At 41.2% G+C, this 57,671-nt stretch carries 42 protein-coding genes and 1 pseudogene (1 of these 43 running past the window's edge); 15 read left to right on the plus strand and 28 right to left on the minus strand.

Features of this window, described 5'->3' with window-relative positions:
• The first annotated feature begins 148 nt into the window (after positions 1–148).
• Positions 149–1,315, plus strand: coding sequence for an AI-2E family transporter (locus tag GNF10_RS00620; protein WP_185581475.1), 1,167 nt, complete (start codon positions 149–151; stop codon positions 1,313–1,315).
• A 24-nt stretch (positions 1,316–1,339) separates the two neighbouring features.
• Here the strand turns inward: GNF10_RS00620 and GNF10_RS00625 are convergent, their stop codons facing one another.
• Positions 1,340–2,671 (minus strand): serpin family protein, encoded by a 1,332-nt coding sequence (locus tag GNF10_RS00625; RefSeq protein ID WP_185581476.1) that lies wholly within the window; start codon positions 2,669–2,671, stop codon positions 1,340–1,342.
• Positions 2,672–3,201: 530 nt separating this feature from the next.
• Positions 3,202–4,797: a S8 family serine peptidase gene (locus GNF10_RS00630; protein WP_185581477.1), complete on the minus strand. Its 1,596-nt coding sequence runs from the start codon at positions 4,795–4,797 to the stop codon at positions 3,202–3,204.
• Between the two features lie 167 nt (positions 4,798–4,964).
• Between GNF10_RS00630 and rpe the strand changes: the two genes are divergently transcribed.
• Entirely contained in the window at positions 4,965–5,672 is a 708-nt protein-coding gene (gene rpe / locus GNF10_RS00635) for a ribulose-phosphate 3-epimerase (protein WP_114081048.1), read from the plus strand.
• An 864-nt stretch (positions 5,673–6,536) separates the two neighbouring features.
• Here rpe and GNF10_RS00640 read toward each other — a convergent pair.
• The 3 genes and pseudogenes from GNF10_RS00640 to GNF10_RS00650 form a co-directional block, all read right to left on the minus strand.
• A pseudogene (locus GNF10_RS00640) lies at positions 6,537–6,872 on the minus strand (HetP family heterocyst commitment protein); the annotation flags it as partial.
• Positions 6,873–7,044: 172 nt separating this feature from the next.
• Positions 7,045–7,251 (minus strand): hypothetical protein, encoded by a 207-nt coding sequence (locus tag GNF10_RS00645; RefSeq protein ID WP_185581478.1) that lies wholly within the window; start codon positions 7,249–7,251, stop codon positions 7,045–7,047.
• Positions 7,252–8,818: 1,567 nt separating this feature from the next.
• Positions 8,819–11,224 carry a GH116 family glycosyl hydrolase gene (locus GNF10_RS00650; RefSeq protein WP_185586484.1) on the minus strand — a complete coding sequence of 802 codons (2,406 nt, stop codon included), beginning with the start codon at positions 11,222–11,224 and terminating at the stop codon, positions 8,819–8,821.
• Positions 11,225–11,938: 714 nt separating this feature from the next.
• On the opposite strand from GNF10_RS00650, the gene GNF10_RS00655 reads away from it, so the two are divergent.
• Positions 11,939–13,168: a peptidase gene (locus GNF10_RS00655; RefSeq protein ID WP_185586485.1), complete on the plus strand. Its 1,230-nt coding sequence runs from the start codon at positions 11,939–11,941 to the stop codon at positions 13,166–13,168.
• A gap of 95 nt (positions 13,169–13,263) precedes the next feature.
• Here the strand turns inward: GNF10_RS00655 and GNF10_RS00660 are convergent, their stop codons facing one another.
• Both GNF10_RS00660 and GNF10_RS00665 read right to left on the minus strand, forming a co-directional pair.
• Positions 13,264–15,321, minus strand: a complete 2,058-nt coding sequence (locus GNF10_RS00660; RefSeq protein ID WP_185586486.1) for a serine/threonine-protein kinase — start codon at positions 15,319–15,321, stop codon at positions 13,264–13,266.
• A 569-nt stretch (positions 15,322–15,890) separates the two neighbouring features.
• On the minus strand, positions 15,891–16,943 hold the full coding sequence (locus tag GNF10_RS00665; RefSeq protein ID WP_185586487.1) for a serine/threonine-protein kinase: 1,053 nt from the start codon (positions 16,941–16,943) through the stop codon (positions 15,891–15,893).
• A 444-nt stretch (positions 16,944–17,387) separates the two neighbouring features.
• Between GNF10_RS00665 and GNF10_RS00670 the strand changes: the two genes are divergently transcribed.
• Positions 17,388–17,732, plus strand: a complete 345-nt coding sequence (locus tag GNF10_RS00670) for an STAS domain-containing protein (RefSeq protein WP_185586488.1) — start codon at positions 17,388–17,390, stop codon at positions 17,730–17,732.
• A gap of 266 nt (positions 17,733–17,998) precedes the next feature.
• Here GNF10_RS00670 and GNF10_RS00675 read toward each other — a convergent pair whose 3' ends face one another.
• From GNF10_RS00675 to GNF10_RS00690, 4 genes are all read right to left on the minus strand, one after another.
• Positions 17,999–20,227 (minus strand): glycoside hydrolase, encoded by a 2,229-nt coding sequence (locus GNF10_RS00675; protein WP_185586489.1) that lies wholly within the window; start codon positions 20,225–20,227, stop codon positions 17,999–18,001.
• A 78-nt stretch (positions 20,228–20,305) separates the two neighbouring features.
• Positions 20,306–20,536, minus strand: coding sequence for a NifU family protein (locus tag GNF10_RS00680; protein ID WP_012408256.1), 231 nt, complete (start codon positions 20,534–20,536; stop codon positions 20,306–20,308).
• Between the two features lie 476 nt (positions 20,537–21,012).
• Positions 21,013–22,773 carry an ATP-binding protein gene (locus tag GNF10_RS00685; protein WP_185586490.1) on the minus strand — a complete coding sequence of 587 codons (1,761 nt, stop codon included), beginning with the start codon at positions 22,771–22,773 and terminating at the stop codon, positions 21,013–21,015.
• Between the two features lie 173 nt (positions 22,774–22,946).
• Entirely contained in the window at positions 22,947–23,183 is a 237-nt protein-coding gene (locus GNF10_RS00690) for a hypothetical protein (RefSeq protein WP_012408258.1), read from the minus strand.
• A 557-nt stretch (positions 23,184–23,740) separates the two neighbouring features.
• Here GNF10_RS00690 and lepA point away from each other — a divergent pair.
• The 4 genes from lepA to GNF10_RS00710 all read left to right on the plus strand — a co-directional run bounded on the left by lepA (position 23,741) and on the right by GNF10_RS00710 (position 30,011).
• Positions 23,741–25,552, plus strand: coding sequence for a translation elongation factor 4 (gene lepA / locus GNF10_RS00695; RefSeq protein ID WP_185586491.1), 1,812 nt, complete (start codon positions 23,741–23,743; stop codon positions 25,550–25,552).
• Positions 25,553–25,591: 39 nt separating this feature from the next.
• Entirely contained in the window at positions 25,592–25,849 is a 258-nt protein-coding gene (locus GNF10_RS00700; protein ID WP_185586492.1) for a hypothetical protein, read from the plus strand.
• Between the two features lie 86 nt (positions 25,850–25,935).
• Entirely contained in the window at positions 25,936–28,599 is a 2,664-nt protein-coding gene (locus GNF10_RS00705; RefSeq protein ID WP_185586493.1) for a PAS domain S-box protein, read from the plus strand.
• Positions 28,600–28,823: 224 nt separating this feature from the next.
• The gene (locus GNF10_RS00710; protein WP_185585240.1) at positions 28,824–30,011 is read left to right on the plus strand and encodes a glycosyltransferase family 4 protein; all 1,188 of its coding nucleotides are present in this window, start codon (positions 28,824–28,826) and stop codon (positions 30,009–30,011) included.
• A gap of 202 nt (positions 30,012–30,213) precedes the next feature.
• On the opposite strand, the gene GNF10_RS00715 is transcribed toward GNF10_RS00710, so the two are convergent.
• The 3 genes from GNF10_RS00715 to GNF10_RS00725 form a co-directional block, all read right to left on the minus strand.
• On the minus strand, positions 30,214–31,020 hold the full coding sequence (locus GNF10_RS00715; RefSeq protein WP_185585241.1) for a pentapeptide repeat-containing protein: 807 nt from the start codon (positions 31,018–31,020) through the stop codon (positions 30,214–30,216).
• Between the two features lie 10 nt (positions 31,021–31,030).
• Positions 31,031–31,672 carry a hypothetical protein gene (locus tag GNF10_RS00720; protein WP_094327655.1) on the minus strand — a complete coding sequence of 214 codons (642 nt, stop codon included), beginning with the start codon at positions 31,670–31,672 and terminating at the stop codon, positions 31,031–31,033.
• A gap of 563 nt (positions 31,673–32,235) precedes the next feature.
• Positions 32,236–32,376, minus strand: a complete 141-nt coding sequence (locus GNF10_RS00725; RefSeq protein ID WP_260445867.1) for a transposase — start codon at positions 32,374–32,376, stop codon at positions 32,236–32,238.
• A 55-nt stretch (positions 32,377–32,431) separates the two neighbouring features.
• Between GNF10_RS00725 and GNF10_RS00730 the strand changes: the two genes are divergently transcribed.
• The gene (locus GNF10_RS00730; protein ID WP_185585242.1) at positions 32,432–33,430 is read left to right on the plus strand and encodes a DUF1350 family protein; all 999 of its coding nucleotides are present in this window, start codon (positions 32,432–32,434) and stop codon (positions 33,428–33,430) included.
• A gap of 56 nt (positions 33,431–33,486) precedes the next feature.
• On the opposite strand, the gene argC is transcribed toward GNF10_RS00730, so the two are convergent.
• The 4 genes from argC to GNF10_RS00750 form a co-directional block, all read right to left on the minus strand.
• Positions 33,487–34,458, minus strand: a complete 972-nt coding sequence (gene argC, locus GNF10_RS00735; RefSeq protein WP_185585243.1) for an N-acetyl-gamma-glutamyl-phosphate reductase — start codon at positions 34,456–34,458, stop codon at positions 33,487–33,489.
• Positions 34,459–34,511: 53 nt separating this feature from the next.
• A complete protein-coding gene (glpK, locus tag GNF10_RS00740; protein WP_185585244.1) occupies positions 34,512–36,026 on the minus strand; it encodes a glycerol kinase GlpK in 1,515 nt (504 codons plus the stop codon).
• Between the two features lie 130 nt (positions 36,027–36,156).
• Positions 36,157–37,326 (minus strand): PAS domain-containing protein, encoded by a 1,170-nt coding sequence (locus tag GNF10_RS00745; RefSeq protein ID WP_185585245.1) that lies wholly within the window; start codon positions 37,324–37,326, stop codon positions 36,157–36,159.
• A 949-nt stretch (positions 37,327–38,275) separates the two neighbouring features.
• On the minus strand, positions 38,276–39,568 hold the full coding sequence (locus tag GNF10_RS00750; RefSeq protein WP_185585246.1) for a hypothetical protein: 1,293 nt from the start codon (positions 39,566–39,568) through the stop codon (positions 38,276–38,278).
• A gap of 752 nt (positions 39,569–40,320) precedes the next feature.
• On the opposite strand from GNF10_RS00750, the gene GNF10_RS00755 reads away from it, so the two are divergent.
• Entirely contained in the window at positions 40,321–40,635 is a 315-nt protein-coding gene (locus tag GNF10_RS00755; protein ID WP_185585247.1) for a hypothetical protein, read from the plus strand.
• Between the two features lie 344 nt (positions 40,636–40,979).
• On the opposite strand, the gene egtC is transcribed toward GNF10_RS00755, so the two are convergent.
• On the minus strand, positions 40,980–41,768 hold the full coding sequence (egtC, locus tag GNF10_RS00760) for an ergothioneine biosynthesis protein EgtC (RefSeq protein ID WP_185585248.1): 789 nt from the start codon (positions 41,766–41,768) through the stop codon (positions 40,980–40,982).
• Between egtC and GNF10_RS00765 the strand changes: the two genes are divergently transcribed.
• Positions 41,767–42,534, plus strand: coding sequence for a nucleotidyltransferase domain-containing protein (locus tag GNF10_RS00765; RefSeq protein ID WP_221643650.1), 768 nt, complete (start codon positions 41,767–41,769; stop codon positions 42,532–42,534). The two genes, egtC and GNF10_RS00765, sit on opposite strands and share 2 nt — an antisense overlap.
• Before the next feature lie 189 nt (positions 42,535–42,723).
• On the opposite strand, the gene GNF10_RS00770 is transcribed toward GNF10_RS00765, so the two are convergent.
• Positions 42,724–43,104: a DUF423 domain-containing protein gene (locus GNF10_RS00770; protein ID WP_185585249.1), complete on the minus strand. Its 381-nt coding sequence runs from the start codon at positions 43,102–43,104 to the stop codon at positions 42,724–42,726.
• 80 nt (positions 43,105–43,184) lie between these two features.
• Positions 43,185–43,673 (minus strand): hypothetical protein, encoded by a 489-nt coding sequence (locus tag GNF10_RS00775; protein WP_114081027.1) that lies wholly within the window; start codon positions 43,671–43,673, stop codon positions 43,185–43,187.
• 198 nt (positions 43,674–43,871) lie between these two features.
• On the opposite strand from GNF10_RS00775, the gene GNF10_RS00780 reads away from it, so the two are divergent.
• A complete protein-coding gene (locus tag GNF10_RS00780) occupies positions 43,872–44,528 on the plus strand; it encodes a DUF1295 domain-containing protein (RefSeq protein ID WP_185585250.1) in 657 nt (218 codons plus the stop codon).
• A 172-nt stretch (positions 44,529–44,700) separates the two neighbouring features.
• Here GNF10_RS00780 and bchM read toward each other — a convergent pair whose 3' ends face one another.
• On the minus strand, positions 44,701–45,387 hold the full coding sequence (gene bchM, locus GNF10_RS00785; protein WP_163926899.1) for a magnesium protoporphyrin IX methyltransferase: 687 nt from the start codon (positions 45,385–45,387) through the stop codon (positions 44,701–44,703).
• 416 nt (positions 45,388–45,803) lie between these two features.
• Between bchM and GNF10_RS00790 the strand changes: the two genes are divergently transcribed.
• Positions 45,804–47,885: a cation:proton antiporter gene (locus GNF10_RS00790; RefSeq protein ID WP_185585959.1), complete on the plus strand. Its 2,082-nt coding sequence runs from the start codon at positions 45,804–45,806 to the stop codon at positions 47,883–47,885.
• Positions 47,886–47,942: 57 nt separating this feature from the next.
• Here GNF10_RS00790 and GNF10_RS00795 read toward each other — a convergent pair whose 3' ends face one another.
• Positions 47,943–48,920 carry a DUF4351 domain-containing protein gene (locus GNF10_RS00795; RefSeq protein ID WP_185585958.1) on the minus strand — a complete coding sequence of 326 codons (978 nt, stop codon included), beginning with the start codon at positions 48,918–48,920 and terminating at the stop codon, positions 47,943–47,945.
• Between the two features lie 424 nt (positions 48,921–49,344).
• Between GNF10_RS00795 and sbcC the strand changes: the two genes are divergently transcribed.
• A complete protein-coding gene (sbcC, locus tag GNF10_RS00800) occupies positions 49,345–52,371 on the plus strand; it encodes an exonuclease subunit SbcC (protein ID WP_185585957.1) in 3,027 nt (1,008 codons plus the stop codon).
• On the opposite strand, the gene GNF10_RS00805 is transcribed toward sbcC, so the two are convergent.
• From GNF10_RS00805 to GNF10_RS00815, 3 genes are all read right to left on the minus strand, one after another.
• The gene (locus tag GNF10_RS00805) at positions 52,368–53,852 is read right to left on the minus strand and encodes a peptidoglycan-binding domain-containing protein (RefSeq protein ID WP_311774092.1); all 1,485 of its coding nucleotides are present in this window, start codon (positions 53,850–53,852) and stop codon (positions 52,368–52,370) included. The two genes, sbcC and GNF10_RS00805, sit on opposite strands and share 4 nt — an antisense overlap.
• A gap of 187 nt (positions 53,853–54,039) precedes the next feature.
• Positions 54,040–54,588 (minus strand): SH3 domain-containing protein, encoded by a 549-nt coding sequence (locus GNF10_RS00810; protein ID WP_185585956.1) that lies wholly within the window; start codon positions 54,586–54,588, stop codon positions 54,040–54,042.
• A 119-nt stretch (positions 54,589–54,707) separates the two neighbouring features.
• Entirely contained in the window at positions 54,708–56,219 is a 1,512-nt protein-coding gene (locus GNF10_RS00815; RefSeq protein ID WP_185585955.1) for an AAA family ATPase, read from the minus strand.
• Positions 56,220–56,283: 64 nt separating this feature from the next.
• Between GNF10_RS00815 and GNF10_RS00820 the strand changes: the two genes are divergently transcribed.
• Positions 56,284–56,475, plus strand: coding sequence for a hypothetical protein (locus tag GNF10_RS00820; protein WP_185592485.1), 192 nt, complete (start codon positions 56,284–56,286; stop codon positions 56,473–56,475).
• A 112-nt stretch (positions 56,476–56,587) separates the two neighbouring features.
• Here the strand turns inward: GNF10_RS00820 and GNF10_RS00825 are convergent, their stop codons facing one another.
• Both GNF10_RS00825 and GNF10_RS00830 read right to left on the minus strand, forming a co-directional pair.
• Positions 56,588–57,109: a DUF177 domain-containing protein gene (locus GNF10_RS00825; protein WP_114081018.1), complete on the minus strand. Its 522-nt coding sequence runs from the start codon at positions 57,107–57,109 to the stop codon at positions 56,588–56,590.
• A gap of 162 nt (positions 57,110–57,271) precedes the next feature.
• Positions 57,272–57,671 carry the 3' portion of a R3H domain-containing nucleic acid-binding protein gene (locus GNF10_RS00830; protein WP_114081017.1) on the minus strand. Its footprint extends 128 nt past the window's final position, so the window shows 400 of its 528 coding nt (coding positions 129–528); its start codon lies off the right edge, out of view; the stop codon is at positions 57,272–57,274.

The following is a 57,671-nucleotide window of genomic DNA, read 5'->3' on the forward strand; positions in this document are numbered from 1 at the left end:
CCCCTGCTCCCTGTTCTCTTTTGATTCAAAATTATTCATTGGGGTTAGTATAACTCCTAAACTAGAAGGATGAATAAGACTCATATAGTTAGCGATAATAAGCTGTAAAGAAAGATTTAACTTAGTTCTATCCCGCAATTAGCTCAAAATGCAGACACGCAAGCTACTCGACTGGTGGCAAACATTCACACCAATAGCGCGAATCGGGGCGATCGCGTTATTCGTTCCACTGCTAGTTCTAAATGGTTGGGCACTTTCGGTATTTTTCAATTATTTCCATTCTCTCATAGTCATTTTAGTGGGAGCCTCAGTCTTAGCATTTCTGCTCAACTACCCCGTGAGTTGGATGGAACATCATGGTGCTAAACGAGAACAAGTTGCTATCCTAGTGTTTCTCTTGGCTTTATCGATTTTATTGGCGTTGGGTGTGACGCTTGTTCCGTTAGCCCTTACCCAAGCTCAACAATTGGTGGCTCGGTTGCCAGAGTTGATCGACTCTGGACGCTCTCAGCTAATGATATTAAACGAAAAAGCGGAAACTTTTGGTTTACCGATTAACCTCGATGCTCTGGTAGTACAAATCAACGATCGCGTCAAAGGACAATTACAAGCGATCGCTGGGCAAGTCTTAAATCTGGCGGTAGTTACAGTCACTAGTCTGCTAGATATCCTCTTGACGATGGTTTTGACTTTCTACCTTTTACAGCATGGGAGTGAACTCTGGGAAAGTTTAGTAGAATGGCTACCCTCTAAATTTCGCGCTCCTTTCTCCCAAACAGTCCGCCTAAGCTTTCAAAATTTCTTCATTACCCAGTTGATTTTATCTACCTGTATGGCCTCAGCCCTCATTCCTACCTTTTTGTGGCTGAAAGTACCATTTGGACTGCTATTTGGGCTAACTATTGGTCTAATGGCTCTCGTCCCTTTTGGTGGTTCTGTGGGCATTGCTCTGACTACACTATTGGTAGCACTGCAAGATTTCTCAATGGGTGTGAGGGTTTTGATAGCAGCAGTAATCGTACAACAAATTCTCGAAAACTTAATTGCCCCCAGAATTTTAGGCAGTTTTACGGGTTTAAATCCAGTTTGGATTTTAATTTCAGTTTTAACAGGGGCAAGAATTGGCGGACTGTTGGGTGTAATTGTGGCAGTACCCACCGCTGTTGTCATTAAAACCGCTTTAAGTGCCTTGCGTCTTGGTGGCGAGGCAAACGATAGTGGCACGGGGGAGGTAACTGCACCCGTTGCACCAAACGAGTCCTCGAAAGCAAACGCTAACAACACTCTGAGTATTTCTGAAGCGACATTACCTTAATAAAGCAGGAGGTTTCCCGCCTCCTCATTGTGGCTCAATGATGGAACCCATAAACAAAACGTTTCCCGTCTGATTATCCCTAATGGCGCAGAAGAAAGGACGGTCAACAATCATTCGGAATGGTTCTGGTTCATCTCTCAAAGATGTTGCGACTATTCCCACTGAAGTAGCCGCAGCCGCTTCAGTACCTTCTTCGTTCACTTCGACAAAAGTTTTATGCTTAACTTGGCTAATGGCAAAATTTTTACCCATGCCAGAGAAATTGGCTTTGTTGCTGAAAGCCTCTTCCATACCTAAATTTTTCAAGGCATCATTGAGTGTAATATCATATTCTGTTTTGAAGCGGGGTAGGCGAATAAAGCCTTTTTGTTTGTTGAACTGAGTCATCCATTTTTCCCAGTTTTCAATATTCAAGTTCTGATAAAAGGCTTTGAGGTTAGAGTTCTGTTTGGGTAGAAAAATATAAAAACTGATTTTGCCATCTTTACCATAAGGTAAACTAACCGCCTGAAATTGTTCACTTTCATAGTACCTATAGTCACCTTCTTGTGACATCATTGGGTGTTGCTTTCGTTTACCAGATGTAATGTAAAAAGGGTATTGAGCAGTTTGGCTTTTGTCAAATTCGTTACTCCAATTACCTTTAAAATATATGGCATTAATCAGAAACAACACTTGATTAGGTTCAATCGTTTCAACTATTTTATTAATTTTGCCTTTAGTATTTTCTTTTACCCAGTTATTTATAATATTAGATGCGGCGGCATCTTTAAAGTTTAAATTGCTGATTTTAGCTTGATAGAAATCCTGGGTTCTCTTGAGAAAGTCTGGTGCAAAGCTAACATCTTGATTTGCCCAAAGCGAGTTAGCAATACTCAGTTGTACTTTCGCATCTGGATTTTCTAAAAGCTGCTTTAATGCCGCCGCGTAAGAAGAGTTGATTTCTGGTAGATTCATTCCCTGTAATTCCAGGGTTTTTGCCATTGCTTGTTGAGTAGAGCCACTAGCGCCGTTGTAGGTCATGGCAAGAGCGATCGCAACACTCGAAGGTGAGATAAAAACATTATTCTCACCTTTATCATCTTTCAGGACTTCTGAAAATAGTTTGAAGCCAAACTTATTGCTAGACTCAACTATTCTTGTATCAGTGTTGACTGTTTTTTTTTGCAATGGAGTTTCTGGTTGAGGTAAACTAGATTGGGCGAGGGCACTTTTGTTACTCTCGACTTGAGAACAACCTAATACACTGAATAGAACAACACTTGCAGCTGCCAAAGCATAACGTCTGCCCAGACTCACGCCATAACGTCTTTGCAGAAAATTTTCTTTTGCATCACTAAACTTTTGCCGATTCATTCTGCTACCTCACTTGCCAAAGATTCCCGATCTGTGCTCATGGTTGACGCAGACACTGTGTCAATGATTTACTATTGCATTTGATCCAATAGAAAATGAGACTGTTACAGTTTTTGTAACAGCAAGTTAATAGTTCAGAGGAATTAAACACAACTCATTAAAGCTGCTAATTCTTACTTGAAGCGGCTATGCAGACGAATTATGAAAAATCTCAATTTTGAGGAACTTTTCTATTTATCAATAACAGTATTGTAGACTACCTAACATAGAATAACCACTTCTGTTGGGTTTTTATAAAAATAGGATTTACGCCCAACTACAGGCGTTAGGGGTAATTCATCAAATATCCCTAACAGAAAAAACTTGTTTCGGCTATTGTTTTGCAAATCCTGAGATAGAATAACATTTTTAGTTAGCATGAAATACAGAACTGTCATAGGGACGCACGCCTATGCGCCCCGATAGCAGAGTTTGTTCAAATAAATGAAAATGCTGTAAGTTGACACAGATGAAAATTGTGCTGACCTATTTTAATTGGTAGGTACACTCCACCAAGCTAAACTATAGGGTTGAGTCACTTCATTAAGCTTTTGACGAAATTGGACGCGGATTTTGTAATTGCCAGTAGCAGGAATGGGGCAGAAAATATGTTCTACGCTATCGATTTGGCTGATTGAGGAGCAAACAGCACCAGTATCTGAACTTTGAGCATCAGCTTTTACTAAGTATAGGTCGAGATTATTCAAACCGCGATCGCGAAAATTTTCGCCCACATCATATTGTTGGTTTGTATTTTTATCATTGAGTTCTACCAATCGATCCCAACTTAGGGTGACAGCAACAAAACTCCCCTGCTTTAACGGTTTTGCTAACACATAGTCAACAGATGCTCCAACATCCACTTTGCGATAATCCCAACCAATAGCTGGAACCGCAGATGATGGCTGCCATTGACCAGCACTAAATTGTTGATAAGCGCGAAATGTATTTAAATGACCCGCTCCCATTTGAGCATCCAAAGGAATCTTTGGATCTTTATAAGCATCAGAATCTAGCCAGTTTTGATTTTGTTTATCAATTAGCGTCCGGCTCATCCCCAAGCCTAAGCCATCGCCACTATCTTGGATTTTGTCTGCTGAATTCAGCAATACAGCTTTCATTACTTGATGATGCCGAGAATCAATGCTCCAGTTGGGTTGTTTTGTCCGTATTTGTCGGCCAGCAAATTCTTGTAATAGAGCAACGGTAGCCGTAACTTGAGGCGCTGCAAAACTAGTACCTGTAACCTTGTTCAATTTGCCATCTGGATTGAGTAAAGGAATATTATTCCCAGGAGCAACTAAACTGATGGCGGGACGACCATCAAGATTAAATTCCCTACCAGCAAGCCTGCCGCTCGCTCCTTGTTTAGCACCCGCCAGATTAGCCACATCTACTTTGTTAAAAACTCCCCCTCTGCGGGATGAAAAAGCCACGTTCATTCCGTTAAAATTATCTGTAGGGATAGGAATACCACCTTTACCTTGATTACCTGCGATCGCATACAAAACATCATGAACACGGCTAGACCAGTCAACACATAAAGTTAGTAAAGCATTCCCGTCTAAAATAGCCTCTGGTCTAGGATCGCGACTGAGAGGTTCACCAAAGCTAAAATTAATGGCACGGACATCGCCACCATTTTGTAGCGCTATGTGCTGGGCCGATAAACACTCTTCTGGCTGACCCATGCTTTTAGTGGAACCCACCGCAGACGAATACAATCTCGCTCCCGGAGCAATTCCCGGCAAAGCTTTGTCTTTACTTACCATTACACCAGCAACATTGTAGGCGTGAGGGTCAACACCGCTATTAGACTTAGCTGGCCCATTGCGTAAGAATACTCCCGCTAAAGATATGGCGCGATTTTTAGACACCGCCTTATCCCACCCAAACATTCCCGGCCGACCAATTTCCACTTGACCAATAGCAATCTTACGACCGATTAAATTATAAGGAGCTTGGTGTAGCTTCAAAGCATCAATACCGTTAGTTCCCAAAGCAGATTCTAAAGCCGAAGCAATTACCGGCGCACTCAGACAAGAAGCACTTAATCCCCAAATTATCCAGGTTAGTTTTTTAGTCATTTGTTATTTATCATTAGTCATTGGTCATTAGTCATTGGTCAAAGTTAGGAGTTATTATTCTCCCTCTGCTCTCTACTCCTCTAAAAAGGCCGGGATCAAAGTTATGAGTCTTGCTCAATGTTTTGTTACAATGCTTACAGACGAGGACGCTTAAAAACCCACTAGCCATGACCCAAAACCTATCTCAAAAGCCCATTGTAATTTCTCCATCTATCCTATCAGCCGATTTTAGTCGTCTTGGTGACGAAATTCGTGCCGTAGACGCAGCCGGAGCAGATTGGATTCATGTTGATGTAATGGACGGTCGCTTTGTACCTAATATTACGATAGGTCCTCTGATTGTGGAGGCGATTCGTCCGGTTACAACCAAGCCACTGGATGTCCACTTGATGATTGTGGAGCCAGAAAAGTATGTAGAAGGATTTGCTAAAGCGGGTGCTGATATTATCTCCGTACACTGCGAACATAATGCTTCTCCACATCTGCATCGTACCTTGGGGCAAATTAAAGAGCTTGGTAAGAAAGCTGGAGTTGTACTTAATCCTGGTAGTCCTCTAGAGCTAATTGAATACGTTCTAGATTTGTGCGATTTAGTACTGATTATGAGCGTCAACCCTGGTTTTGGTGGTCAAAGCTTTATCCCTGGTGTGTTACCTAAAATCCGCAAGCTGCGTCAAATGTGTGATGAACGCGGTCTTGACCCTTGGATTGAAGTGGATGGAGGACTGAAGGCAAATAATACTTGGCAAGTTTTAGAAGCAGGAGCTAATGCAGTTGTTGCTGGTTCAGCTGTATTTAATGCTAAAGATTATGCTGAGGCTATTACATCAATTCGTAACAGCAAGCGTCCTACCCCAGAATTAGCCAAGGTTTAATTCATTGTTGGATTAACCATTCTCTACAAAAAATAGGGTGGGCAATTTGCTCACCCTATTTTTATTTACACATAAAAATACTGGAAGCTCTTCAAGTTTTGAACTTCCAGTATTTACTATATAAATTGAAAATTTAGAAAGCAGAGATAATCCAGGTTGGGAGGACTAGGATTACAATAGTTGAAAGAGAAGCGTATGACCTACTAGTTCCACCAGCCAAGACAACGATTTCACCATAACTTTCCTGTTTCTGTCCCTGTTATTGGTGTTAAGCGTTTGCTTTATTAAATAAAGCAACACCAATCACAAGATAGAAAGTTTTCTAAGCATTACTCACATCGTCTGCAGTCAATGAAAGGTGTATAAAATTTGGATTGGGGGAATCCACCTCCCCAAATTCTTTTTGCTCAGACTTCCTCAGAAAAAGAACCACCATTAGCAACGGTTTCATCATTCGCCTTGGGATAGGAGTTATTTACTCCATGACCTACTGACTACTTTTGTAATCAGTTTGATTTATTTCATAGTCAGAACTAATCATTGATTTTATGTTTTTAAATTAATTTGCTTGTTGCCAATCACCTCTATTTGGGTTGAAATTGTCGTTGTTATTAGTTTACCAATGTCGTCAATATATATTTGCCATTTTGGCAGATTTTTGCAAAAAAATATCAAATTAATCACTGCGATAGAAAACCTACCATGCGCTCAATTTTAAATTAGCATGGCAGGCTCTCAGATACTCAATCAACTCTAGGGCAGAATCTATTGATTCCAAATTATTTTTTAATTGGCTCCACAGCCTTTCAAGGACATATCTTGAGTTAATGGCGATTTCCTTGATTAATATTTGTTCATTGTCTATCCCAATTTCTGGTCTAAACTAACGCCACGGATTTCTGTTTTTTGCTTTCCAACTACTTCAAGATAAGCAGGTCTTGAATCATTAGCATGTTTCAGCATTTTTAGATTTTCACTTTGCTGTTGTTTTGTTCTGTTGGTTTGAGAGTTTTCTTTCAGCAATCGGTTGTAGGTACGGTACGGAATGTAATGGAGAGGATTATAACCAGCAAAACGTAGCATTAAAACACATGCCCAGGAGTACTTTCCAGCAATAATAGCTTCAACTACTTTATCAAATTGTTGAGCCTTTACTGTTGTATCTAAGTTACTACTAATACCAGCAATTTCTTGATTCATCATAGTGTTTAATTATTTTGGATGAAGTAAACTAGTTCAGTTTCTGCGATTTTTGGCGTTTCAATTGAGGTTTACAAACTGCACTAACTTTTTTGCAGCTGTTAAATCGCTTTCGGGAAATTATCAGCAATTTGGCGGTGTTGGATGTTGACGAGGGCTAAAAATCCATCTATCAACAGATGCGTACATAACTTTCCCAAGCTCTGATTAGCTCCCGCAGCTTTGAGCGGTAAAGATACAGACTGAAAGTTCCCTGCTGCTTGAGATTTACCTTGGTGCTATTAAGCAGAGTTTTAGTGATTTTGGCTGATAACTCCCCTAGTAAACTAGTTTGGGCAAGAGCTAGCTTGTAGTAGGGATACAAATTATATAGATTCATTGCTGAACTGTCCCCTTGGCTTGAGGTTTCGACTGCATTTGACCTGATGATTCTTTGCATGAACTAACCTTTGATTAAAAACAATCAAGTTTTTAAGCAAGTTTGTTGGCTGCTCATTCCTAATTATCCAGATTCACTCCGATGAATTGAGGAAACTGTAGCTTTTACTTGTTAGTAACTGAAAGGTAAAAATTTATCTTTTGTCTTCTCATTTGACTGGTAGGACAAAAGTCTAGGCGTAGCTCTTGGTAGATGCAGTTTTATCCTCTGAAACTTTACCGACTTTTAATTCAATCAATTTTCTCTGTTAAAACGCCTGTATTTCTTACTACTGGTTAATTAAGCAATTTCCGGCAAGTTTTCATATTTTTTTGAGTAGTGGAAAAAATTTATTTATCCTAGAGCTTTAACAACGTCATTCGTATATATACTATTTTTTGTCGTTAATGTCATCTACTAAGTTAGTAGATTTTTAAGTTAAATTTACTGAATGTATTTCGATACGTACTTGCCTATTGTGCAACTTTTAATTTTGTCCTCCCTTGTTAATTTATGAGGGGTCTGACCCCCCACACAATCTAAATTTAAACACTTTATTATTGTCGAGTCTCTAGAAAATACTACCATTAACTATGATGTAAAACAACTTCTAAAAATAGTAACTGCTCAACGTTAAAAAACGTTCGCAGCCATAGCCTTGAACATATTTATTTAATAAGTTCAATTAGATAATAATATTTATTATTCCGATGTTTCTTGATTTACAAGAACTACAGATTCAATGTATCTAAATAAAATCGCTGTAAACCAATCATAAATATTTCATGATTGTTAGCTATTAATAGCAGCTAGCCTATAGCACTCATATTTTATTCTTGAAAAGCTCTTTCCTACCACACAACTAAGTATGCTTACCCCACGTTGCGCGAACAAAAATCAAAGCGGATTGCTATAGTTTTAATTATTATCAGTATCTGTACTAAAATGCTGTGAATAAAAATATATAGTAGGTTAAATCTGGAAAATATAATATTATCAATTTTATTCAACAGTGAATTCTCTATATCTTTATCTTTAAAAATTTCTCAATTAGAGATTACGGATGCTGCGACACTTGGGCTAAATGCTAGTAAAACCATCAATTGCCATGAGTTTGTGATGAGTGCTTTACTCAACAATAATACCTCGGTCTAGAACAAAGATATAGTCGGCATAGAGTAGTCTAGAGTTCTCACTACTTCAACTCTTACCATTACTGAAATTTTCCTTTGTTTCCGGAAACACTCGGAAAATAAAATCACAAATTTAAACTCTGCTTTCTCAGATAAAGACAGGCTAATTCTGGAAACGCATATACTATAGCGGTTCTCAATTGCATCGAATACAGACCTAAGCCCCAGTCCCTTCTTCTTGAAGGGAAGGGGAGTAAGATTCAAAGCCTCTCTCCTTTTAAGAAAGAGGTTTGGAGAGAGTCCAAAGTGTATTGCATCCATAGACGCGTAGCAGCTACTCTTACGAGAACGCTTTCAGCGAACCCGCAGAGTATGAGAACCGTTTTGATAGCTAATCAATTAATAACTAAGTAAATTCCCCAGATTGCCATTGCCCGTAAGTAGGTGCTAGCGCGGAAAGTACCAGCTGCGGTGATAGCTTCAGGGGTGCGAAATTGCAGCCCATTTTCATAAATTTGCTCGACTACAGCCTGTGTTAACCTCAACGCTTCATCTTTCATTCCCATTTGCACAAGAAAAGCCGCTAGCCCAAAGTTTATCCCAGTCCAAACTTCTAGGGGATGAGTAGCTTTAGGGTTTTCTGGTGAACCGTCAGGACGAACACCATTCGCAGCACCAAACTCTCCATTGCAGAATTTCAAAAAGCACGCATCATAAACAGTTTTCAGGGCAGAAAGGGCGCGATCGCTGGGTACAATATCAGGTAAGTCCAATAGTCGGGCGTAGAATTGTCCGCACAACTGATCCGCCATTACCACATCGGAACCACTTTGACTATCAAGTTGGTAATATTGCCCATTCCAAAGTTTTTCTTGGTAAATAGGAAGAGATTGTGCCAACCAAGCTTCATAAGTGGATTTTTGCGCTGCCAACTCTGCTGTGTTACCGATTTGGTAAGTTAATAAAATATCGCTAATTGCGATCGCAGCCTCTAGCGCTGCTAACCACAACCCACCACAATAGGCGCTGACACCCTGTAACCGCCAATCATCAAAGGTTTGGTCAGGCGCACCAGAATTTTCAGGAATTCCATCACCATCAAGGTCAAAGGTTTTCAGGTAATCGAGGGTTTGAACGATCGCATTCCAACAATCTGCTAGAAATTCTACATCGTCAGCACCTGTCAACAGAAAATCGCGGTATACTTGCAAGACAAAATCACTACCTAAATCTTTCCATAAATTGCAGTCTTGATAGCTGGTGTAGTTGGTTTTCTGCCAAACGTGTTCATTTGGTGCGCCTAAATCGTGGGGTGTTGCACCTGCAACTTTGCGAACTGCAATTGGGCTTTCAGCTTTGATTGTCATGTAATAACCAATTATTCGAGGTGTATCATCACCTTGAGGAATCGCCCTTGCAAATGCCCGAATCACCGACTTTTCTAGTTCTGGAAACAGCATCAGTAGGGCAAAAGAGCCATATAATCGCACATCTAGACTTTCATACCAACGATAATCTAGGCACTCCAGCACCGCAAACTGACCGATGGGGTCAAGTTCTGATGCTGCACTCCAGAGAGTACCGCCGCTAGTGAGGTCATAAAGCTCGTTAAATAGAGCCATTTTAAACCAGTTGGGTAAATCTTCCCGGTCGAGAATGGGTTTTTGCCAACTTTGAATTTGCGATCGCCAGGTTTGGTATTCTTGGAGGGCAGTAGATGCGATCGCCCAAGCATTATTTCCACTTCTATCAAAGAAGTCTGTATATCTGCGATAATAGTTGACTCCGGCGGCAAATTCTGTAATGGGTAAATCCCAAGCTAGGACACAGGGAATTTCGAGAGTTTCGCCTGGTTGGAGAGTGAAACGAAGTGCGATTGCAGCCCCTAACTGTTCACCTTCTCCGACTGGATTAGCATCTATATAATTGGACAAAGAACCATCTTTCGCAAAGCTTTGCCACACCTCATCACCTGTTCCTTCAGGATTCCAGCGAGTGTGGTGAAATACTTCTACTTGGGGATGCTTCAGCGTCGCAATACACCAAGTTCCATCACCTTCTTGCAAAGCATCACTACCAACCCGACTTAAAAGACAGCCAAACTGTTGTGGATTTTCAACTATTTGATTGTAGTTTCCTTGACTTTCGCCCCAACGTGGTTGGTATTCATAAACCGGGCTACCATCATCACGCACCCGCACTTCGGGAGATTTGAGGGCATTTGTAAACCAGCCCACCATATTTTGCCAAGTGAGCATAATGCTGAGAGTAATTGGTGCATTTGTGGGGTTGTGGGCATTCCAGAGGAATATTGCTACAGGGTAGCTAGTTTCTTGATAATTACCTGCCCAAACTGGGGAAAATTGCTCACAAGTCAACTGTGCTTGAAATACATTTTCGTACACAAACCAGCTACGTGGGTATAGCGCGTGATAATTACCCGTCCCCTCTGTACTGGGAAGCGTTGGATACCACTGCCAAGCTTTGAGAGTGCCATCATCGGGCCCTTGGGTAGATAAAGCGTAGGCTTGGGTAGATGTGCCATTGGATTCAAATACACTAAATTGACAAGCGGGGACGTTTTTGAAGGTATGCTCACCGCCGTCGATGTGCCACAGGTTAAAATCTCCCCGTGAAGAACGACCGATGCAACCTGCACCAAAGCCACCTAAAGGCATACCATGCCAAGGCCCATCATCGATATTACTTGCGTAGCGGACAGTATAAGGTTTTTCCCAGCCTAAACCGATGGGACGGCTCCAAGTACAAGAGGGAATTTTCACAGAGAGTTGATTTGTCATCGCCTAATGTTACAGCGTGCAGTTACGTCAATGAAGACTAGCGCGATGTGCTATTTTTCTCAAGGGGCACAAATATCAATACTTGTCTGGTTTTGGGGTAAAGGGAAAAGGTTAAAGGGGAAAAACCTTATATATCAAACCTTTCACTCCTTTTACCCACAAATATGCCTTCTCGATTCAGTAGTCTAAGTAAGTTGGCACAATAAAATCAAACTAGTGGACTCTCATGCCTTTAATGTTGCAAAAAAATTGTAGGTTGGGGAGCCAACTGCGTTGCGCGGGTTTCCCGCGTTGTAGCAAGTGGCGTTGGAGGCTTTGCGTAACCCAACATCCTGATATATGTTGGGTTGCGCTCCGCTCCACCCAACCTACGTCTAATGCACTAAAGTCTTTATTGCCTATTTCCTTATACCGCCGATAATTATTTACCCCCACTTACTTAGTAGTAGCTGCTTCAGTTTGACAAAAATATCTCGGCAAAAATCCGAAAAGCAGCAATTTCAGCTTGTAGCTCAGTATATACTTACAAAATTAATATTCACTCTAGTACAGCTGCTACCATATCAAACAAGACTTAGCAAAATCCTCTTGTTTGATATGGTAGGCAAACTTCCACCACAGTGTATTATGAGTCTCAATAAGAATATAATTTTTTGACTTCAAATTTGTCTATCTGTTGAATACGAAATCATCCGCCAAATTAGGAGCGTAATTATGCTACTAGAAACCAAAAACTATCGCCACAAATTAAGCCGCATTTTAATTTGTTCATTGGGTAGTAGTTTGTTGATCACGAGCAATGTGCTACCTATAAATGCTTTAGGGAAACCTCAACATTCTCAAGAATTCATAATTGCTAAATCACCAGATGAGAGACAACCAGAAGCAGTAAAAAAAGGAATTGAGCAACTTCCTGCTTCTCAAGCATCAGTATCTCCAAGAAAGAAGACATCTGTTGAGTCGCCAATACAAACTCGTCCGATATCTTCTAATACAGAAACTTCCCAGCCAACCTCGAATGCTTCAAATGATGACTCTACTTCTAGACCATCTAGACGTAGGACTTCTAACTCAAATTCTAATCGTTCCAATAGTAGTGCATCTAGATCGCCTGGAAGTAGGGCTTCTAATTCAAATACTAATCGTTCTAATGCTGGCTCTGGGAGACGCAAGCCAAGTTCTAATGTAGCTAGAAGTGGCAACCAAAATATCGATCGCTCGGCAATTTCTGCACCTGCAACACCCACTTATAAAGAGATTAACTTTGTAGATGTCGCATTAGGTATTCTGAGTAAGAATGACTTTCAATCTCAAGGTAGATATTTTCATTTCTATGAGTTTGAAGGTAGAGAAAATCAACTAGTTCAAATTAGGCTTGTTGGTAGTAAAGATACACGCAGATCAAATAACTTAAGTTTAAATCCTTTGTTATTTCTGCACGATCCTGATGATAATATCATCGTCAAAAAAGGCACTTTGGAAAAAAGCAGTGATGGCGATGATGCCTTCATTTTTGCGCGGTTGCCTAAGAATGGCATTTACAAAATTGCAGTTACTAGCCGAGATTCTGGTGAGATAGGTCGCTATAGTTTGGCTTTGAGAAATGACAGAGCTAGCTATACCTTAGATGAAGCGGGCCAACTAAGCGCCAATAGCTCAACCTTGAAACAAAATGGAGGCGCTTATAATGTTTCTAATTTCCAAGGAAGAAAAAATCAGCTTGTAAGTATTCGTGTAGATAGTGTTGATGAAGAATTTTCTCCTTACGTAACTTTGCTAAATTCAAAAGGACAGACGATCGCTATAGATAGAGACAAAGATAAAGGTGGCACCTACAGCGCTTTAATTGACCGAGCTAGGTTGCCTGAAGATGACACTTACTATATAGTTGTCAGTTCCAAAAATCCACAGGAACGCGGTAAATATAGATTGACTATCTTCTGATAATTTAGATTGTATGAAAACCTCTGCCTGATTTTACTACGCAAAATCTGTCCCTTTCCAAGCCGGAGAGGGACATTCTAGTAGGGGAGAAATTTTTATTGAGACAACCGCCAAATCTTAATGGTGTTGTCTTCACTACCACTGACAAGGGTTTTACTATCAGGACTGAAGGCTACGGATGTCACAGTGTTGGTATGCCCTGTTAATGTGAGAATTTCTTCTCCTGTGGCCGAATTCCAGAGTTTGACGGCGCGATCGCGGCTACCACTGGCAATAATTTTACCATCGGCACTGAAGGCTACGGTTGTGACTGTGTTGGCGTGTCCTGTCAGTGTGCGAATTTCTTTTCCCGTCAGTAGATCCCAAAGTTTAATGGTGCGATCGCGGCTAGCACTAGCTAAAATTTTCCCATCTGGGCTAATAGCTACAGCTGTTACTGTTTGATAATTTCCCTCTAGTGTGCGGATTGAGTACCCTTTTGTCAGATTCCAGATTTTGATCGTCTTGTCAAAACTGCCACTAGCAAGAATCACGCTATCGGGACTGATGGCTAGCGATCGCACCCAAAATGTATGCCCTACCAATGTCCGAATTTGCTCTCCTGTGGCTAAATCCCAGATTTTAATGGTGTTATCATCACTACCACTCACCAGAGTTTCGCTATCAGCGCTGATCGCTAGGGCACGAACAGAGTCAGAATGCCCTGTAAGAGTGCGAATTTGTTTTCCTGTTGCTAAATTCCAAATTTTGATGGTGCTGTCATCACTGGCACTTGCCAGAGTTTTCCCATCTGGGCTAATTACTAACGTATTGACCTGCTGAGAATAGGCGTTGAGTGAAGATATTTCTTTCCCGGTGGCGAGATTCCAAAGTTTGATTGTGCGTAGGCGTAGCCCGTCGGAGACATCGCCGCCACTGCTGGCAATGGTTTTACCATCGGGGCTGATGGCGATGGATAAAACCGAATTTTCATGTCCTTGGATGGTATTAGCTAAGGAAACCTTACCCAAAGTAATCTTTGGTGGTTGACCTAAAAGCACGTCATCTTTGCCAGAATTATTATGCTGACTCAGCCTAGAAACTAAACTGGTTTGAATGCGACGAAAATGTTTATACCAAGATTCTTGGAATCCGAACAACAGAATAAAAGCACTTACCAAAATTAAAGTTCTCAGTAAGGGATAACTTTTTGGTAAAGATGGGGCTTGAGTCGCGGGGATTTTTCCAGATGACTTGCCGGCTGGTGGTAGGGCGAGGAGTTGTTTTGGAATTAAATCTTTGAGAACTTCATCGGCTGACTGGTAACGTTCATGGATATCTTTTTTTAAAAGTTTGTCGATGACAAAATCCAACTCAGCATTTACTGGACTCCGCAAATATTCCCGCCAATTACTCACCCAGGCGTACCCCGATTCCATCCACAACTGAAAGGGGGAAGTTCCCGTTAGCAGATGAAAGCAGGTAGCGCCTAAACCAAACAAGTCACTGGCAGGGAAAGCTTTACCATCTCTAATTTGTTCTAAGGGAGAATAACCATGTGAACCAATGGATGTGCCAGATTTGTGCTGAACTTTTGCGGTGAATTGCTTTGAGGAACCAAAATCAATCAGACTTAATCGCCCATCACTTTTATGACGGATAATATTTTCTGGCTTGATATCCCGATGAATGACTTTGCGATCATGGATAAATTTCAGGATGGGCAATAAATCTAGCAAAATAGATTGAATATCCCTAGCGTTATAACCCTTGCGCTGTTGCAACTCCTTTAACAAATTATCGCCATTGATAAACTGCTGCACTAAATATAGGCAGCCATCTTGCTCAAAGTAAGCTATTAAAGTCGGAATTTGGGGATGTTCCCCAAGGTCTTGTAGTCGCTGCGCTTCTTCGGCAAACAATTCCATCGCCTTTTTTTGCGACCAAGTTCCTTGGAACTTTGGAGCTAATTGCTTGACAACACAACGTTCATTGAGTTTATCGACATCTTCTGATAGATAGGTTCTGCCAAATCCCCCCTCATCTGAAAGGACTCGGATGACACGGAAGCGATTTCTTAAAAGTGACACCAACGGGGTGCTACAACTTTGGCAAAACTTCTTTCCATTGGAATTCAGGGGATTTAGGCAATCGGGATTCAAGCAGCAGATCATGATCTGACAGGCGCGACTGCATAACAACTTAGGCTAAGTTTGCCCCGAACTGTCCCTGAAGAAAATTGACTCTCGCTTACTTGTGGTAGAAAACCCTGTTCTGGGGATTGGGGAATTACTTAATATAGTTAGCGTTTGTAAATAGTAGTCAGTCTTCCTCTTCTGTGGAAAACTACGAGAGCCATAAAATTAATTATTCTTCCGATTATATAATAATCTGAATAGAAATATTTCTCTGAACTGCTACTCCTAGTAATTGTGCTTGTATATTGACAAGCAAAAATTGACTAAGCATTAAGTTAAACCCTGATTAATTAACCATCACTGACGATGAAATGGAGTCGCAATAGTTACTAGATTTGTTTTTGATATTTTCAATTGCTCATAATAATTGTTAATTTGATACTTTAGGCAATAAAAGGTTGTTTGAAAAGTATGTTGCGGTGATTTTAGACACTTTCAGATCCCCCTAATACCCATTTTTAATGGAGATTTAGCAGGATCTACAACTATTTGATACATCACAAATAACTTTTAAAATACCTTCTAACTTAATTTTACTATCTTGTTTACTTAAGCCTAGCTCTCCATTTTCGAATAGCATTAGCAGTTCTGGCGACTGGTGGTATGTAGACATCTGGAATTTCGTTAGAGTTTTCGTATTGTGTAATACTTTTATTATTTAATTTTTGGGTAGTTAGACAGTTAGCTAAAGTAGGCAAATAGCTTTCATAACTTAAGGCTCTTATTACTTCATCGACAGTCTTAAACCGCTCGTCTAATGTAATCTTCACCATTTTCCCTAAAGTTTTGGCGAAACTATCGGTAATATTTACTTCTTTTTGCCAGCATATCTCACCACTATTTGGGTGGTAATCAAATTCTAAAGGACTTTTACCAGTCAACATATAAATACAAGTTACACCCAGTGCATAAATATCACTGGCATAAACTGGGCGAAGAGAATACTGTTCTGGTGGTGCAAATCCCCTAGTTCCAATAAAGTTGGTATTCACAGCTTGATTGGTAGAGTTTTCACAAGCATCAACTACTTGCTCTTTCACTGCACCAAAATCAATCAGCACTACCCGCTTGTCATACTCACACCGCAATAAATTCTGGGGCTTAATATCCCGATGAATCACATGATGTTTATGAAGATACTGTAATACTGGTAATAATTCCTGTAAAAACTGTTTTACGGAGGCTTCACTTTTGGGCCCACCTCGCCGCACTTCTTGGGCTAAAGTCCAACCCGGTACGTATTCTTGAATTAAAAAAAACTCCTCATTCACCTGAAAGTAGTCTAGCAGCATGGGAATTTGCGAATGACTACCGAGTTGGCCTAAAGTTCTTGCTTCTTTTTCAAAACGCGCACATGCCTTTTGCCAACTTTGAGGACTAGTCACTTTCGGGCAAAGCTGTTTAATGACGCATAGAGGATGTCCAGGTAATACGGCATTTTTGGCTAAAAAAGTGATGCCAAAACCACCTTTACCTAGAACTTGCAATATTTCATAGCGATCGCGGAATAGCTTCTTGGAAGCACACATCTGACCTAGTTGAGTTTGCTGTGAAATGCTCTCTTGAGAATTCGTTATTTTCTGAGAAAAGCGATTCATTAGTATAGAATATCTGCTCTGAAATGTCTCTAATCCTACGACAAATATTGCTTAATAACAGTAATATTACTGGAACTTTGCCAAATCATCATTATTCTTCTTAGGACTTACGCAAAAGTACACACAGTATCTGCGGTACTCCCCTGGAGAACTCGTAGAATAGCCGCGAATGCGTCTACATGAATCCACCTGCATTTCTTGATAGCGATTAGCGATTTATGACGATCGATATTTTGAGGTTAGTCTTGCGAGTCTTTGTTATGGCTGTTAATGTGGATGAGCATATTAGCCTCGCAGGAGCTAACCAGGGATAAAATGGGCTAAATAGTCTCAAAAATAGGCAAATATCTCATTTGAAAACTATCGCTCCTTTATGGCAACTTTGACGGTCAGCCTTATTCCAAAACTCCAAAATTATTCCAATCAAAATAATATTGAAAAAACATGAAAGTGAGCATAACAGTACTACAATTATCAGGAATTTTAGATAATATCAGAGGTAATGAACTACGTCGTCAAGTTAGTGGACTTCTCACAGAAGGAGCCAATATTTTTTTGCTTGATATGAAAGAGATAAAGCTTATTGATAGCTCTGGTTTAGGCGCTTTAATCTCAGTAATGCAAATGGTGCAAAGTGCTAATGGGAAACTTTTTATATGTTCTGTCAGCGAGCAAGTCAGGATGTTGTTTCAACTTACAAAAGTAGATAGAATTTTTCAAATATTTGCCGATCAAGAGGAATTCAATCGCCAAATATTGGCAACCTTAGAGGTGGACAAAAAGGGCTAAAATTCAGACAGAATAGTCAATATATAGAAATTCTATTTGATTGCGTGAAAAAACTCCGTACAACTCAAAAAGCCGTCTTTTCTATTGCCTTCCCACGCAAGTAAATATAGGTACGCCACGCTGCGCGAACAAAAATCAAAGCGGATTCCTATAGGGACATAAAAAATAATTAACCATAGATTAAAGATATATTCTCGTAGTGGCGTACATCCGTACGCCACTATTCATTCAAATGAGAATGGCTATAAAACCAAGGGTATTGAGTTCTAAGGCACTTCAATGGGAATCAAAGCATTTTCTGGCAAGTAATTGCAAAAACGCCCTTCATCTGCAAGCACCAAAATCAGGCGCAGGGGATAATCTGGCGGAACTTGCAAATCTGCCCACGGTACAGCCAACTCTAAACAACTATTTATTGCTACTTGAGCGCGACTGAAACGGGGCTGCCATTGATAATTGTCTCCAGCTTCTCGAAACTGAATCGATTGCGTGAGCAAATTAACTTCCAGAAGATGGTGAAAATGATAATTAAGTGGGGCTGCATCTGGTACATCTGCCAAAGGAACTGGGCTATTAACCATTGTTTTTTCTGGATAAAACCACAGCAAATTCAATTCTGTGGGAAAATCCTTTCCTGGTGCAACGCCACCTTTAAAGTCCAGCCGCACATAGAAATTGAGGTGATCTACGCCATACCAAAGTCGCTGGATGACACTGCTATTGTGCATCGTCCCCCGCGCCCCGCCGATTTCTATGCGTCCAGCTTTGTCCCAATCTTGCTCATCACCCTTACCATCGATAACAGGATGGATAAACCCTTGTGGCGTGTGGCTTCCTTGTGCTTCGTGGATTTCCACTGGTTGCTTGAGATAAGGCGGTATAGGTTCATTTAATGCTTTGTAAATGCCAAATAGGTGTTCTCGAAATAACTGGTCAAAGATGGCATCTTGATTTGAGGAGTGTCCTGCACCAAACCACCAAAACCAGTCTGAACCCTCTGCGGCATACAATGCTTCCCATGCTTCTGGATTGTTTTCTTCCGTTGCTTCGGGATGACTTGCGAGCATTTCTCTTGCTTCCGTTAAGTAATCCCAAGCGCGATTTTTGGCGCGATCGCCGATCCAGGTGGTGAAGCTGCCATCCACCCAAGAACCACTATGTAGTTGCCCTCCGGGAATAGTGGCTGTGGCGGGGAATTCTTCCAGAAATTCGGAAACGGTGACGAGTTTAAGGTGGGGTTCATCGCTCAAACTTTGATACAAAGCTTCTAAGAAGGGTTTGCCATCTTCGGGATAAAATTCCCAGCAATTCTCCCCATCCAAGGCAATGGTAACTAGCCAAGGTTGATCGCTTTGACTGTCTCTTTGCATTTTAGCGATCGCTTGCAAATGTCCCACTAAGTCTGCTGCTGCCTTTTTTGCGGGCATCGCACTGTAGGTAAACCCAATCAAATCTGATAATCTGTGGTCACGAAATACAATTGACAAATCGCCCTCTGCGGTTTGCAGCCGATAGGGTCGGTACAACAGTTCTGGTTGCTGCACATTCCCCGCCCCATCCCGATGAAAAAAGTGTTTTAACGTCCATCCCAAGACAGCTTCATCTGAGCATATCCACTTAAATCCTTGGTTAATAATGTGTGGAAGTATCGTCGGACTGACTGACTGTTCCGAAGGCCACAAACCACGAGGTATTTGTCCAAAGCGGTCTTTATAAAAGTTCCAAGCTTTCCGTAGGTGACGGGGAATATCTTCTTCCCACTGAAAGCGCTGCTTAGGTAGTGTCATATTCGGCACGGCTACCCGACCAGAGTTAGTATCAGCGAGTAAGGGTAAAATCGGGTGGGTGTAGGGCGTAGTGGTAACTTCTAGTTGCCCCGCCTCCTGCATTTTGCGGTGTTGGGGGATGATGCGGCTGAGGATTTCTCGTTGTTTGGAATAAATGCGCTGGCGATCGCTTAAAGTAAAATTCCGACCCTGTTTTAACCAAGTAGCAATTTCCGGGTCATCCCAAAACAGTGGATCGATCCAAGCTAAATTGTGCCAAGCTAGCAAATCACCATAATCAGGCAATTCCCAATTTGCTAAACACCAGGCTTGCCCCTTCTCCTGCCTTTGCTGATACAATTCGCCATAGCGGGGATGTGGGTCAATCAACGTATGGTGATTGGCATCAAAAAAGTGTTGGATAATGAATTCCCTCTGTTCCTGGCTGAGTTGTTCATCCGGTGTCAAGCAGGCTGTGAGGTAAGGGTCAAAAGCAGTCCCAGCAACATAATCTTCGAGTTGTAATATCAGCGATGGAACTAAATTCACCGTTTGGTGTAACTTAGGATACCGCTCTAAGAGCAATACCAAATCCAAATAATCTTTAGTCCCATGTAAACGTACCCAAGGTAGGCGGTACTGCTGACTGGCAGATAGGGCACTACCAGGAGATTTGTACAGAGGCTGATGTTGATGCCAGATAAAAGCGATGTAAAGAGGATGGGACATAGGAATAGTTAGGAGTTAAGAATGAGGAGTTAGGAGTTGATTCAAAACTCATAACTCCTAACTCCTAACTCCTAACTTTTACACCACTTGTTCAATTTCCGCAATTTCAGGAATCATTTCTTTTAGGCGGCGCTCAATACCCATTCTCAGGGTCATTGCAGAACTGGGACAAGAACCACAAGCACCTTGCAGGCGCAGCTTTACAACAGGCCCATCGAGTTCTACGAGTTCCACATTGCCGCCATCAGACATGAGATAAGGGCGCATTTCATCTAAGACTGTTTCAACGTTGTCAATTGTGAGTTCCATAGTTTTAGACCTGCTAAGTTAATGGTGGGCATTAGGAATGGGGCATGAGGCATGAGGCATGGGGCATGGGACATTGAATAATAATGATTCCTGTGCCAGATGCGCTATTACTCGTTAACTATTATCCAAAATCTTATTTTCCATGTTGTCTGAACAAAGTTTTCGTGTGAGCCTCCTACTTTACTTTAGCTTTTAGGTTCTGCTTTGCAGTCAGACGGAAGACAGGATTTAATTCTCCAAGTACACGTCACCGTAAAAAGGAGTCAAAAATCTATTTTTTGTAAATTTTGAGTAAAGCGGAGCAAAAGTCAACATTTAGGCGTTTGTTGTGTTCTGTTCTTCAACCCAGCCCATAATTATACAATTTTGTGGTCTAGGGACGGAATTATTTCCAATCTCCCATACCCAGTTTTGTTATTTATTGAATAATAATTACTAAGAAACTTTAAGATTCCCAATTCCCAATTCCCAACTCATTACTCAACACTCTCTGTTGAATCGCTATCAGTAGACGAAACCATAACTGGCTGTTGATATAGTGGCACTGTAAATGTCACTGTTGAACCAAGTCCTTCACCCAGACTATAAAAATGTACCTCGCCGCCCATTGCTTCTACTAGCTTCTGAGATATTGCCAGTCCTAAACCTGTGCCACCATACTGGCGAGTGCGTGAGCCATCCACCTGAGAAAATAATTGAAACAGTTTATCTTGTTTGTCTAGGGAAACACCGATACCTGTGTCTGCCACACGGACTCTTACCATGCCAGGAAATTGCTGGTCTTGAAGCTTCGATTTTTTGAGTACTAAATCGGCGCTGACGGTGACACCGCCTTCATGGGTAAATTTGATGGCATTACCTAGCAAATTGAGCATCACTTGGAGCAAGCGTTGGTAGTTGCTTTGGACAATAATTTCATCAGAGGTAGCAGGCATTTGCATCCGAAAGCTGAGGTTTCTCATTTCTGCTTGGGGACGCATGAAACTTTCTACATCACTAAATAGCTCATTTAGCTTAACTGGAGCGTAAGCTAGCTCCATTTTGCCCGCTTCAATTTTGGCAATATCCAAAATATCGTTGATGATATTTAGTAGATGTATCGATAAGTTGTGAGCTTCTTCTAAAAATTGATTTTGTTCTTCTGGGTCATCTGCCATCCCTTCCAAAATCAGCTTTAAGAAGCCAATCATGCCATTGAGGGGGGTACGAATTTCATGGGATACATTAGCCAGAAACTCGCTTTTGAGACGGGAAGCTTCTTCGGCTTTTTGACGCGCTACTTCTAATTCTTCATATAAAGTAGCATGTGCGATCGCAGTTCCCAATTGATCTGCTGCTTCTTTTGCTAGCTCTAATTCCGATTCTGTTAATGTATAGCATTCATCTTGCCAATTCAAGGCAACCAATCCATTGGCTTGGTCTTGATAGCAAGTCGCAACCACCAAAGTTTTCTGCCGCCCAGACTCTGTGCATCCAGGCACTTCCATCACAACTGGTTCTAGGGTTGTCAAAGCCTGAGCAAAGGCAGGCTCAGAAACTACATCTATTTCCAAGCCTAGCATTGATCTGAGTTCTGGCTGGCGATACTCAGCCTTCACTTTTACTTTTGAGCTAGAGGGCTGATAAGGACAAATAATACAGCGCTCTAGCCGCAGTGCTTTTCCCAAACTATCAACTGTTTGCTGCCAAATAATATCTAAATCCAATGTCCGGCGAATATTTCTGGTAATCCCATTTACCAGTTTTTGATGTTGCTGTGAACGTAAAGCCAACTCTATTTGTGTGGGCGTTTTGGATGCCACACGTGCTTGTTTTTTGTTGAGTGTCGCTTGCACTAAGCGTCCCATAACTAAAACTGTAGTGGCAGTTGTTCCCAAACTCGGCATAATCGGACTAATCACTAAGTCCAACTCAAATAATTCCTGATGGTAGCTAAACCAACACTGAAACCTTTCTGGCACCAAACTTGTCAAAATTCGGTGCAATCGTTCCACATAATTAACCTTATCCACTGGGGCAAAGGTTTGCGTCTGGTTTAACTCGTCAACTATTTTTTCGGTATTTAACCCCAGGAGTTCGCTGTGCTGCCAATGAAAGGTCAGATAGCGCCCTGCCCCATCTTGCGTATACACCAACTCAGCTCCTAGAGTTGGTAATAAGCCATCAGTTTTACTGGTAATAGATTCCAGATTTTGGGAAAATACATTCGGCAATTGGGAATTGGCAGTAATAGTCATTAATTGAGTTGGATAGACAAAGGATATCCGACCGTAATTGTACTAAAGCTGCTAAAATTTGTATATAAATTTTTACAGCTTTTTTGCTTTTATTGCGTATTTACTTGGTGTTCTGAAATCCAGCTTGGCAAACTTCACCTTTTTTAAATTGCATTAACAGATGACTGATGACATTAATCGTTCCATTCACCACGAGGAGGAACGGGAGTACGCACAGGGGTGCGTGTCAGTTCGTCATCTCTGAGGATTTCACCACGCAACCACTGGCGAATTGCTACCTCAATCACTTTACTAGGGTCATTGGTGAGATGCTGAATTTGCTCTAGTAACTCGGAGTCCAGGCGGACGGCAATTTCTACCTTATCGGCTCGTGTGTTTTCCGCTTCGGTAGTTTTCTCTTGCATATTCATAGGTTTGATATACTCTGAATTGGTTTTGTCTCAAGCTTTGTAAAGTAGTTATATTCATCATTTGGGCTAATTCACTGAAAAATTTTCAATGGGACATTTACATAGTTCCCCGAAATAGCACCAAAGTAACAGCTTTAAGTTTTAAATCGCATTTTTCATATAACTGACTAGACAATGGCTCTAGGAGTTTTGCCGATAAATCAGTGATTATGAGTAATTACAGGTCGTAATTGCCCAAGATCACTACATGATCCCTACATGTACTTATTTACATTTATTGTACGCTCCTAGCTGTTGAATACTAGCAGCGACAAATAGACTTTCATAATATTCTTAAAAGTCCACCTATTTAGATCGAAAGTTAAAGATGGGGTGAAGAGGGGATTGGGGATTGGGTATTAGGGATTGGGTTATGAAAACTCTTCCCTAGTCCCCAGTCCCCAGTCCCTAGTCCCCAATCCCCCACTAAAAACGGAGCGTCTTGGCTAAGAAAGCATTAAAATACATTAAGTAAATTGCTCTTTTAACTTTGGTTGCTGCTAAGGCAAAGATAGTATATGACTGACGTTCCCGCAGTTCGCATTCGCAATTTTTGTATTATTGCTCACATCGACCACGGGAAATCAACCCTCGCCGATCGCTTGCTACAAGCAACTGGCACTGTTGAAGACCGAAAGATGAAGGAACAGTTTCTCGACAACATGGATCTGGAACGGGAGCGCGGCATTACGATTAAGCTGCAAGCTGCCCGGATGAACTACACAGCTAAGGATGGTCAGCAGTATGTACTGAACTTAATTGATACTCCTGGACACGTGGATTTTTCTTATGAAGTCTCCCGCTCTCTTGTTGCTTGTGAAGGAGCGCTATTGGTAGTAGATGCTTCCCAAGGGGTGGAGGCGCAAACTTTGGCAAATGTCTATTTAGCCTTAGAGAGTAACCTGGAAATTATCCCAGTTTTGAATAAAATTGATTTGCCTGGGGCAGAACCAGAACGGGTAATTGGCGAAATTGAAGAAATTATCGGTCTAGATTGCAGTGGTGCGATTTTGGCTTCTGCGAAAGAAGGACTTGGTATTGATGAGATTTTAGAAGCAGTTGTCGAGCGGATACCGCCACCGCCCAATACCATAAATGAACGGTTACGAGCGTTAATATTTGATAGCTATTACGACAGTTACCGAGGAGTAATTGTGTATTTCCGGGTGATGGATGGCACTGTCAGAAAAGGCGATCGCATTCATTTAATGGCATCCGGTAAAGAATTTGAAATTGATGAGTTAGGTGTGCTTTCTCCTACTCAAAAGCAAGTTGAAGAACTCCACGCTGGCGAAGTAGGCTATTTGGGAGCGGCAATTAGAGCAGTAGCTGATGCACGGGTGGGTGACACAATTACCCTTAGTAAGGCAAAAGCTGAGTCACCCTTACCAGGTTACGCAGAAGCGAACCCAATGGTTTATTGTGGGATGTTCCCCATTGATGCTGACCAATTTGAAGACTTGCGGGAAGCATTAGAAAAGCTCGAACTCAACGACGCAGCCCTGCATTACGAACCAGAAACTTCGAGCGCGATGGGGTTTGGCTTCCGTTGCGGGTTTTTGGGCTTGCTGCACATGGAAATCGTCCAAGAACGCCTAGAGCGGGAGTATAATCTCGATTTAATCATTACAGCCCCTTCGGTGGTTTATAAGGTGATTACTCTCAAAGGAGAGGAACTGTACATCGATAATCCTAGCCGTTTACCTTCTCCCAACGATCGCCAAAGAATTGAAGAACCCTACGTCCAAGTAGAGATGATTACGCCGGAAACTTATGTTGGCAGCTTGATGGAGTTGTCACAAAATCGCCGGGGCATCTTCAAAGATATGAAATATCTCGCCCAAGGACGAACCACCCTGACTTATGAACTACCCTTAGCGGAAGTAGTAACTGACTTTTTCGATCAGATGAAGTCGCGATCGCGCGGTTATGCTAGTATGGAATATCACCTTATAGGCTACCGTGAGAACCCTTTGGTGAAGCTGGATATCATGATTAACGGCGATCCTGTGGATTCCTTGGCGATGATTGTGCATCGAGACAAAGCTTATAACGTTGGGCGGGCAATGGCAGAAAAACTCAAAGAATTAATTCCCCGCCATCAATTCAAAGTCCCAATTCAGGCATCTATTGGTAGTAAAGTTATTGCCAGCGAACACATCCCCGCCTTGCGGAAAGATGTGCTAGCCAAATGCTACGGTGGTGACATCAGCCGGAAGAAGAAACTCTTACAGAAGCAAGCAAAAGGTAAAAAGCGGATGAAATCTGTAGGTACTGTAGATGTACCGCAGGAAGCTTTTATGGCAGTACTGCGCTTGGATCAAAACTAATAGAATTCAGGAGTCAGGAGTCAGAAGTCAGAAGTCAGAATGAATTTGAGTCCGAATGGCGGATATCGCTACGCAAAGCGAGTCCGCACGCTCCTGCAAAGCAGCAAGCTAGCAAAAGCGTCTGAATCTACTATTTTCAGTCCCCCACCAAAATTTTTTGTTCTGAATTCAGAATTCAGAATTCTTTTTCAATATCTGTTAATTTTAATTACAAAGGCTGTCAACAGCAGCCTCAAGCGTAAAAGTTTCAGCCTGCTGCTGGTAGGTTTAGCTTTGAAAAAGCCAGAGACTAACTAGCCATTGGCTCAAAAATCCTTGAGCGTGCCTCTAATGCAGGATTTCTAACAGCAAAATATATATTTATTGTAGAAATTCAAAACATCATGAGTCGCAAGCAGGCCCAAGAACTCTCTGAGGCAGAGCAAAAATACCGCACTCTGGTAGAACAAATTCCGGGCGTTGTTTATATTTTACCGATTAATACCACTACTCAAGAAGCTTATATTAGTCCGCAACTGCAACAATTGTTAGGCATTGCTCCCGAAGATTGGCATCACGGTTTTTTTAATAGTTGGTTAAATTACACTCATCCAGACGATCGCGATCGCTATTGGCAAGCTGTAAACACGACAATCACCACCGGAGAGCCTTTGAGGGTCGAGTATCGAATGATGAGGCGTGATGGTAGAACAATTTGGGTGCGGGATCAAGCTAATCTTCTTCTCTGTGCGGATGGACAAACTCAGGTACTTCAGGGTTTAGTGTTCGATATTAGCGAACGCAAACAGGCAGAAGCCTCATTGCAAGAGAGCGAAGCGCGTTATCGTGCCATCCTCGAAGATCAAACGGAACTGATTGCTAGAGGCTCACCAGATGGTATTGTTACTTTTGTTAATGAAGCTTTCTGTCGATTTTTTGGACTCAAGCGAGAAGAGATTATTGCCCAACACTACGAACCTGTTGTGTTTGAAGAAGATCGGGAAGGTGTGTTTAGTCTGGTAAATTCCATTAGTTCCGAAAATCCCGTGATTGCCATTGAAAATCGTGCCATAGCAAGCCTTGGCGTGCGGTGGACGCATTGGATTATTCGAGGCATATTTGATGACCAGGGTACTCTTGTAGAACTTCAATCTGTTGGACGAGATATTACTGACCGCAAACAGGTAGAAGAAGCATTAAGTGAAAATGAGCAAAAATTCCGGGCGATTTTCAATCAAACCAATCAGTTTATCGGATTGCTTCAGCCCAATGGAATTGTATTAGAGGCTAACCAAACAGCACTGGACTTTGCTGGGATTACTCGAGAAGAAGTAGTCGGTAAGCCATTTTGGGAAGCAAAATGGTGGGCAATTTCTTCAGAGACGCAAGCACAATTAAAAACTGCGTTAGCAGCTGCTGCTAATGGTGAATCTATTCGCTATGAAGTTGAGGTTTTGGATCGAGACGATGGAACGATCGCAATTGATTTTTCACTACGTCCCATACTCGATGAAACAGGGTGTGTAACATTACTTATTTTTGAGGGACGAGATATTAGTGAATATCAAGCCGCGCTGCGCGAACGTCAAAAAGCTGAAGAGGCATTGCGCTCAAGTCAAGACTTTCTCCAAAAGGTTGCTAATACCGTACCGCATATTTTGTATTTATTTGACCTCTTAAAAGGAACAAGCATTTATCTTAACCAAAAAAGTCTTAGCATTTTAGGCTACTCTCCAGAGGAATTTTGTAACGCAGATCCGCAGTGGTTCCTAAATTGCTTTCATCCAGACGACCAACACCTCTGCTATGACATACCAAGTCGCTTCGTCAACCTTAGCGACAACGAAGTTCTTTCCACCGAATACCGATTCCGACATAAAAATGGGGAGTGGCTTTGGCTGAATACACGAGAAGTCGTATTTGCCAGAGATGCTAGCGGCACTCCAATACAGATTCTTGGCTCGGTAGAAGACATTAGCATTCGCAAACAAGCTGAAAAATTGCTGCGACAACAGGCAGAGGGGGAACGGCTAATTACTGAAGTAACTCAACAGATTCGGCAATCACTGAATTTGGAGGAGGTTCTAAATACAACAGTCAACAGTATTCGAGAGTGTTTGGGTTCAGATTCCGTCGCTATCTACCAGTTGGAATCTGACGGAAGTGGCTATTTTGCGGCAGAATCGCTGAGTGATGACTACCCGCAGAGATTAGAGCAGACACTGCACCCATTTTCGAAAAAACGAGATTTTAGCTACTATTACCAGGGATTACCTACAGTCCTGCATAATATTCAGGAGTCTGATCTTTCAGCCGATGTTTTTGAGTTATTACAACTCTATCAAATCAAGGCTGCGATGGTAGTACCGATTTTGAATGGGGAGCATCTGTGGGGTTTACTCATTGCTCATCAGTGTAGCGCACCTCGTTACTGGCAAGCATTTGAAGTGAATTTGTTGCAGCAGTTAGCCAGTCAGGTAGCGATCGCTATTCATCAATCAGTACTCTACCAGCAATTACAAGCTGCCAATGAAGAACTGCAAAGATTGGCCACTTTAGATGGCTTGACTCAAATAGCCAATCGTCGCCGATTTGATCAATTTCTTGAGAATGAGTGGCATCGACTCAAACGCGAGCAAATGCCGTTGTCTTTAATCTTGTTCGATGTCGATTTTTTTAAACGCTACAACGATACTTACGGGCATTTAGCAGGAGATGATTGTTTGCGGCAATTGGGGAGTGCGCTTAAAAGTGTTATTAAGCGTCCAGCCGATTTAGTCGCCCGTTACGGCGGCGAAGAATTTGCTGTGATTCTGCCTAATACAGAGATTGAAGGAGCAATCTTTATAGCTCAAACTATTCGACAAGCAGTCTATGACTTGAACGTTCCCCATGCTCAATCTAGTGTGTGCGATCGCGTTACTGTTAGTCTAGGTATTGCCAGCATTGTGCCAAATTCCGAAACTTCGCCACAAGACTTGATTAATGCTGCGGACAAATCACTTTATATAGCTAAACAGCAAGGGCGCGATCGAGTTCATACTGTTTGCGTCGTCACCCCTTCTTAAAGCCTGAGTTACAAAACGGGCACTCAATTGTCTTAAATTAAGAATTAGTATTATACCTTGCTTCGTATCGATAGCATACAGTTGATAACCTTTGATAAGCTTTAACAAAATAACTGTTAAAAAATCTAAAAATTTAGTAAAAGTACTCACTACATTCGCCAGACTTGTATTTTTAAGTAAATGTAGTTGTTTAGATATTTGTAAAGTGTCGGGGAGTCTAGCAGATGAAGATATTGGTATTGAGTTGGGAGTTTCCGCCAAGGATTGTTGGGGGAATTGCGCGACATGTAGCGGAATTGTACCCGGAACTGGTAAAGCTAGGACATGAAGTCCACCTGATTACGGCGGAGTTTGGTCAGGCATCAATGTATGAAGTGGTTGAAGGAGTAAAAGTACATCGGGTGCCAGTGGCACATAGTAATGACTTTTTCCACTGGGTAGTCAATCTCAACTTGAGTATGGGAGATCACGGTGGTAAGTTGATCTTGGAGGAAGGGCCCTTTGATTTAATTCATGCCCACGATTGGTTAGTTGGAGATGCTGCGATCGCTCTCAAGCATAATTTTAAAATACCACTAATTGCCACAATTCATGCTACAGAATACGGACGCTATAACGGTATTCACACAGAGATCCAAGGCTATATAAATGGCAAAGAAACCTTGCTGGCTTACAATGCTTGGCGGGTTATTGTTTGTAGCAACTATATGCGCCAAGAGGTAGAACGAGCATTATACAGTCCTTGGGACAAAATTGATGTTATCTATAACGGTATCAGAGCCGAAAAGAAACAGCATCACGTAGATTTTCATGCGCTAGATTTTCGCCGCCAATTTGCTACAGACAACGAGAAAATCGTTTATTACCTCGGTCGTATGACCTACGAAAAGGGTGTACCTATATTACTTAATGCCGCACCAAAAATCCTTTCGGAAATGGGAGGTAATGTTAAATTTGTGATTGTCGGTGGTGGAAATACTGACCATCTCAAACGCCAAGCCTGGAATTTGGGAATTTGGCATCATTGCTATTTTACAGGTTTTCTCTCTGATGATTACTTAGATAAATTCCAGACTGTTGCTGACTGTGCCGTTTTTCCTAGTCTTTACGAACCATTTGGAATTGTAGCTTTAGAAAGCTTTGCTTCTCGCGTGCCTGTAGTGGTTTCCGATACAGGTGGTTTTCCCGAAGTGGTGCAGCATACCAAAACAGGCATTGTTACTTGGGTGAACAATTCCGACTCTTTAGCTTGGGGAATTTTGGAAGTGTTGAAAAATCCAGGTTATCGACAATGGTTGGTGGATAACGCTTATGAAGATTTAGAGCGGCGCTTTAGCTGGCCAAAATTAGCTAGGCAAACTCAAGAAGTATATCAGCGAGTTGTGCAAGAGCGATCGCAAATTCTTTGGTAAGAGACTTTTCACAGCGGCGATTTCTTGAAGATGTAAGGCTTACACCCAAGAGATCCCCAAACCCTTTGTAAAGGGGAGCGAACCGGATTTCTCATTTGCCTTTATTACTGCTCACGTCGCTTATATCTCAGTACTGAAGTGACTGAGCTTTACCATTACTGAAAACCTTGTAACAACCAACACAATTACCTTTTGTTGCTAACTAATCGTGCTTTGAAGCGTCAGGCATAATTGCCTCCTGAAGATTTACGCCACTGAGGTTAGCTCCCCTCATGTCGGCTCCTCTCAGGTTGGCTCCTCTAAGATTTGCCCCTGCCAAATTTGCACCTCTCAGGTTAGTCCAACTCAAGTCAGCTTGACTCAAGTCAGCTTCACTTAAGTTAGCCCGCAACAGATAAGCACCACTGAAGCGAGCCTTATTCAAATTAGCTTTGTATAAGTCAGTTTTATAAAGATAAGCCCCCAATACTTCCGCTTCGTACAAACTTGCTTCGCTAAGGTCAGCCTCAATCAAGTTAGCTTCAATCAGGTTGGCAAAAGATAGATTTGCCCGTATTAGCTTTGCTGCACCTAAATCGGCATCTCTTAAGTTAGCGTCTCTTAGATCAGTTCCAATTAGATTAGCATGAGCGATCGCAGCGCCTCTCAGATTCGCCTCACTCAAATCGGCTCCAATCAAATTAGCCTGGCTCAAATCTGCCTGTGTAAGTATAGCACCACTCAAGTTAGCAACACTCAAGCTAGCATCACTCAAGTTAGCTTCAATGAGAAAGGCTTTGCTGAGGTTGGCACTACTGAGGTCAGCACCACTGAGGTTTGCTCGCACCAGTAAAGCATTACCTAAATCTACCTTTCTCAAATTTACCCCCTGGAGGTTTGCGCCTCTGAGGTTATGCCCTTGCAGATTTGCAGCGCTGAGGTCTGGTTCAATCTGAGGATTTTTCTTTCTCCACTCAATCCATGTCACTGCACCTGCTTTCAGTAAAGCTAGATGCTCTCGATTTGCCATTTTCTTTCCTTTACTCCTGACGACCACCTAGAGGATTTGCTCGGCCAGCTACATTTTCAATGGCCGTTAAAGCTCCCGCCGCACCTGCTAGAATATCCTGTTCTTGCCCACCTAAGTAAAGCCGTCCAAAGCTACCTACAGCTTGAACTTCAAGAATGTTAATCCTCGCCGCTTTCTCCGCTTCATTGGCAGCTAGCGCGGCGTAAGCAGCAGGTTCCACTTCTAATACATATAGTGTTTGTCCTGCTAGTAGTAGCTGTCCCCGGCGCGTGCGATTAATCAGTTGTGTTTGATAAGCATCGATGTTGCGGATAATCTGACTGGAAATAACACGCGGTTTCAGACATTCCTCTCTTTTGACTCCTAGTGCCGCCAAAATTGCTTGACCAGCAGCCCGCGTTTCACCTTGGGAGCTAGAATGAACTTCCAATAGTCCGTATAGTCGTTCAACTACCTGTACTCCCGGACGGACAGAGGCAGATTTCAGGGCTATATCCGTAATTTTATTAATTTCGATACCAGGAGAGATTTCAATCCACAGTGATGTATCCCCTGGTAATGGTAAGAAGCCTTGGGCTACTGTTCCCATATATGCTGCATGTTGAGGTTGCAGGTTGTCGAGAAATACGAAACTGCGTAGTTCTATTCCCAAGATTTTGCTCTCCAGTCATAAGGGTAAAAGTTATCTATTGCAATATAGAAGTGCTTAACTTGAGTAATTTTTGCCACAAGTGAAGCATGGAAAAATACAAACTAGAAAAATTTTGCTGTCGATAAATTTTACACCTGAGAAGTATTCTGGCAGTAAAAACCGCCTTGATAATTGTACAAGCTTTATTACGCACAAATCGCTGGCTGAAATCCCTAACTAGTCTTGATTTACTGATAAAGTTGATGTGATAAAAAAGCTTTTAGCGAAACTGAAGCCCAAAAAGTTCACTAGACTTGTGCCAATATCTTCAAAATGCTGCCAAAACCATAGCCAATCAACCTGACAGTGCTAGGGTTTACATATTGACAAAGTAAGCAAGAAGTGATTTAGCTGGAAATAAACAAAGAACAGGCTATTCGCAAATTAACAGCGATCGCTAGTTCAGTAACGATGCTAGCAATGTGCGATCGCGTTCTATCTTAAATGGAGCAAGAAGACTCCCCTTAAGTCTTCGATTGTAACGGGAGATGAATTTCGACCAACATAAAATTGAGTGAAGCAAATCATTGTTTTGGCTGTTCTTGATTCTCAATGTAATGCTTTAACTGCTCAACAGTAACGCCTCCACAACTAGCAACAAAGTATGAACCAGTCCAATCAGTTTTGGGAAAATATCTTTTAAAGAATCCGAAAAGCAGCAACATCAGTTTGGAGATTAAGTATACACCTACCAAAATGAGATGAACTCGTTGCTAAGTCATGGTTAATACAAATTTAAAACTGAGATTTAAACCCGTTTCTCACAGTTGGGTTGCTCTGCATCCAAAGCCTAAAGGAGTAATTCAATTTATTGCAGGGGCTTTCTTTGGTACATTTGGCCCCATGCTTTTCTATCGCCATTTGCTTCGCTCTCTATTCGAGCAGGGATATACCATTATTCTTCTACCGTTTAATTTTACGTTTGACCATTATGTAGAAGCTGGTTTTTTGATGAGAGAGCAGTATGAGATTTTGCCAGAGCTTATAAGGATGGCAAGTGTGGAAGGATATGATTATGAAGCCTATCTAGATGATAAAAACTTTTCTTGGATTGGACATAGCCTTGGCTGTAAATATATCTCACTGTTAGAAGGATTTACTGCTTTACCTCCAGAGCCTCAAGATAGGGAAAAGTTTATTCGGAAACTGCTGTCTTATACTTCGAATGAGTTACAGATAGAAAGTGTTGTTGCAGATATTAACATTCTCGTTGAGGAACTTAAACGAAAAATTATAGAAGATCAGAAACTAATTGACACTTACGTAGGTCGGGAAATTAAAATTAATAGTGTCTTTATTAGAGGACAAGTTTCTATCCTCTTAGCGCCTGATATTAGCGATACAGCCAGTGCAATTCGTCCTCAATTTTTAGCCGATATCATCGATAATCTTGGTTGGGGTGTGAAACCAACCCCTGAAGAAACCAAGAATTTAATCAAGGATAGTGGTTTATTTAATATCATGGGTTTAGTCTGCTTTAAGTCTGATAAGATTGCTAAGTTAACCTGTGAATGGTTTACTGATATTTTGAAAAAACCGCCTCAAAAATTTATTGGAAATTTAAACGGTGGACATTTAAAACCTTTAGGTATTCAATTAGGTAATACTGTAATTAATCTTTTTGACAAACATTTGATTGAGTCAGTTCAAGATCGAAATAAAGGCTTTGAGCATCATGTAATTGAATTACTTGAGGAACTGAAAAAATTATCAAACTAATGAGCATTGGGCATTGGGTAAAAGTTTTAATTCCCAATTCCCAATTCCCAATTTTTTTATAACAATCCCAATTCTTCTGGAAAGCCCAGCATGATGTTTAGGTTTTGGATTGCTGCTCCTGATGCGCCTTTGCCCAAGTTGTCGAGACGAGCAACTAGCAATACTTCTTTGGTGGTGTCATTGGCGAATACAAAAACCTGAACAATATTGGTGCCGTTTATTGCGATTGCATCCAAAAATATTCCATCTCGCAGCAGAGTAGAATCTTGGAATGGAGCAACCTGCACAAATTTTTCACTTTGGTAGTAGTTAGCGATCGCTTCATAGATTACCTCACCTGATGGTGGATTATCCAAAATTCCCAACGGTAAAGGCACTTGAACTAGCATCCCTTGCTCAAAATCCCCTACTGACGGTACAAACAGTGGCGGCAATGCTAATTCTGAATAATAATGCATTTCCTTGACGTGCTTATGCCCAAACTGCAAACCATAGATGCCATAAGGATATAGTGACTCTCCCCCAGCTTGCTGTTCATGGAAGATATGGTATTTATTGATAAGATTCTTTCCGCCACCAGAGTAACCTGATACTGCATTAACAGTGATGGGAAAATTACTCTTTAAAATTCCCTTAGCAGTCAAAGGACGGATACAGGCTAAAAATCCTGTGGGATAACAGCCTGGATTGCTGACAAACTGGGCGCTGGCGATTTTCTCTCTCTGCCCTGGATTTAGTTCAGGGAAGCCATATACCCAGCCATTAGCTGTGCGATAGGCACTACTAGCATCAAGGATCTTAACCGTATTACTACTTACTAAACTAACAGCTTCGCGGGCTGCATCATCAGGTAGGCAGAGAATAACAACATCAACGGCATTAATTAGTTTAGCCCGCTCAGTTGCATCCTTACGTTTAGATGCCTCAATGCTAACTAACTCAATATCATCCCGTTGATTGAGGCGTGAGTAGATTTGTAAGCCTGTGGTTCCCGATTCGCCATCAATAAAAATCTTAGGTTTAATCATGCGTCTAGTATCCTTAAATAGCAAAAAATAGCAAAATTTGTTATTACTTGTCTTTACTCTGCCCAAGCTAAAGTGCGTTTCACAGCTTTTTGCCAAGTAGCAAAATTGGACAATGGGGCATTGCTCTCCGGCTCAAATACACGCTCAATTTGACGTTGCTGCACCAGTGCTTCATAGCTCTCCCAAAATCCTATAGCTAAACCTGCTGCAAATGCTGCACCCTGAACGGTCGTATCGCGGATTATCGGTCGTTCAACTGGAATACCTAACACATCAGCCTGGAATTGCATCAAAAAATTATTTTCGCAAGCACCACCATCTACGGTTAATCGACCAACTGGAGTACTGCTAGATGAATTAATCGCCTGTACTACTTCCAAAACTTGATATGTGATCGCTTCCAACACAGCGCGTACTAAATGCTCTGGTTGGACACTGGCGGTAATGCCAAAAAAGGCTCCCCTAGCACTCATATCCCAATAGGGTGCGCCTAGCCCACTAAATGCAGGCACAAAGTAGACTCCGCCATTATCTTTTACCTGATTTGCCATCGCTTCACTTTCAGCAGCAGTTTTAATCAGCTTGAGGCGATCGCGCAACCATTGAATACAAGCTCCACTAGTAAACATACTGCCTTCTAAGGCATAGCCTACATCCAATGCTCCGCTTGCATTTGCTTTTGTCCATGCCACCGTAGAAATAAGTTGATGGTGCGAGCGCACAATTCGATTACCTGTGTGAGCCACTAAAAAGCTACCAGTTCCGTAAGTACATTTCATCAAACCGGGGCGATCACAACCATGACCAAATAAAGCCGCTTGTTGATCCCCCAAGATCGCAGTAATCGGAATTTCAGCGCCCAACAAAGTCGCATCAGTAACTCCAAATACTCCTAAACTAGGCTGAATCTTGGGCAAAATATGAGCCGGAATTTGAAACAAATTTAGTAAATTATCATCCCATTCACAGGTTTTGAGATTCATCAACATTGTTCGGCTGGCATTGCTGTGGTCAGTAGTATGGACTTTCCTGCCTGTGAGGTTCCATAGTACCCAGGTATCAATAGTGCCTGCTAAGACATTGTTTAGGTCAACGTCTGTAAACTTATCTAATAGCCACCTAAGTTTGGTAGCAGAGAAATAGGCATCAATGATTAATCCGGTGCGATCGTAAATTTCATCAGCATAGCCTTGCTCTTTTAACTCGTGACAAAGGGGAGCAGTGCGACGATCTTGCCAAACGATCGCTCTATGGAGTGGTTTACCAGTAGTTTTGTCCCAAATCAAGCAGGTTTCACGCTGTACAGTTAGTCCCAATGCTGCGATCGCTGATGGAGCAATCTGGGCATTCTTAATGGCGGTTTCTATCACCCAATAGGTATCTTGCCAAATTTGTTGAGGGTCATGTTCTAACCATCCAGGCTGAGGATAATACTGAGTTAGTTCTTTGTATGCCTGCCCAACAATCTTACCGTCTGCGTTAAACACAAAGGCGCGGTTGCCTGTCGTACCTAAATCCAGTGCTAAGATGTAGCCCGATGATAAAGTTGTGTTGCCAAGTGTGTGCATAGCTGCTTTGACATACTGCGTAGGTGTAGCCCAACCTACGCATAGTGATTTTAGAAATTCGTATTAAATCAGATATACATTATTTTGTGTACATTTAGGTCATCTTTTATCACCAGATACCCATCTGTAATTAATGGAAATCTTTCAATATAATGTGTTTTTTTGAGTCAAAACTGATAATACCTTCTTCTTGTAATTTGCCCATCAATCGTGTAATTGTTACCCTGGTAGTACAACAGGCGCTAGCAATATCTTCGTGAGTAAAGCGAACACTTAGGCGAGTTCCCTCCAGCACCGTTTCACCCACTTCTCGTTTCAAAAGTTCTAATAGATAGTGCAAGCGCTCTTGTACTCGTCGCCTTCCAGAAATAACTAAAAAAGATTCTGTTTGCCGTAACCTCTGATTGATTTTTGGTAAAAGTGTATGGCTCAGATTTGGAGAAGCTTCTATCTCTGCCGCGTAAATTGATACCAACTTAACATCAGATAAGGCTGTTGCTTGGTAGATATTTAAAGAAGTCAAACTAGAGCCAAAAACCATTCCTGCTGTTGCCAATCCTATTAAAATTTCTTCACCCGTTTCACAGTAAGTACTGAGTTTAACCAAACCCTGAGAAACATACCAAATTACTAGTGGATTGAGTGGAATAGTTTCTCCTTTAGAATGTTTATGGACTTGACGATCGTTGAACAATTCGCCGTCATTCTTGACTATTCCTGATTCTAAATACTGACGCTCACTAATATTACGCACTATCCAGCGCAGAGAGATTGCCTTACCTTGCTGATTGCGGACAACTGTCACTGTTAAAGCTGCATCAAAGGACTCACCATGACGTTTTTGCAAGCGTACCAATAACTCTTCTACTCTGTCTGATTTAGATAACTGGATGAGTTCCCAGCGAACCTGTTGACGTTCTCCTAAAGGAACAAAGTTCATCATTGGTTTACCCACCAAAAAATGCTTTGAAACATTGAGTAGCCTCGCTGCGGTATGGTTAGCTTCTTGAATGATTCCTTCTGTATTAGTTACTAAATAGCCGTCCGGCGCAAACTCGAATAAATCTTGGTAGTGTTGGCGTTCTCCTTCTAGCCTATTTCGTGTTTCTAATAGTTCCTCATTTTGCTGATACAGTTCTTGTGCCGCTAACTGTACTATCTTTAAGGTGTTATAGAGTTCCTTTAAAGCTTGCGGCATTAGATCCGTTGGAATCCAAGGTAATACACTAGCAGTTTGGTATAAATCTGCTAAACGCTTGTGCAATATTTCTGTACGTTGGATAAATTTTTCTATGTTCACCTTAAATTGCCGCTACTTGTTTGCAGAGGTTGAGCAAAAAAAATCTACTAGTAAGAAATTATAGAGTGTCTATTGATACTTGTATTGGTTGAATACTTTGTTACAATCAACCCTACGGTATTTTGCTAGTCATTACGTCTACCTTTGGTGGGAAAATTCGGTAAAATCAGCCAATACGAACGCCCAACTTGCTGACCCAAAATTAGGCTCATTTATAACCAAACTAATAAGCCAGTAAAAATTATGACTAGTAGACAAACTTAGATAAAACAGCATAACCAGAAAAACCCCGTTCTCAAACTGAATTTCTCATTATTGTTTAAGCCACTTTGTCATTCCCCCAATGAATGATTTAGTGTTAATGATAATTGTTTTCAATATTACCTAGAATAACTGATAATATTTTCCCTAACTTCCATCACAAGAATCAAGCCACTACTACCAAAGACATATGATCTAAGTTAAGTTTGTTTGTGTTTATAAATACATTTATTGGCAACAAATTTCACAACAATATTTTCAAATTCTGTAAAAAGTATAGAATCAAAGTCTTTGGCTCTTAAAATCAATTATGGAATTCTCTAGCACAGGCAAAGGAAAACCAAAGCCTGCTAGTCATATAAGATACTAAGTGAACTTCTGATTACTGAATTCTGTTTGAGAAATTAAAAATATACGTATTGGAAATCACATAACAACTTAACAATTATCCGCCTCTTTAGTTAGAGGATAAATGAAGCAGTCAGCTGATGTAATTTAACAATGCGTAACAGCTAATCAACGCGCAAGTTATAAGGAGTGATGGGTGAGGTGTCAATACTATAAAATCTCGTCACTCCCTTTTATTTACTTCAATTTACAGCGCTTTTCAAGTAATTGAACTGCACTGTCCTATTCTCAACTCCTCGTCTCAGCTGTGGTGTAAATACCTAAAATCTACTGTATTAACTTAACGGATGCCATCATTATCAATAGCACTGTAGCTATCGCTGGGGAAAAGCCCTAACCACGGGTCAGAACTAGGAGTTAAAAATAGTTGGGTGTATACTTGCTCATTTAGGGCTTCCACACTGCTTGTTTGCTTTGCTTGCATAAACCATTGATGAATTTGGCTGTGTAGCATATATTCATTTCTGACTGTATCTAAAGCCATTGTGGTTTCAAATTTTTTCACTATTATCGGCAAATTATCTTCTTTCGTGTTGGCAGGCTGAGACTTTTTAGCTCTGATTAAAGAGATACTATTTTGATCTAGCTTGACATCTGCGGCATAGAGTTGAGCGATTTTGTTCCAAACTTCCTGGTCGGTAATTTCAGCTAAAGCATTTTGATTCCGTTCAGCATCAGACTGAAAAGCTCTCAGCATTGGCGTTTCAACTCTCATCTTAGAAACTGCTAAAGAACTTGCTCTTTCTGCTGTAGGTGGCTGACTGGGATTGCTCGGAACTTTCACCAACTTAGGGGGAGATTGGATACCCAGGTGGGATAAATCTGCAACCCATTGGGCTTGGATAGAGTTTAGACGATCGCTGTGGTATTTTCTTAAAAAAGCCTCGCGATCGCTTTTTGCAAGTTTGCTATAATCTTTTACCGCTACTTCAGCCTGCTGTAACTGAAGTAAAAATGCTTTGGGACTATATAATCCTGGAATTGCGTCGATTGGACGACCTGATGCATCTAATATATAGTGAATGCTATTGCCTGTAATTGTCCGCTCCAACTTGCGTCCATCGCCAAAATCAATCGTTACTTTGGGTACAGGGCGCACCGATTGCCAGTGCAAAATAAAGTGGTTTTGAAGCAGCTTAGAAATTTCACTATTAGGATACAGCGCTACCCTGAAAAACCTACTATTGGCACAACTCAAATCCTGATCCAGTCTGCCCAGCAACCGCAGAGATAAAATAGGTTTACCACTAGTTCTAGCAGCAGCTTTAGCTTGTTCTATGTCAGTGTACCAGTACAGACGAGAGGCATAACAATCTCGTTGTTGACAGAGTTCGTCTAAAGCTACCCGGAGTGCAGATGAAGGTAGAACTGCATCTGAAGAATTAATATTTAACTTATTCGCATGAGATTTGAGAAATAGTTGTAACCCGCTTGGGCCTTGTTTCCGAAGTACAGAAACTTCTTGAGATAGCTTGGAAATTTCAGCTACAGGAGTTTGAGCATCAGCTGTCTGCAAAAAACTGAAGCTGACTAGCATGAGTGCGAAAGGATATTTGAAGGTTCTAAATTTCATATATTTTCATAAAAATAGGGGCGTGGGTATTGTTATTCCTAACTAGAGAAGTCTAGTCTAACTCGTAAGAATCCCCAGAAGCTCTGAAAGTTTCAGATGGGATCGTAAAGCTTAAAATATCAACATAAGCTCAAAAAATTATCAGTTGACTGCTGGCTGGTAAACGGGATACGGCTTTAGGATGTATGGAGATAAACGAATAGTATCTATTACTGAACGTATACACGTATTTTTTACAGAAGCTACTTCATAAAGCTCAGGTTTTATTAAAAGTTCATATACTTTCTGCTTTAGTTACTTAAAGATGCGAGTTAAGAGTTGATCTCTTATAAACTATCTTTATTAAAAAATCAGTACTATTTCTCTTTTATTAGCAGGTGAAATGCAACTAAAGTAGAAATTGTTGTGCTGGCTTAGTTGATGAACAAAAACGTCAGCTATTTCAGGTGTATCTATTTGCTATCTCTCTAACAGACTGATTCAGCAGTCTTGAAATAGCCATTCTCTTTTTATTAAAGAGAAATTTACATTACCCTTAATTTATAGGGTATTTGACTCGGTACGCTTAAGCTTTTTCAGATAATTAATTTACTAGTAAATGCTAGTATTCATTAACTTATGAAACCCAAAATTCAGGTTACATAGGAAAACATTGCCATGATTTACATCCTATAGCTACGGTTTATTTATAACTAGGAGCAAGCACAACTCCTTGAAAATTTGAATATTTACCAACCCCATTGCAAATCTCCATGCAACAATATTTTTCTCATTTCCTCATACTGGCATTAGGAACAACTTCGACTTTGATGATTACTCCATGTCAAGGTCAAACTCCGGTAAAGCCCAACAATCAGAATACTGAGAATGTTAGTTCCGTATCTTCAAATTCATCTCTGGCTACTCCATTGAGTGATTCTGCCAATTTTACTAATAACAAACCAGCTATCCTCTCTGAGGTAAGCAATAACTCTTCTGCTGCGAATGCAAATATAGCTGCGACGAAGCCAAAGCCACGGCTTCCTATATTCAGCAGAATTTTCCCTACACCTTCGATGCAGCAATAATCAACAGCTAATATTTACAGGATGTTCAAATTTATTGAGTGAAAATATGACTCCAGCAACAGAGATTCTAATTGTTCTCTTTTGCTGGAGTGAGAAGAATCTCATCCATAGTGGTTCTCGTTTGTATGCAATATACCTTGACTTCACTTCCATTTTTCTCTTTTAAAAGAAGAGAAGATTTGAGCGTTATCCCCCAACACAACAAGGGTTGGGGCCTAGGGTCTATATTGAGAACCGCTATATATGTTAGGCATACCCTACTTTCCAAAATATCTGCACACACATCAATCAGCCGATATTGTATGAATAGCCTAAATAAGGTTTGAAAAATAGCTTCTTTTATACTAAATTTTCTCGATTTGAATCTCACAGTCTGCTCCCACAGTAATTATGCTATTTTCTGGAAAAGCATTCCAGTTACCTATAAATAGAGGTTCAGACGCAATAATTACAGAATTTGAAAAAGTCGGATCGTCTCTAATCCAATAAAGAGATGGAGCCGGAGAAGTTGTAGCAAATCGAGAAGCTATCAGGCGATGTCCGTTGCTAAAGATTACATTGATTGAGGCTTCTACTTGATAGCGCTTTGCCATCTCTAATAATGTTAATAATGTAGTACGTAAAGCATACTCTGGAGGGCGATGTTTGTTAATTTGACTTTGTGAAAGTAATAATGCAAATATGTGTTCAGAGTCAGTATTACCATTAATTTTTTCGTAAAAATCTTGAGTTAAAGTGCTGCGGATTTTTCTGTGTAATGTTTTATGGAAATTTTCAATCCTTCCATTGTGAATAAATAGCTGTTGTTGATGTTTAAAGGGCTGACAATTAGCAAAATCTACGGCTTGTTGCGATGTAGCACTGCGGACATAAGCAAGCACACACTTGGATTCAACGTAACGGCTGAGACTGGGTAAGTTTATATCATTCCAAATAGGTAGGGTATTTTTGTAGGTAAATGGTTCGATATCTTTTTGGCTATGATACCAACCCACACCAAAACCATCTGCATTTACTACCCCAGAAGTCATTTCGCGGGGTTTATAACCCTGAACTATGAGTGAGTGTTCTGGTTTATACAAAAGATGCTCTAAAGAAACAGGCGAACCAAGGTAAGCAAGTAAACGGCACATGATGAATATTCCACCTTCTATTAACACAATCATTGGGCAACAGCCTTACCCGCTTTTATTCGCCATCATTAGTGGTTCCCACTTATATGGTTTTCCGTCACCTGATTCTGATTATGACTTGCGTGGGGTGCATATTTTACCAGTTGAAAAAGTTGTAGGATTAGAAACTGGGAATGAAACTATTGAAGTTTCAGAAATTCGCGAAGCTTTAGAAATTGATTTAGTAACTCATGATGTCAAGAAATTCTTTTTAATGCTGCTTAAAAAAAATGGCTACGTATTAGAACAACTATACTCACCTTTAGTATTAACAAATTCACCCGAAGCCGAGGAATTAAAATTTATTGCCAAAGGTTGCATTACCCGTCACCATTATTACCATTATATTGGTTTTGCTGCAACACAATGGAAGCTTTTTGAAAAAGAACACACGTATCAATTAAAGCCTTTACTTTATGTTTATCGAGTTTTGTTGACAGGGATTTATTTGATGCAAACAGGTATACTTGAAGCTAATCTAATGAAATTAAATGAGCTTTTCAATTTACCATATATTCATGATTTAATTGCCCAAAAGCTAGTGGGGAAAGAAAAGTCTGTTGTGTTAAATGTTAATCTAGATTTTCATCAAACAGAATATGAACGTCTGCGTCATAAGTTGCAGGAAGCATACGAATATAGTCTATTACCTGAAGTACCTTCAGCAAATGCGGCTTTACATAATTTGCTAGTAAACCTGAGAACTAATGTAAAATTACGGAAATAAGTTTTATTTGCAAATCCTGTTTAAAAATGTTCTTCTTGCTTTCAATACTTCCAAATAAAAAAATATCCAATTTGTAGGATGTGTTAGATAGAACGAGGTAATACACCGTGATATGTGAACTAAAAGCAACCTACAAATATCGGATAATTTATTTTTTGGTATTTCCTTAACTATTAATTTCTAACTTTTTTACAACTTCAAATTCCAAGCAGCAAAAGCTAAGGTACCCCAACCAGCGAGAAAGGCTGCCCCACCTAGTGGTGCGATCGCTCCCAAGGACTTAATACCAGTTAAGCTAATGGCATACAAGCTACCTGAGAAAATGGCAATGCCAGCGAGAAACAGCCATCCACTAGCGATGAGAGTGGGTTGAGGGGACTCAGTGCGACTAATTAGTATTGCAACTAGAAAAAGTGCCAGAGCATGATACATTTGGTAACGAGCGCCAGTTTCGAAAATTTCTAGCGATCGCTCACTAATTTTTTCCCGCAAGGCATGGGAAGCAAAAGCACCAGCAGCAACTGACAAACCGCCTAAAATGGCAGCTATGCTCAAAAAAATCTGCGTCATTAGACCCTAGCGGTAAGTTGATTATTGGTCATTTGTCATTGGTCATTAGTCATTAGTTAATAACAAAGGACAAATGACAATTAGACATCAAAATGATATGATACAGCCCCTTCTTCGTTCACCTTAAAGTTTGCATTGAATTCTTTAGCTTTTTCGTCTAAATACTGCCTAGCATGGGCTGCGGGTAGTTGTGACTTCATTGCAAAGCCTAAAACAGTTACACGCCCATGATTTTCTTGTAGCATCCCATAAAAAATCGATTGCAGGCGATCGCTAACTTGTTGATTAAGCGCCTTTTTTTCTTGCCGACTTTGACGATATAATCCCAATGCTAACCATGTGCCCAGCGTTAGGCTAGGAACACCAAAAATTAGACGTTCTACCGCAGTATTATCAATTACAGGGGTATCTGTTGGTGCTACGAACTCAATCGAGCCATCCCAGGATAAGGGTAGGGTGATTGATTTTTCCATAGTCGTTTTATTAAATACCTCTGCTGCTGATAGCATTACAAACATAAATCCGAATGTCAGTAGCCAACCGGCAGCCAATTTTTCAGCAGTTTTCATAGTTCCACTTCAAATTTGAACTTTGCTAGCGATTTTAACCTGACTTTCGTAAAGGTTCCAATATTTGAACCTCACACAACTCAAAGTCGGGTGATTCTTGCTTCAACGATCTCCGCTTAAATTGCTCACTTGTCTTACAAACTCTCTACAGATGTATTTAGCATAATAAGTAATGAAGAGCCTTTATTTCAATAACTTATGCAGAACACTGTCAATGCTGAAAACCCTGGAATAACCGTATTAAAAGCCATTAATTTGGCAAAAGTCATTACAATTTTTTCTTTGATTGGTTTTGCTATCGTTTTCGGTATCCGAGACTGGCGACAGGTTATTTATATGTGTCTACATATTAGCTACTGTCTGTGGTGGTTGCTGGAACAGTGGTTGTTTCCAGAGCGACAAAAGATATTTAATCAGCCATCTGGGGTAGTAACTCTCATTCTTACAGTATTAATTGTAGGATTTTTTTATGTCTTACCTGGATACTTAGCATTTATCAATCCTGTTCCCTTATCAATGGCAACAGCTGCTATTGCACTTTTACTCTACATTTTTGGTAGCCTTATCAATGCCACTGCTGATGTCCAAAAGCTCACTGCCAAACAGTTTCAAGCTGGACTAGTACGTGATAATATTTGGCGTTTTTCTCGCAATATCAATTATTTTGCAGATTTGCTGCGGTACTTAAGTTTTAGCGTTGTAGCTGGCTCCTTTTGGGCTTATTTAGTGCCGGGATACATTTTTATCTTCTATCTTTGGCGTATATCTCAAAAAGAACAGGCAATGTCTGTCAAGTATCCAGAGTATGCAGAGTATCAACAATCTAGTTCTCGTTTGATTCCATTTATTTGGTAAGATACAGGATGAATTTTGCCTTTATTACTTAAATATGGCTATGCGATCGCTATGATAATTGTTCATGCTCCAAACTCAGAGCGATCGCTGTACTAGAATACTTACCAGTGTTAAGCCTTAAGATTTTTAAATCGCAGCAAAGGTATAATTTTATCTTGCTGCGATCCTAAATTTAGTTGCGTGTAGCTTCAAGTAGGCGAGAAAAATAGAAGCGAGTCTTCGTCATCGCCTTTCGTTGCAATGAAAAGCCATTGCTTTCCAAGATTCTGACCACATCAGCCTCACGATGCAAATATGCACGAGTCGCTTTACTTGGCCCAGGAAAGAAACTGCCAATTTTCTTGAGTATAGTCAGGGCACAGGTCTTTGGCGCAAAACTGAGAATTATCCGTGATTGTGCTAAAGAACAGAGATGAGATATCATCTCATCCGCTTTTTCTTGGGGATAGTGAATGAGAACATCCAAGCAAATAACAGTATGGTAACTACCGCTCAACGATTCCAAGTCCTGCACGGCAAAAGTGGGATTTTCCTCATTCCCCAAGGTAAGCTTTGCTCTATCCTTGCCTTCTTCCACCATTTTTTCAGAGATATCGGTGGCATAGACTTTGGCTCCATCTACTGCTAAAGGGATGCTGAGACTACCGACACCACACCCAGCATCACAGATTGATAGCTCTGGTAAATTGTTATCAGCCTTTAACCAGCCGATAACTGTATCTACGGTTTGCTGGTGTCCATTGCGAATGTCTAATTGGACTTTGTTGACTTCGCCATCGCCATAGATTCGCTTCCAACGGTCAAACCCTGTGGAATTGAAATACTCACGAACAATCGTTTTATCGTCGGCTGCGTTCATAAACTCTGATTTTTAGGGGTTCCCAATGCTTAAAATTATCATTGATAGGAACCCATAAGAGTGGTCTTCCAGATTTTTCTAGATATGGTGCAGAAAAGTAGGGACACAAATATGTGCGCTTCTAATCATTTAAACGAGAACTGCTATTTTTAAGTAAATATTACCGTTTTATGACTTTTTGGTACTATTTACTACTATTTAAACATTCATTCTTTTCTTTACTATAAATTTCATTCTTATTTCAACCTGTAGATGTGGACAACCCCTTCTTTAGGTAGAGCCGTAATTGCGATCGCAACATTTATGCTGTTAACGATTTAGCTTTTTGTAACCAATAAAACTGAATCATAGAAAAGTTTTAAGTAAATTTTCTTAGAGCTATTGTATGTTTTCTATTTAATCTTAATTATTTAGACATGGCACTGAACTCGTTAACAGACAGTCCTATCGTTGCATTTACGATTCTCCTAACAGTAATCTTTACTGTACCCCCTATATTTGAGCGGCTAAGACTACCTGGATTAGTGGGGTTGTTAGTCGCAGGTATATTATTAGGACAAAATGGACTAAAGTTATTAAACCCTGAGTCTGAAACTATCAATCTGCTCTCGGAGATCGGCAAACTTTATTTGATGTTTGTGGCAGGTTTAGAAATTGACTTAGAGCAGTTTCGTAAAACTAGAAATCGCTCAATTGGGTTTGGCATTTTAACATTTTTAGTTCCAATGATTGCTGGCATTGCTACAGGACGATTATTCAATTTTGGTTGGAATTCCTCCTTCCTCATTGGTTCTTTACTGGCCTCTCATACTCTCTTAGCATATCCAATTGTGAGTCGTCTGGGAGTGGTAACGAATGAAGCTGTAACCGTCACGATTGGTGCCACAATTTTTACTGACACAGGTGCTTTGCTAGTATTAGCGATTTGTGTTGGAATTCATGGAGGGCAATTCTCCGCCATGAGTTTAGCGATTTTATTGGGTGGATTAGCAATTTACACTGCTGTTGTCCTGTTTGGCTTTGACTGGGCAGGAAAAGAGTTTTTTCGCCGCTCTGGGGATGAACAAAGTAACCAGTTTTTGTTTATATTACTAGCATTATTTTTGGCATCTGTCGGAGCGCAGGTAATTGGAGTTGAAAAAATTGTTGGTGCGTTTTTAGCAGGTTTAGCTGTCAACGACGTTCTGGGGCGTAGCCCAGTCAAAGAAAAAATCGAGTTTATTGGTAGTGTTTTATTTATCCCTTGTTTCTTCGTGGACATGGGATTATTGATCAATATCCCTGCATTTATCAAAACCCTCAGTTCAATTTGGCTGACTCTGGTAATTGTAATAGCTTTGATTGGTAGCAAATTTATAGCAGCATTCTTAGCCAAATTATTGTTTCGCTACAACACAGTAGAAATGCTAACAATGTGGTCATTGTCACTACCACAAGTAGCAGCCACACTAGCAGCAACCTTGGTTGCTTATCAAACTGTAAATCCTGCTGGTGAACGCTTAATCAGTGAAGCTGTCTTAAACAGTGTGATTGTCCTGATGCTGGTGACAGCTATTTTGGGCCCAGTAATCACATCACGAGTCGCTTCTTCATTACAGCTTTCTCAGTCAGATTTGGAAACAGATAGTTTAACAACTTGGTGGCAAGGTAATGAAGATGAGCTAGTAGAAAAAAAACAAGATTCATTCACTGTAGTAGTGCCAATATACAACCCTCAAACCCAGCGCTATCTAATAGAAATGGCAGCGTTACTGGCTAGTCATGAATCTGGAAAGATTGTGCCATTAGCTATTACTAGAGCGCATATTCAGATGGATGATCCGCAGTTAGTAACAGCACTCGGTCAAAGTCGAGAAAGATTGAATTTAGCTAAAGAAATCAGTCAAGAATTTGAGGTAGAAGTATCGCCAGCAATTCGGATTGATGATGATGCAGCTTTAGGAATTAGCCGCGCCAGTCGAGAGCAAAATGCTAGTTTAGTAGTGATGGGTTGGTCGCAAACAACAGGTTTCCGTGCCCGCTTATTTGGTAGTGTAATTGATAGCGTTTTCTGGTCTTCTCACTGTCCAGTAGCAGTAACACGCCTCTTGAGCAGCCCTAAAGCAATCCAAAGAATTCTTGTACCAGTTGGAGACTTAACGCGGCAAACTATAGGCGCTTTGCGGTTTGCTCAGATTTTAGCTGATGTTAATCAGGCGGAAGTTGTACTGTTACATATATCCGATCGCAAAACACCTCAGAATCGAGTAGAAAACTTTGTATCTCAATTGTCTGATATTACCTCTAAAAGTCAATTAAAAGTGAATACAAATATCCAAACAATCAAAGGTGATGATGTTGCTAGAGTCATAATTCGGGAGGCTCAGGCGTTTGATTTAGCGGTGTTGCGTTCCGTTCGTTATCGCACAGCCGGCGGATTAGCCGTCAGCGAAGTGACAACGCAGTTACTTAGAGAATTGAAGTGTTCAATTGTGTTGTTGGGAGAACCTCACTCATGATGTGGGGAGTAGTCTGGGATACTCTTCATAAATCAATGAAAGGTGCGATCGCACGCACTAAACTGTTTGATGAGCTTGTAGCCAATTGAGCAAATCAGCGATCGCACTAAAATCTAACAAAGCCTCACCCAGTGCTTCCAACTGTTCTAGAGAAAGACTTTGAATTCGTTCTTGAACTTCGTCGGGTAACTCTCCTACCCGTTTTTGTAGCTGTCGTAGGACGAGTGCTTTCTCACCTTCCTGTTTTCCTTCCTGTTTTCCTTCTTCCTTTCCTCGCTCGTAGCCAATGCGCTCGCCTGTAGTGATGTAACTCATGGTACGCTCCTGCTCGAATAACTTAAATTCTTGCCAAAATTCTGCTTCTAATGCTTTTGGTAAAATCATAACCCAATCGATAAAACGATAGAGGTTGCGAATATCCCTTTCTTGCAGCTCTTGTTCATATAACCGCCGAATTAAGCTAAATTTCCAATTTTTCCGTTCTCCTGGCTGTTTATTAGTTTGCTGGGTTTTCAAATGTGCCATTACCACCGTTGCAAACGGATTATCGCTATTTTCTAACTCTGTCCATTGTTGTTGATAATCCAGCAGTTTGATAGTTCCAAATCTAAAATTCAGACCACAATCGGGATAATTGTAACTGTATTGATTTGGTCTCCAAGTAGAGTCAGCATCACACAAAATTGCTAGGCTAATGGCTGGTTGAGCAAATTTGTCAAAAATTCGCAGGTTGTAAGAAAACATCCTTTGAGCAAACGTATCTTCCGGTTTAGCCTGAACTTCGACATGAATCAACAGCCAAATTTCCTCTCCTTGAATTTGCCAGACTTTGACTAACTTATCTGCATATCTTCTACCAAGTTCCGCGTCCCGTGCTATTTGTTGAAATTCCTTGTCGAGAAACTCGTGGGGACGTTCCCAATTAATTAATGCTGCTGTTTGGGGGAAGAAAAACTGCATTGCTTGGGGAAAGTAGGCTTCTAAAATTTCTTTCCACGGCGAATCGTTATCGGCTCTTTCTCGTTCCTCGATCATCAGTTGATTGGTAAATTCATGTTCTTAAATAGTAAGGTGTGAGCAGCTAATGTTTTTCAGGCAGGTTAGAAGTTCCTCTTTCGCGTACATTCCCTTTAGCTTGTAAATAAGTCAAAATGAGACTTGATGCTTAAGATTGTTTTTGGTGCGATCGCTCATCGTCTTTCGAAAATTCGCCACAGTCATTATAATGTTTTCACCGCAGACGACAGGGATAAATAACGATCGCTCTCCACGGAAGTTTCATTTTTCTCCGAAAATAGCAAAAATTTTTCATCCAACAAGAAAAATTTGCTCATTTTATTGTTAATTTTTGTAAAATTGATGTCTTCAAGACTAGAAACCTGATATCTAGATAGCTAAACTAACAAACAGTGCATCTGTACTGTTAATTATTAAAAGTAGATGTGGCGCTATAGCGTGAATGATCCCAGTACAACTTATCCTCAAAAACTTTCTTAGTTACCGTGATGCAACTTTAGATTTTCGTGGTTTGCATACGGCTTGTATTTCGGGTTCCAATGGTGCAGGTAAATCTTCGCTTCTGGAAGCAATCACTTGGGCAATTTGGGGTGAAAGCCGCGCCACTGCTGAAGATGATGTCATCTATTCTGGCGCGAAAGAAGTTCGGGTTGATTTTACTTTTCAAAGTAACCAGCAAAAATATCGCGTAATTCGTACCCGAATTCGGGGAGGTACTAGCGTTCTGGAATTTCAAATAGAAATTCCATCTGGGTTTCGCTCACTCACAGGCAAAGGAGTAAGAGCAACCCAAGATTTGATTTTAGAACACATCAAGCTCGATTACGATACTTTTATTAACTCTGCCTACTTACGTCAAGGCCGTGCAGATGAATTCATGCTCAAGCGCCCCACGGAACGCAAAGAAATTTTAGCGGAGTTGTTGAAACTCAATCAGTACGATGATTTGGAAGAACGGGCAAAGGAATCTTCTCGTCAGTTCAAAGCAAGGGCAGTAGAGTTAGAGCGTTCTTTGGAGTCGATTAAAATTCAATTGCAACAACGCGAGACAACCGAAGCGCAAAGAGTGGAGTTAGAAGCCGAACTCAACCAACTGCAACAGGTACAAGCCTTTGATAATATTCAATTACAAAGTTTGCAAGTTGTCCAGCACCAGCGCCAAAATTGGGAACAACAACTCAACTTTATAAAACAGCAATACCAAAATCTTACCCAAGATTGCGATCGCCTCCAACAAGAACAATCAGCTATTGGCTCCCAGTTATCAGATTTAGAAAAAATATTACACCAAGAAGCTGAGATTAAAACTGGGTACGCCCAATATCAAAGTCTCCAATCTCAAGAAGAAGCCTTTGCTGCCAAATTTGAAGAATACACTCGCGCTGGGCAGACTCGCCAACAAAAGCAACAACAGCTTACCAAACAAATTCACGAAATCGAACGGCAACTGCAACAAGCCCAAGCGCAGTTAGAAGCTTTGCAGCAACAAGAGCGAGATATTCAGCAAACTCTGACTAAATCAGGTGAAGTAGAAGCTGCTTTGTCACAATTAGCCGCAGCCCGTCACCATGTTGCTCGTCTGGATCAACTGCAAATGCAAGTGACTCCGTTGTTGCAACAACGAGCAACTTTACAAAGCCAACTCGATCGCACTCATGCTGGTTTAGTAGCGCGACTCGAACAACTCCAAAGTACTGAAAACCAATTGCAACGCCAGCAGCACCGCCAACCGCAACTGCAACAAGCGGTGATGGATGTGGCAATCCAGATTGAGGAACTGGAGAAAAAGCGGGTTTATCTGCAACGAGTGCAGGAAAAAGGGCATGAAAGGCGACACTTTATCGAACGTCTGCAAGCTCATCAACGTGACTATGAAAAGCTATTGGGAGAATTAGAGCAGAAATTGCAAATGCTGCAAAATCCTGAAGCTCTTTGTCCATTGTGCGAACGCCCTTTAGATGAACATCACTGGAGCCGAGTGGTGGAAAAAACCCAGGCTGAGTTAGAGGATACCCAAGGGCAGTTTTGGGTAGTCCGGGAACAAATGGCTGTGTCTGACAGAGAAATTCAGGTACTTAGGCAGGAATATCGAGAAATTTCTCAACAATTGGCGAATTACGATGGTTTACGTGAGCAGCGAGGGCAGTTGGCAGCCCAGTTAGAAGCTACAACTGATGTCCAACAACAGTTACAACAAATTGCTGCCGAAAAACAGCATTTAGAGCGATCACTCCAAGCTGGTGATTACGCTCCCGATAAACAAGCCGAACTCCGGCAGTTAGACCAATATCTGCAACAAGCTAATTATAATGAACAAGATCACGCCCTCGCCCGGAGTGAAGTTGAGCGGTGGCGATGGGCAGAAATTAAACAAGGGCAGATTAAAGATGCTACTAAGCGGCAAGCGCAACTATTAGCTCGAAAACCAGAATTACAATCCCAAATTGCTCAATTACAAGTCAGAATCCAGCAAGATCAAACTGATTCTGAATGTGCTAAACAAATCGCGGCTCTTGAACGTCACATTACCGAAATTGGCTACAGTTCCGAGCAGCACAATAGTTTACGTCTGGCTGTTCGCCAAGCTCAATCTTGGCATTTGCGGTATCAACAACTGCAATCAGCCCAGCAGCAGTATCCCCAACTCCAGACGAGATTGCAAGAGTTAGAGGACTCTAGAAGCGCCAGAGTAACGGAACGGCAAAAACTTGGCGGACAAATTGAAAGCATTATCCAGCAACTACAAGCAACAGCTAACCCATCTGCCCAAATTCAAGCTTTAGAGCAGCAGTTAGCAATCCGCAGACGGCAACTCGATGAACAAATAGCCAAGTTGGGGCGTTTGGAACAGTTGGCGCTTCAACTGGAAACGCTGCAAATTCAGTACGAACAACAGCAACAGCAATTACAATCTTGCAAGCAGGAGTATCGTGTTTATCAGGAATTAGCGCAAGCTTTTGGTAAAAATGGTATCCAAGCACTGATGATTGAAAATGTGTTACCACAACTAGAAGCCGAGACAAATCAATTGCTTTCGCGGCTGAGTGGTAATCAGTTCCATGTCCAATTTATTACTCAAAAAGCTGGGCGCAGTGCTAAATCAACCAAGAAAAATGCCAAGCTGATAGATACCCTAGATATTTTAATCGCCGATTCTAGAGGAACGCGATCTTATGAAACTTACTCTGGTGGAGAAGCCTTTAGAATTAACTTTGCCATCCGTTTAGCCCTGGCAAAATTATTAGCGCAACGGGCAGGGGCGGCGTTGCAATTGTTAATTGTGGATGAGGGTTTTGGTACACAAGATGCCGAAGGATGCGATCGCTTGATTGCAGCGATTAATGCGATCGCCTCCGATTTTGCCTGCATCCTCACTGTCACCCACATGCCCCACCTCAAAGAAGCTTTCCAAGCCAGGATTGAGGTGAATAAAACTCAAGAAGGTTCGCAGTTGAGTTTGTCAATTTAATTGAATTTTACCCGTGCATCCAGACCATAAGAGCGAAGCATTTTCGTTAGGGTTTCGGCTTGTGCGCGATCGTTAAATGCTCCAGCATTCACATAATCCCCTAGATGGGATTGCTCTGTAACCGCATTGGGTATATATTGCTGTACCTTACTCAGAGTATCGTTATTCGAAATTGGTATTATTACTCTGTAAGGATTACTAGCAACTAATGTGTTGCCATTAGTCCCAGGTACAGCATAGGCATTGGCAGGAGGTAATACATAGCGATTATTTTCAGGTGTAGCATAACCAGTATTAACAGGTACTAGATAGCGAGTTTCAGGTAATACAGAGCTATTAGCCTCAGTATAATTGCCCCCAGTTGAGCTATCCAACCCTAATGCTTGCCAAGTTGCCCAATCTACATTTCCAGTAACATTAAGTTGAGAAGATTGCTGGAATGCAATTACAGATTCTCTGGTATCATTGCTGAAAAATCCATTAGGATTGGTATTAGATAAATTCAACTGCAATAAACGCTGTTGAACTAATGCGACATTATCTCCGCGATCGCCTACAGTCAGATAATCTCTGCTCGGTTGTTGAGTAATAGATCCACCCGTTGAGACTCTACGCGCTGCCTCTAGAACTTGAGCATCGGCAATACCATCAATCGGGAGACGAGAATTTTGCTGGAATTTGATCACAGCATTTTTAGTTATTGGGCCAATAGTCCCAGTAGGATTTGTATTAAAATAACCTAGCTGTCGCAAACGCACTTGTAATTCTCTCACTTGTTGAGTAGAAAGACTCGACGATCTAGAGGATCTAGCTTGAGTTGGAGAGGAACCCAGTAGTGCATTCCAAGTTTGTCGATTTACAATTCCGTTAGCAGTTATGCGATAATTTCGCTGGAATTTGACTACAGCATCTCTAGTCTTTGGGCCGAAATTCCCATTGGGATTAACATTCAAGTAGCCTAACTGCCGCAGACGCTGTTGTAACCTTGTGACGGCTGCACCAGCTTTGCCTTGAGAGAGAACAGGATATTGACCACTTGCCGAACGCGATGCGCTACTAGTATTCCTACTAGTAGTTCTACTTTGACAAGCTCTTTGTAATGCTTGTTGCGTATTAATACCTACAACTCCATCAGCAGGTATTCTATTAGCTTGCTGAAATCTGATTACAGCATTTTGAGTCAAACTAGCAAATTTGCCACTGACTGGGCCATTAAAGTAGCCTAACTTTTTTAAACACCTCTGGTTACTGCTAACTTCAGACCCATTACTTCCTATTTTTTGAAGTGCTAAAGCTTGCCCAGCGACACTCAGAAGCCCCGTAATTATTGCCGCAGATACAAGACGCATCGCTGCACCGCTAGATAACTTTTTCCAATTCAAAAATTTGAAATTAGCTACGGTAGGAACAACCTGGATGCTTTCAGATGCCTCGGAGACTGAGGCAAGCTTGGTTAAATAGCTATTTACCCCTGTTTTCACTTGCTTTTTTTCAAGTTATGACCATACAAGATTATACTAGTTTCTCTGTGTCATATTTGCTTTTTGTATGATTCTTTACAAGTAATTTTTTAGAAGATGCAGGTGGCAGGGGATCTGCTCTTAGAAGGGAGAAACAATTAAAAGAGCCATCCTGGTTTCAGAGCAACTAAATTTATTTATGGAATTGTTATTGCTCTGTTTTTTCTGTATCCTCTGGTTTTTCAGGCTTTTGCTCATCAACTTTTTCAGTATTACCTGCTTTCACCCAGCCTTCTTGTTCGCTACCTTCCAAACGGATCTTTTGCCAACCTTTGTCTTCGCTTTCTTCCAAAATAATAATTTTTTGATTAAAAGCAACCCCACCAATTTTCTCAGCCTCTTGATTTGGTTGCGATCGCAAACTCAAGCCTTCAGCCCAACTAACACGCCCTCGGTAAGCTCCCGATGGCAATGGTTTTGCTGATGGGGTAGGTTTTGGCGATTCTGTAGGAGTGGGGCTTGAGCTTGGAGACGATTTACTAGATGTCCCAGGTGTCAGGCTAGGTTTAGCTCCTCCAATCTCAGTTCCTTTTGGAGCTTTGGCTTTCACCGAAGGACTATCGTTGGAATAAACAGGTTTGGCAGGGGGTATGCCGGTGCGATTCATGAAATAGAGTGCAATTGCAGCGCCGCCACCTATTAGCACAGCGATCGCTAAGAAAATCCCAAGTATAAATTTTGTTAAGCCAGACAACATAGTTAAAACCAGATCGCCAGTAGTAAATAGTCAATAGTCAATAGTAATGCATGATTAACTGTTGACTATTGACTCAGCAATTATTAACTGATCAATTATTGTAGCTACTGTTAAAGCGTTCATGTAGTGCGCCGGAGGCGTTCGCTTAAAGGATTATGTTTCGACGCTAAACGCGCTCTCCCAGCCGCCGCCCATTCTTGGAGTTGCTGAATTTGCTCTACAGCAGTTCGCGCCAAGGGTACAATCTGACTCGCGGCTTCTAAAATATCATCAGTAGCAAAGTCGCGGTTTTGGCTAAATCCAATATGCATCGCTTCAATTAAAGTTTGCTCAATCTCTGCCCCGGAAAAATCAGGCGTTTCATAAGCTAACCTTTCGATGTCATAACTTTTCAAGTTATGGGGGCGCAATCGGGATAAATGAACATCATAAATTGCTTTTCTCTCTTCTTGGGTGGGCAATCCCACAAAGAAAATTTCATCAAAACGCCCTTTACGCAGCATTTCTGGCGGTAAGGCTTGGATATCGTTGGCGGTGGCGACAACAAACACCGGTGAGCTTTTTTCGGCTAGCCAGTTAATAAAAGTACCAAACACACGGCTGGCTGTTCCGGCATCACCTTTGCTACCAATTCCGGCAAAGGCTTTATCTATTTCATCAATCCACAAAATACAGGGGGCTAAGGCTTCAGCTACTTGGATCATTTGCCGAGTTCGAGATTCTGATTCACCCACTAAACCACCAAATAGCCTGCCCACATCCAGACGTAGTAAGGGTAAATGCCAGTGATGAGCGATCGCTTTTGCCGTTAAAGATTTACCAGTTCCCTGAATACCCACCAACATTAAACCACGGGGGTGCGGTAATCCGTACTGTCGGGCCTTATCAGTAAATGAGCCTCCCCGACGGATCAGCCAGTCTTTCAAGTTATCTAGTCCACCGATATCAGAAATTTGCTCAGTGGCGGGGTAGAAGTCCAAGATTTGGGTTTGGCGGATAGTTTGGCGCTTTTCTTCCAAAACCAGATCCACGTCTTCTGGTTGCAATTCGCCGTGGGTAGCGATCGCCTTTGCCAAAACCCGACGAATCCGTTCCATCGAAAGCCCTTGACAAGAACGCACCAAGTCATCTAAAACTTGGCCAGAAAGGGAGTTACCAGTACTTTGTAGTAAGCGTTCCACCTCAGTTTTAATTTCTGGGGCGGCGGGTAAGGGAAACTCGACGACTGTCAAAACTTCGGTTAAATCGTCAGGAATGGCGATGCGTGGCGATAGTAGGACAATATTTTTTGGTTGCGATTTGAGAAGTCTGGATAGATTGCGGAGTTTGCGGGCGATCGCTACATCATCTAAAAAGCGATGATAATCTCGGAGAATCAATACAGCTGGCGCGGAAGTTGGTAATTTTTCGATAAATTCCAAAGCTTGCAACGGATTACGTCGCCCAAACCCAACATCATTGGGGTTTCCCTGATAGCCATCGACAAAATCCCAAGTATACACTGGGCGATTACCCTGGTTAGTTGCTTCTTCCCGAATAGCTGCTTCTACCCGTTCTTCCTCATAAGTTGGAATATAAATCAAAGGGTAGCGGGCACGTAGCAGCAGTTTAAACTCTTCACGGAAGTTCATATATAGCTGTTATTGGTTAGTTTATCTTGAACGCAATGTACAACTTTCTTGGTTCAGAAAGCCAATGAGTAACCAGGAAGAACAATACAATATTGCTTTTCTTGTTCAGCAACTATGCACAAATCAAGATAACGCTGTTCTCAAACAGACCGCTAAACATTCGGGGTTTATTGTTGGTTTAGTGCATCTTCATACAGAATCGGTATTAGTTTTAGTAAGTGATAAAACACAACAATTTTTGATATCTTTTAGATAGGAATATGACTATCAACTCCTACCAGAAGTATTTAATAAAATATAAAACAATAAGCCTGTGTAGACAGGCTTAGTTGGTTTAAGCGCAGATTTCAGTCTGACGAATTACCAAATTATTGTCCCGGAAGTTGCTTTTTCAGTGCTTCCAGAGATGCCCAACGGTTATCAACTGGCGTTCCAGGATTATCAGGAGTATCAACAGTACTACTTACAGGAATACCTGGACAATTGCGATCGCACAATTGGCGCTGAGGTACTGCCAAACACATCTGCTCATACAGCCATTCGTTGGGATAAAAATGACCATCGGGTGGCAGGGTTTCAAGCAACTCTTCCATAATCACTTCCCTTTCTAGGGGCAAGTCATTTACTTGATTTGCAGCTTCGTCTAACCAGATGATTTCTTTGGTATCAAGCCCTAAGCGGCGATTGTATTGCTGCAAGCAGCGATTGCAGGTACAAGTAATAATTGTTTCTGCCTGAGCAGATACTTCCAGATAAGTGCCATGATGCTGAACGCGCACATGACCGCGAACTGGTGTTAACGTTTCCAGACCAGGCAGAAATTCCTCAACTTGAACTTCCTCTGTCCGCTCCGGGGCTTTAGTTAGCTGCGGAATATAAATTGCGTCCATAGGATTTGTGAGACATCCTCACGAAAATTAATGGTCATTACCAGCAATAATACTGATACTACATCTTTATTTTAGCTTTTAGGAACAAGAGAAATTTTGAAATTATATTGAGCTTTCAATTAACTCCTAACTCCTGTAGAGACGTGATTAATTGCGTCTCTCCTAACCCCTAACTTCTTCCAACGAAGCTGGTCGCACAACCAGATGACGATGTGGTTCTTTACCACGACTGAAGGTTTCCAAATCTCCAAATTCCTTCAAGAAGGTATGGATTTGTCGCCTTTCAGCAGAACTGAGAGATTTGATTTCTACTTCTCTACCAGAAAAGCGCACTTCATCGGCTGCTGCTTCTGCTAATGCGCGAATTTCGGCTTCTCTTTTGACCCGGTAGCCATTCAACTCAATAGTGTAAGAGGCTTGTTCTTCTGGGGGTTGGCTCAGGTTTAAAACCGAATTTGCTAGATACTGAATCGCATCTAGCACAGAACCATCAGTACCAATTAATATCTGGATTTGTTCTGTCGTCAAATTTGTTTGATCGATTGTCAACCAGTAATTATCT

The sequence above is a fragment of the Nostoc sp. UCD121 genome, assembly GCF_014222285.1.
Taxonomy (GTDB): Bacteria; Cyanobacteriota; Cyanobacteriia; order Cyanobacteriales; family Nostocaceae; genus Nostoc.

Excerpts from the sequence above, each read along its gene's own strand:
- GNF10_RS00675 (WP_185586489.1), bottom strand. The coding sequence starts at position 20,227 with ATGTCCCATCCTCTTTACATCGCTTTTATCTGGCATCAACATCAGCCT.
- GNF10_RS00725 (WP_260445867.1), bottom strand. The coding sequence starts at position 32,376 with ATGTTGCTGCTTTTCGGATTCTTTAAAAGATATTTTCCCAAAACTGAT.
- GNF10_RS00665 (WP_185586487.1), bottom strand. The coding sequence starts at position 16,943 with ATGAATCGCTTTTCTCAGAAAATAACGAATTCTCAAGAGAGCATTTCA.
- GNF10_RS00680 (WP_012408256.1), bottom strand. The coding sequence starts at position 20,536 with ATGGAACTCACAATTGACAACGTTGAAACAGTCTTAGATGAAATGCGC.
- bchM (WP_163926899.1), bottom strand. The coding sequence starts at position 45,387 with ATGAACGCAGCCGACGATAAAACGATTGTTCGTGAGTATTTCAATTCC.
- GNF10_RS00645 (WP_185581478.1), bottom strand. The coding sequence starts at position 7,251 with ATGAATCTATATAATTTGTATCCCTACTACAAGCTAGCTCTTGCCCAA.
- egtC (WP_185585248.1), bottom strand. The coding sequence starts at position 41,768 with ATGTGCCGTTTACTTGCTTACCTTGGTTCGCCTGTTTCTTTAGAGCAT.
- GNF10_RS00690 (WP_012408258.1), bottom strand. The coding sequence starts at position 23,183 with ATGAATATGCAAGAGAAAACTACCGAAGCGGAAAACACACGAGCCGAT.
- GNF10_RS00820 (WP_185592485.1), top strand. The coding sequence starts at position 56,284 with ATGAGTAACCAGGAAGAACAATACAATATTGCTTTTCTTGTTCAGCAA.
- GNF10_RS00715 (WP_185585241.1), bottom strand. The coding sequence starts at position 31,020 with ATGGCAAATCGAGAGCATCTAGCTTTACTGAAAGCAGGTGCAGTGACA.
- GNF10_RS00795 (WP_185585958.1), bottom strand. The coding sequence starts at position 48,920 with ATGATCGAGGAACGAGAAAGAGCCGATAACGATTCGCCGTGGAAAGAA.
- rpe (WP_114081048.1), top strand. The coding sequence starts at position 4,965 with ATGACCCAAAACCTATCTCAAAAGCCCATTGTAATTTCTCCATCTATC.
- GNF10_RS00770 (WP_185585249.1), bottom strand. The coding sequence starts at position 43,104 with ATGACGCAGATTTTTTTGAGCATAGCTGCCATTTTAGGCGGTTTGTCA.
- GNF10_RS00630 (WP_185581477.1), bottom strand. The coding sequence starts at position 4,797 with ATGACTAAAAAACTAACCTGGATAATTTGGGGATTAAGTGCTTCTTGT.
- GNF10_RS00655 (WP_185586485.1), top strand. The coding sequence starts at position 11,939 with ATGCTACTAGAAACCAAAAACTATCGCCACAAATTAAGCCGCATTTTA.
- GNF10_RS00670 (WP_185586488.1), top strand. The coding sequence starts at position 17,388 with ATGAAAGTGAGCATAACAGTACTACAATTATCAGGAATTTTAGATAAT.
- GNF10_RS00685 (WP_185586490.1), bottom strand. The coding sequence starts at position 22,773 with ATGACTATTACTGCCAATTCCCAATTGCCGAATGTATTTTCCCAAAAT.
- GNF10_RS00780 (WP_185585250.1), top strand. The coding sequence starts at position 43,872 with ATGCAGAACACTGTCAATGCTGAAAACCCTGGAATAACCGTATTAAAA.
- GNF10_RS00705 (WP_185586493.1), top strand. The coding sequence starts at position 25,936 with ATGAGTCGCAAGCAGGCCCAAGAACTCTCTGAGGCAGAGCAAAAATAC.
- GNF10_RS00755 (WP_185585247.1), top strand. The coding sequence starts at position 40,321 with ATGCAACAATATTTTTCTCATTTCCTCATACTGGCATTAGGAACAACT.
- GNF10_RS00710 (WP_185585240.1), top strand. The coding sequence starts at position 28,824 with ATGAAGATATTGGTATTGAGTTGGGAGTTTCCGCCAAGGATTGTTGGG.
- GNF10_RS00790 (WP_185585959.1), top strand. The coding sequence starts at position 45,804 with ATGGCACTGAACTCGTTAACAGACAGTCCTATCGTTGCATTTACGATT.
- GNF10_RS00730 (WP_185585242.1), top strand. The coding sequence starts at position 32,432 with ATGGTTAATACAAATTTAAAACTGAGATTTAAACCCGTTTCTCACAGT.
- GNF10_RS00775 (WP_114081027.1), bottom strand. The coding sequence starts at position 43,673 with ATGAAAACTGCTGAAAAATTGGCTGCCGGTTGGCTACTGACATTCGGA.
- GNF10_RS00750 (WP_185585246.1), bottom strand. The coding sequence starts at position 39,568 with ATGAAATTTAGAACCTTCAAATATCCTTTCGCACTCATGCTAGTCAGC.
- GNF10_RS00765 (WP_221643650.1), top strand. The coding sequence starts at position 41,767 with ATGATGAATATTCCACCTTCTATTAACACAATCATTGGGCAACAGCCT.
- GNF10_RS00625 (WP_185581476.1), bottom strand. The coding sequence starts at position 2,671 with ATGAATCGGCAAAAGTTTAGTGATGCAAAAGAAAATTTTCTGCAAAGA.
- GNF10_RS00700 (WP_185586492.1), top strand. The coding sequence starts at position 25,592 with ATGAATTTGAGTCCGAATGGCGGATATCGCTACGCAAAGCGAGTCCGC.
- glpK (WP_185585244.1), bottom strand. The coding sequence starts at position 36,026 with ATGCACACACTTGGCAACACAACTTTATCATCGGGCTACATCTTAGCA.
- sbcC (WP_185585957.1), top strand. The coding sequence starts at position 49,345 with ATGATCCCAGTACAACTTATCCTCAAAAACTTTCTTAGTTACCGTGAT.
- GNF10_RS00825 (WP_114081018.1), bottom strand. The coding sequence starts at position 57,109 with ATGGACGCAATTTATATTCCGCAGCTAACTAAAGCCCCGGAGCGGACA.
- GNF10_RS00660 (WP_185586486.1), bottom strand. The coding sequence starts at position 15,321 with ATGATCTGCTGCTTGAATCCCGATTGCCTAAATCCCCTGAATTCCAAT.
- argC (WP_185585243.1), bottom strand. The coding sequence starts at position 34,458 with ATGATTAAACCTAAGATTTTTATTGATGGCGAATCGGGAACCACAGGC.
- GNF10_RS00650 (WP_185586484.1), bottom strand. The coding sequence starts at position 11,224 with ATGACAAATCAACTCTCTGTGAAAATTCCCTCTTGTACTTGGAGCCGT.
- GNF10_RS00810 (WP_185585956.1), bottom strand. The coding sequence starts at position 54,588 with ATGTTGTCTGGCTTAACAAAATTTATACTTGGGATTTTCTTAGCGATC.
- lepA (WP_185586491.1), top strand. The coding sequence starts at position 23,741 with ATGACTGACGTTCCCGCAGTTCGCATTCGCAATTTTTGTATTATTGCT.
- GNF10_RS00815 (WP_185585955.1), bottom strand. The coding sequence starts at position 56,219 with ATGAACTTCCGTGAAGAGTTTAAACTGCTGCTACGTGCCCGCTACCCT.
- GNF10_RS00620 (WP_185581475.1), top strand. The coding sequence starts at position 149 with ATGCAGACACGCAAGCTACTCGACTGGTGGCAAACATTCACACCAATA.